At 46.5% G+C, this 56,389-nt stretch carries 50 protein-coding genes and 1 pseudogene; 22 read left to right on the top strand and 29 right to left on the bottom strand.

The genetic code is table 11. The annotated features are described in order from the left end of the window. Window positions 1-250 (bottom strand): annotated as a pseudogene (locus G441_RS19580) (integrase core domain-containing protein); the annotation flags it as partial. A 98-nt stretch (window positions 251-348) separates the two neighbouring features. Here G441_RS19580 and G441_RS0115150 point away from each other — a divergent pair. Next, the gene (locus G441_RS0115150) at window positions 349-1,590 is read left to right on the top strand and encodes an IS110 family RNA-guided transposase (protein ID WP_084407396.1); all 1,242 of its coding nucleotides are present in this window, start codon (window positions 349-351) and stop codon (window positions 1,588-1,590) included. Between the two features lie 201 nt (window positions 1,591-1,791). Here G441_RS0115150 and G441_RS18835 read toward each other — a convergent pair whose 3' ends face one another. Further along, window positions 1,792-2,337 (bottom strand): DDE-type integrase/transposase/recombinase, encoded by a 546-nt coding sequence (locus G441_RS18835; RefSeq protein ID WP_051275646.1) that lies wholly within the window; start codon window positions 2,335-2,337, stop codon window positions 1,792-1,794. 32 nt (window positions 2,338-2,369) lie between these two features. After that, entirely contained in the window at window positions 2,370-2,639 is a 270-nt protein-coding gene (locus tag G441_RS0115140) for a transposase (RefSeq protein ID WP_026377141.1), read from the bottom strand. Between the two features lie 100 nt (window positions 2,640-2,739). On the opposite strand from G441_RS0115140, the gene G441_RS0115135 reads away from it, so the two are divergent. Next, window positions 2,740-3,024, top strand: a complete 285-nt coding sequence (locus tag G441_RS0115135; RefSeq protein ID WP_026377140.1) for a hypothetical protein — start codon at window positions 2,740-2,742, stop codon at window positions 3,022-3,024. 360 nt (window positions 3,025-3,384) lie between these two features. On the opposite strand, the gene G441_RS0115130 is transcribed toward G441_RS0115135, so the two are convergent. The 5 genes from G441_RS0115130 to G441_RS0115110 form a co-directional block, all read right to left on the bottom strand. Continuing rightward, window positions 3,385-4,341, bottom strand: coding sequence for a hypothetical protein (locus tag G441_RS0115130; RefSeq protein ID WP_034475319.1), 957 nt, complete (start codon window positions 4,339-4,341; stop codon window positions 3,385-3,387). A 479-nt stretch (window positions 4,342-4,820) separates the two neighbouring features. After that, window positions 4,821-5,459 carry a sulfotransferase family 2 domain-containing protein gene (locus G441_RS0115125; RefSeq protein WP_026377138.1) on the bottom strand — a complete coding sequence of 213 codons (639 nt, stop codon included), beginning with the start codon at window positions 5,457-5,459 and terminating at the stop codon, window positions 4,821-4,823. 11 nt (window positions 5,460-5,470) lie between these two features. Then, entirely contained in the window at window positions 5,471-6,412 is a 942-nt protein-coding gene (locus G441_RS0115120) for a polysaccharide deacetylase family protein (protein ID WP_026377137.1), read from the bottom strand. 65 nt (window positions 6,413-6,477) lie between these two features. Next, window positions 6,478-8,286, bottom strand: a complete 1,809-nt coding sequence (locus G441_RS0115115; protein ID WP_026377136.1) for an arsenate reductase/protein-tyrosine-phosphatase family protein — start codon at window positions 8,284-8,286, stop codon at window positions 6,478-6,480. After that, window positions 8,283-10,313, bottom strand: a complete 2,031-nt coding sequence (locus tag G441_RS0115110) for a GNAT family N-acetyltransferase (protein WP_026377135.1) — start codon at window positions 10,311-10,313, stop codon at window positions 8,283-8,285. The genes G441_RS0115115 and G441_RS0115110 overlap by 4 nt, the downstream gene beginning before the upstream one ends. A gap of 232 nt (window positions 10,314-10,545) precedes the next feature. Between G441_RS0115110 and prsT the strand changes: the two genes are divergently transcribed. The 3 genes from prsT to G441_RS0115095 all read left to right on the top strand — a co-directional run bounded on the left by prsT (window position 10,546) and on the right by G441_RS0115095 (window position 16,675). Further along, a complete protein-coding gene (gene prsT, locus G441_RS0115105; RefSeq protein WP_169726091.1) occupies window positions 10,546-13,278 on the top strand; it encodes an XrtA/PEP-CTERM system TPR-repeat protein PrsT in 2,733 nt (910 codons plus the stop codon). Window positions 13,279-13,421: 143 nt separating this feature from the next. Continuing rightward, on the top strand, window positions 13,422-14,372 hold the full coding sequence (locus G441_RS0115100; protein ID WP_026377133.1) for a hypothetical protein: 951 nt from the start codon (window positions 13,422-13,424) through the stop codon (window positions 14,370-14,372). A gap of 338 nt (window positions 14,373-14,710) precedes the next feature. Then, window positions 14,711-16,675 carry an acyltransferase family protein gene (locus G441_RS0115095; protein WP_026377132.1) on the top strand — a complete coding sequence of 655 codons (1,965 nt, stop codon included), beginning with the start codon at window positions 14,711-14,713 and terminating at the stop codon, window positions 16,673-16,675. A 62-nt stretch (window positions 16,676-16,737) separates the two neighbouring features. On the opposite strand, the gene G441_RS0115090 is transcribed toward G441_RS0115095, so the two are convergent. Further along, window positions 16,738-17,571 carry a PEP-CTERM/exosortase system-associated acyltransferase gene (locus tag G441_RS0115090; RefSeq protein ID WP_026377131.1) on the bottom strand — a complete coding sequence of 278 codons (834 nt, stop codon included), beginning with the start codon at window positions 17,569-17,571 and terminating at the stop codon, window positions 16,738-16,740. Window positions 17,572-17,712: 141 nt separating this feature from the next. Next, entirely contained in the window at window positions 17,713-18,429 is a 717-nt protein-coding gene (locus G441_RS0115085) for an SGNH/GDSL hydrolase family protein (protein WP_026377130.1), read from the bottom strand. Window positions 18,430-18,557: 128 nt separating this feature from the next. Here G441_RS0115085 and G441_RS0115080 point away from each other — a divergent pair, with 128 nt between their 5' ends. The 9 genes from G441_RS0115080 to rfbD all read left to right on the top strand — a co-directional run bounded on the left by G441_RS0115080 (window position 18,558) and on the right by rfbD (window position 26,904). After that, the gene (locus G441_RS0115080; protein ID WP_240485153.1) at window positions 18,558-19,286 is read left to right on the top strand and encodes a S1 family peptidase; all 729 of its coding nucleotides are present in this window, start codon (window positions 18,558-18,560) and stop codon (window positions 19,284-19,286) included. A gap of 377 nt (window positions 19,287-19,663) precedes the next feature. After that, window positions 19,664-20,266, top strand: coding sequence for a hypothetical protein (locus tag G441_RS0115075; RefSeq protein WP_156896385.1), 603 nt, complete (start codon window positions 19,664-19,666; stop codon window positions 20,264-20,266). 293 nt (window positions 20,267-20,559) lie between these two features. Continuing rightward, on the top strand, window positions 20,560-21,408 hold the full coding sequence (locus G441_RS0115065; RefSeq protein WP_026377126.1) for an HprK-related kinase A: 849 nt from the start codon (window positions 20,560-20,562) through the stop codon (window positions 21,406-21,408). A 1-nt stretch (window position 21,409) separates the two neighbouring features. After that, complete coding sequence (locus G441_RS18830) at window positions 21,410-22,501, top strand: nucleotidyltransferase family protein (protein ID WP_051275645.1); 1,092 nt, start codon at window positions 21,410-21,412, stop codon at window positions 22,499-22,501. 13 nt (window positions 22,502-22,514) lie between these two features. Further along, window positions 22,515-23,540: an NAD-dependent epimerase gene (locus G441_RS0115055; RefSeq protein ID WP_026377125.1), complete on the top strand. Its 1,026-nt coding sequence runs from the start codon at window positions 22,515-22,517 to the stop codon at window positions 23,538-23,540. Between the two features lie 17 nt (window positions 23,541-23,557). Then, window positions 23,558-24,439, top strand: coding sequence for a glucose-1-phosphate thymidylyltransferase RfbA (rfbA, locus tag G441_RS0115050; protein ID WP_026377267.1), 882 nt, complete (start codon window positions 23,558-23,560; stop codon window positions 24,437-24,439). 4 nt (window positions 24,440-24,443) lie between these two features. Beyond that, window positions 24,444-24,989 carry a dTDP-4-dehydrorhamnose 3,5-epimerase gene (gene rfbC / locus G441_RS0115045; RefSeq protein WP_026377123.1) on the top strand — a complete coding sequence of 182 codons (546 nt, stop codon included), beginning with the start codon at window positions 24,444-24,446 and terminating at the stop codon, window positions 24,987-24,989. Beyond that, a complete protein-coding gene (rfbB, locus tag G441_RS0115040) occupies window positions 24,982-26,049 on the top strand; it encodes a dTDP-glucose 4,6-dehydratase (protein WP_026377122.1) in 1,068 nt (355 codons plus the stop codon). Before rfbC ends, rfbB begins: the two co-directional genes overlap by 8 nt. Then, window positions 26,050-26,904 carry a dTDP-4-dehydrorhamnose reductase gene (gene rfbD, locus G441_RS0115035; protein ID WP_026377121.1) on the top strand — a complete coding sequence of 285 codons (855 nt, stop codon included), beginning with the start codon at window positions 26,050-26,052 and terminating at the stop codon, window positions 26,902-26,904. A gap of 5 nt (window positions 26,905-26,909) precedes the next feature. Here the strand turns inward: rfbD and G441_RS0115030 are convergent, their stop codons facing one another. The 6 genes from G441_RS0115030 to G441_RS0115000 form a co-directional block, all read right to left on the bottom strand. Next, window positions 26,910-28,544 carry an FAD-binding protein gene (locus G441_RS0115030; RefSeq protein ID WP_034475311.1) on the bottom strand — a complete coding sequence of 545 codons (1,635 nt, stop codon included), beginning with the start codon at window positions 28,542-28,544 and terminating at the stop codon, window positions 26,910-26,912. A 113-nt stretch (window positions 28,545-28,657) separates the two neighbouring features. Further along, window positions 28,658-29,599 (bottom strand): hypothetical protein, encoded by a 942-nt coding sequence (locus tag G441_RS0115025; RefSeq protein WP_026377119.1) that lies wholly within the window; start codon window positions 29,597-29,599, stop codon window positions 28,658-28,660. 281 nt (window positions 29,600-29,880) lie between these two features. Further along, entirely contained in the window at window positions 29,881-30,831 is a 951-nt protein-coding gene (locus tag G441_RS0115020) for a KpsF/GutQ family sugar-phosphate isomerase (protein ID WP_034475308.1), read from the bottom strand. 80 nt (window positions 30,832-30,911) lie between these two features. Next, window positions 30,912-33,083 (bottom strand): malate synthase G, encoded by a 2,172-nt coding sequence (locus G441_RS0115015; RefSeq protein WP_026377117.1) that lies wholly within the window; start codon window positions 33,081-33,083, stop codon window positions 30,912-30,914. Window positions 33,084-33,202: 119 nt separating this feature from the next. Next, window positions 33,203-34,150: a LysR family transcriptional regulator gene (locus G441_RS0115010; protein WP_026377116.1), complete on the bottom strand. Its 948-nt coding sequence runs from the start codon at window positions 34,148-34,150 to the stop codon at window positions 33,203-33,205. A 131-nt stretch (window positions 34,151-34,281) separates the two neighbouring features. After that, entirely contained in the window at window positions 34,282-35,877 is a 1,596-nt protein-coding gene (locus tag G441_RS0115000; RefSeq protein WP_026377115.1) for an isocitrate lyase, read from the bottom strand. A 250-nt stretch (window positions 35,878-36,127) separates the two neighbouring features. Here G441_RS0115000 and G441_RS0114995 point away from each other — a divergent pair, with 250 nt between their 5' ends. Beyond that, window positions 36,128-37,075 (top strand): chemotaxis protein CheV, encoded by a 948-nt coding sequence (locus tag G441_RS0114995; protein ID WP_026377114.1) that lies wholly within the window; start codon window positions 36,128-36,130, stop codon window positions 37,073-37,075. Between the two features lie 76 nt (window positions 37,076-37,151). After that, window positions 37,152-38,450: an alkaline phosphatase gene (locus G441_RS0114990; protein ID WP_026377113.1), complete on the top strand. Its 1,299-nt coding sequence runs from the start codon at window positions 37,152-37,154 to the stop codon at window positions 38,448-38,450. On the opposite strand, the gene G441_RS0114985 is transcribed toward G441_RS0114990, so the two are convergent. The 12 genes from G441_RS0114985 to G441_RS0114930 are packed head-to-tail and all read right to left on the bottom strand — an operon-like array spanning window position 38,444 to window position 49,050. Then, complete coding sequence (locus G441_RS0114985) at window positions 38,444-39,514, bottom strand: lipocalin-like domain-containing protein (RefSeq protein WP_026377112.1); 1,071 nt, start codon at window positions 39,512-39,514, stop codon at window positions 38,444-38,446. The genes G441_RS0114990 and G441_RS0114985 overlap by 7 nt on opposite strands. Beyond that, complete coding sequence (locus G441_RS0114980; RefSeq protein WP_026377111.1) at window positions 39,502-41,958, bottom strand: ABC transporter permease; 2,457 nt, start codon at window positions 41,956-41,958, stop codon at window positions 39,502-39,504. Before G441_RS0114980 ends, G441_RS0114985 begins: the two co-directional genes overlap by 13 nt. Then, complete coding sequence (locus tag G441_RS0114975) at window positions 41,955-42,617, bottom strand: ABC transporter ATP-binding protein (RefSeq protein WP_026377110.1); 663 nt, start codon at window positions 42,615-42,617, stop codon at window positions 41,955-41,957. Before G441_RS0114975 ends, G441_RS0114980 begins: the two co-directional genes overlap by 4 nt. A gap of 56 nt (window positions 42,618-42,673) precedes the next feature. Beyond that, window positions 42,674-43,399, bottom strand: coding sequence for a VC0807 family protein (locus G441_RS0114970; protein ID WP_051275644.1), 726 nt, complete (start codon window positions 43,397-43,399; stop codon window positions 42,674-42,676). Between the two features lie 40 nt (window positions 43,400-43,439). Then, window positions 43,440-44,009, bottom strand: coding sequence for a rhomboid family intramembrane serine protease (locus G441_RS0114965; protein WP_051275643.1), 570 nt, complete (start codon window positions 44,007-44,009; stop codon window positions 43,440-43,442). Window positions 44,010-44,017: 8 nt separating this feature from the next. Further along, a complete protein-coding gene (locus tag G441_RS0114960; protein ID WP_026377107.1) occupies window positions 44,018-45,181 on the bottom strand; it encodes a glutathionylspermidine synthase family protein in 1,164 nt (387 codons plus the stop codon). Between the two features lie 15 nt (window positions 45,182-45,196). Beyond that, window positions 45,197-45,796, bottom strand: coding sequence for a DUF1190 family protein (locus G441_RS0114955; protein ID WP_034475303.1), 600 nt, complete (start codon window positions 45,794-45,796; stop codon window positions 45,197-45,199). 16 nt (window positions 45,797-45,812) lie between these two features. Next, window positions 45,813-46,229, bottom strand: a complete 417-nt coding sequence (locus G441_RS0114950; RefSeq protein WP_026377105.1) for a DUF350 domain-containing protein — start codon at window positions 46,227-46,229, stop codon at window positions 45,813-45,815. Window positions 46,230-46,239: 10 nt separating this feature from the next. Beyond that, window positions 46,240-46,887: a YjfK family protein gene (locus tag G441_RS0114945; protein WP_026377104.1), complete on the bottom strand. Its 648-nt coding sequence runs from the start codon at window positions 46,885-46,887 to the stop codon at window positions 46,240-46,242. Between the two features lie 3 nt (window positions 46,888-46,890). Next, window positions 46,891-47,976: a potassium channel family protein gene (locus tag G441_RS0114940; protein WP_051275642.1), complete on the bottom strand. Its 1,086-nt coding sequence runs from the start codon at window positions 47,974-47,976 to the stop codon at window positions 46,891-46,893. Next, complete coding sequence (locus tag G441_RS0114935) at window positions 47,966-48,646, bottom strand: PspA/IM30 family protein (protein WP_026377102.1); 681 nt, start codon at window positions 48,644-48,646, stop codon at window positions 47,966-47,968. The genes G441_RS0114940 and G441_RS0114935 overlap by 11 nt, the downstream gene beginning before the upstream one ends. 14 nt (window positions 48,647-48,660) lie before the next feature. Continuing rightward, window positions 48,661-49,050, bottom strand: a complete 390-nt coding sequence (locus G441_RS0114930; RefSeq protein WP_026377101.1) for a YjfI family protein — start codon at window positions 49,048-49,050, stop codon at window positions 48,661-48,663. A gap of 282 nt (window positions 49,051-49,332) precedes the next feature. Between G441_RS0114930 and G441_RS0114925 the strand changes: the two genes are divergently transcribed. The 6 genes from G441_RS0114925 (at window position 49,333) to secF (ending at window position 55,359) form a co-directional block, all read left to right on the top strand. Further along, window positions 49,333-49,545 (top strand): DUF6471 domain-containing protein, encoded by a 213-nt coding sequence (locus G441_RS0114925; RefSeq protein ID WP_240485154.1) that lies wholly within the window; start codon window positions 49,333-49,335, stop codon window positions 49,543-49,545. Between the two features lie 302 nt (window positions 49,546-49,847). After that, complete coding sequence (gene queA / locus G441_RS0114920; RefSeq protein WP_026377099.1) at window positions 49,848-50,900, top strand: tRNA preQ1(34) S-adenosylmethionine ribosyltransferase-isomerase QueA; 1,053 nt, start codon at window positions 49,848-49,850, stop codon at window positions 50,898-50,900. Window positions 50,901-50,994: 94 nt separating this feature from the next. Further along, window positions 50,995-52,113: a tRNA guanosine(34) transglycosylase Tgt gene (tgt, locus tag G441_RS0114915; RefSeq protein WP_026377098.1), complete on the top strand. Its 1,119-nt coding sequence runs from the start codon at window positions 50,995-50,997 to the stop codon at window positions 52,111-52,113. A gap of 32 nt (window positions 52,114-52,145) precedes the next feature. Further along, a complete protein-coding gene (yajC, locus tag G441_RS0114910) occupies window positions 52,146-52,484 on the top strand; it encodes a preprotein translocase subunit YajC (RefSeq protein ID WP_026377097.1) in 339 nt (112 codons plus the stop codon). A 77-nt stretch (window positions 52,485-52,561) separates the two neighbouring features. Further along, the gene (secD, locus tag G441_RS0114905) at window positions 52,562-54,406 is read left to right on the top strand and encodes a protein translocase subunit SecD (protein ID WP_026377096.1); all 1,845 of its coding nucleotides are present in this window, start codon (window positions 52,562-52,564) and stop codon (window positions 54,404-54,406) included. An 11-nt stretch (window positions 54,407-54,417) separates the two neighbouring features. Continuing rightward, window positions 54,418-55,359: a protein translocase subunit SecF gene (gene secF / locus G441_RS0114900; RefSeq protein ID WP_026377095.1), complete on the top strand. Its 942-nt coding sequence runs from the start codon at window positions 54,418-54,420 to the stop codon at window positions 55,357-55,359. A gap of 363 nt (window positions 55,360-55,722) precedes the next feature. On the opposite strand, the gene G441_RS0114895 is transcribed toward secF, so the two are convergent. Next, on the bottom strand, window positions 55,723-56,389 hold a 667-nt coding region (locus G441_RS0114895), incomplete at its 5' end, for an IS110 family RNA-guided transposase (protein ID WP_026377094.1).

Genomic DNA, 56,389 nt, shown 5'->3' with positions numbered 1-56,389 from the left:
TCGGTGTTAATTGTCCCAATGAGCGATGTGGTCGTTCATAGTTGTAATCCAGTCTCCATCGCTCAATGATATCTCTTGCCTCGACCAGATTTCTGAACCAGTGTTGATTCAAACATTCATCTCTAAATTTGCCGTTAAAGCTTTCCACAAACGCGTTTTCGGTTGGTTTGCCCGGCCGAATAAACTGCAGGTCTACATTCCGCCATCCTGCCCAGGCCAGGAATGCGCGACTTGTGAATTCGGAACCATGATACCTATTGAGCGAAGCTCTTTAACAAGTAGATTTGTCAAAAACGTCAGCCATCTTCTATCACTTGTCGTGACCAAACAACACGTGGAGAAAATACGATGGCTGACCAAATTCAACATAAACGAAATTTAACGCTTATTGCACTGGATATTGCTAAAAAGCACCACGACGCAAAGGTGCAGTACCCAAGTGGCAAATGTGTATTCGTCCGTATTGAAAACACTTTGGATGGGTATCAACGTCTCTTGGGTATTGCAAAGTCGACGACTGACTCTATCAAAGTTGGCTTTGAACCGACCTCAGACTACCACCGGAATATCGCATACTGGATGCAGCAGAAGGGCATTGAATGCCATTTGGTATCGTCATTATCCTGCGCGAGAGCGCGTGAAATGCTTTATCAGACGTGGGATAAAAATGACCGGAAGGACAGCAGTGTTATTCTGTACCTACTTCAGACTGGTATGTCTCATCCATTTTATGATCCTCTAGTGAATGACACGATGGATATCCAGGAAATATCCAACGCTTATCACCAGATCACAATCGCACGTACAAGATGCTTAAACAGCTTGGTTAACCACAATCTAACCCTTTACTTTCCAGAAGCAGAGCAATTCCTACACAACTCTCGTGCAGAGTGGTTTTGCAAATTTTTACTCAAGTTTCCAATTCCTTACGCTATAACTCGCTATAAACAAGCGACTTTTGTAAAACGTGCATGGGACCTTATTGGTCGAAAGCAGTATAAGCAGGCGTTTCTAGAACACCTGTATGAGATAGCGCAACAATCTATAGCGCTACCTGTCGATTTAAACAGTCACGCCGTTAGCACCTATAAAATGCAGCTTGCGAGATATATTGAACTATCGAAGCTGCGTGTCGAATTAGAAAAGCAGTCTGAAACGTTTCTCCATGAACGAGAAGACTACCAACGCTTACGAACTATACCGGGTGTTGGTGCCATTATTGCTCTGATTATCATTGCTGAGAGCGGCCAGCTGTCACGGTTCAGTCATTATCGGCAATATCTAAATTATTGTGGTTTTAATTTGTCTAGTGTCCAAAGTGGTCAACGTCAAAGTGCGTTCCGGCTCTCTAAACGGGGCAATGCAAGATTGAGATATGCTTATTGGCTGGCCGCGACTGTAGCGATAAGACAACGAGAAAATAGCTTTAGAGCTAAATATGAACGTTACATCAGACAGAATGGTGCCTCACAAGACAGTAAGCGCAAAGCCTATACCGCTGTCGCGGCGAAGCTAGCGAGAGTTGCGCATGCTGTTGTAAAGAAGAACGTGGATTACCATGGTTATTTTGAAGTTAGTCAGGGGACGTAAATCATCGGGCCGTCAAGGCGCTTTGCGACCTCTTAGATAATGCTCTACGCCCCTGACTTTTATTAATGCTGTGTTAAGTCCGTTTGTGCCTCGAAAGAGGACACCCGTATATCATGGTCAGCACAATCTTTACCACAGGGAGCGAGCATTAATGCCAGGAAACTATAATGTCGCTGATTATTGCGAAGGGTATTTTATTATTCAGAAGTTGGTTGACTTAAAAGGTAGTCCGTTGTCGCAAGACAGCTCCTCCGGTAAACCAACATCCGCTCTAAGCCTCTCAAATATCCGTATAAGACGTTCTGAGCTTAGGCTAGTATCCACTTCAATGGCGACAGACTCTCGCGTGTAGTCATCAACCAAGTTAAATACCCTGAACTTTGTGCCGTCATAAAGTGCGTCATGCACAAAGTCCATGGACCAGCGTTGCTTCGGCCTGCTGGCCACTTCAAGCGGCACCTGCCGCTGAGGACCCACTCGACTGCGTCGCTTGCGTCTGGGTATCTGCAACTCTGCCTGCGCATACAACCGCTCGATACGCTTGTGATTAACCGCACCGAACTCACGGCGTATTAATACCGTCAGTCTAGGACTACCAAAGCGCAAACGCTGTTTTGCCAATTCACACAAACGCTGGCTTAGCTGTTCATTCAACATGTTCGGCTTTGGTTTGTATCGCCATGTCATGCGATCCATACCAGCTAGCTTACACGCGCGTCGCTCGCTGATTGTTGTTTTATTCAGCATATGAGTCACTGCTTGGCGGCGTACCGCACGACTCAGTGGTAGTTTCCCTCAAGTGCCGCCTTTAACGCTGAGATATCCAATTCCTTCTCGCCAAGCAATTGCTTCAACTTGCGATTCTCTTCTTCAAGGGACTTCAGCCGTTTAACGTCAGCTGCTTCCATCCCTCCATACTTAGATTGCCAGCGATAGAATGTCTGTTGGCTTATCCCATATTGTCGGCACACATCATCGACTTTAAGGCCATTGTGTTTGCTGTTCAGGATCTTGACGATCTGCTCTTCATTGAACTTGGATTTACGCATTGTCGTTTCCTCTTACTCTTTCAGTTTAGTGAGAAAACTCCCAAATGCGATGGATTAATTCAGTGGGGAAAGGTCAGGGGCGTTAACTTATGATCAAGAAATGCAAAATCTTCACAAAGCAGAAAATATAAGTTTTAAAGATTTTCCGGTTGAGACAACACGGTTACGGTTTTTTGGGGGAACGACTAATCATTGGGGAGGAATGTGTAAGCAATTAGATGAAGTAGACTTTGAGAGAGAGTATGGAGACCTTCCTGGATGGCCAATTTCAAAGAATGAATTAACGCCTTACATGTTAAGAGCACATAAAATATGTGACACGCCAATCCCAAATGAAAAACAGAATGATGCATTCCGGTTTGCGGCCAAGCCTTTAATCGGCTGAAAAGCTCAGCGACAAAATTTGGAAATTGTTTTACTCTTATCGGTATCATACGGATTTCTATTACTTAATTAATTGAGATATCAGTGGATAAACGGAGAGACTTTATGCTCCATTAAAAAATTTAATGTTACCGATAAGTTGCAAGGTAGTATCAGTTAATTCGTAACTCAGAAGTATTAAATATTTTGGTACATCCATTATCCGGTCCCCACTAAAAACTCAGAGGCTGATGTATATCGCTATGTATACATCCTGTATCGGCTTACACAAGAGCTTGATAACACAAAAAAGAGTCGTTTATGAACGTTCTTCCCGGTTTGGCGATATTAAAAATAATCTATCCATAAGTCGTAAGCTTCTTTAAGAATTACCACTCATCATACTCTTGATTACTTTTTGGGTTAACAACTTGTATATACCCCTGTCGAATCTATTGCTACCTATGAAATGTACAAGGCTCACTCTTCCATTAGTAGGATTAGATTTCCAAACCTCCCATTCGGGATTCATAAAGTTTTGATAATCCGGCCACGGCAGCATTTGTGCATTTTTTAGTGATGATATTAGAATGTTATTCGCGGCTTGTTCGCTGCCCCAATTCTCCCAATTGTTTTTTCCAACTAATGCTTCTAGTTCTTTCGAGATGTTTTGCACAATATCATACATACCTCGCATCTTAGGATACCCAGCGAACGCGGCGCAGCCTCGAAGATAGTATTTGAGGTTCACTGACTTTAGCTCGCTGAGGCAACGTTCCGTTTTCACCTGAATATGCCCTCCCGGCCATTTTGAGCTCATATAGCTCATGTACTCGGGGCGAATTTTGTGACTCCATATCGGAGCACCTACCGTAAACGGTATATTTTGAGCTGCCAAGTTATCCACTGTAGGCATAGGTGTCAGGGTGAGGGTGTCGGTGTCTACCTGAATGACATATGACTTTTCAGCTAACTTCGATATATGAACGAGTCGCTCCCAACATCCCCCTGTCGGACAATCGCCAGTATCCACTTCGCTAATGTGCACTATATTTATGTTGGGAATATGTGTCTCGAAATTTTTCCTATCTTCGGGAGTAAGTGACCCATCATCGATGATTTCAACACAACCTTTACCGAAAAAATGAATAAAACTTTTCAAAGCGACCAGTGCCATTAATGCGCCAGAATGGTGGACTAGCGAAACAATTTTTATTGATTCGTCGTAAAAATACTCGCAAGGTTTTGTTTCCAAGACTTTTGAGGCAACACCGTCATAACACCACTTATTGTAACGTCTTGCAGCTGAATCTCTCAGGTTTCGAAAATTGCTAATCATTATTTGTCTCGTTTATTATTATACTTCTGCTCGTTCTTCAGTGTTTGACAATAGCAGTGATTTAAGTTGTCTAATTATATTAAATTTAAGATTTCTCATAATAGCGTTTTATCATACTATGATGCGGGTTTCGAGACTGTTGCATTTGATTTTAAAAAAACAATAACGTCAATTGATATTTATCATTTTTTTCAAGATCTTTATTAGACCTTAGAATCTGCAGTAAAGTCCTAGACGAGCTTACCATAAAGGAGTAGGCTGTCGTATCATGGCTATATAATTAACCCGATGTCAAACAGAAGTGATTTGTTGCAGACTCTACGCTGAGTTCAATAGTTATGTGGGTTTAATGCCACCCGTTTAAATGGATTGATTCAGTCGGGAAATTTAAATGGATTGATTCAGTCGGGAAAGCTCAGTTAAACCCTCAGTATTTATGATAATCCCAATACCCGAGCTATCGCTCACATTATAAATAGTCACCGACTATAACCAAATTCCTCGTAATCTTTTTCGTAAAGCTTGGAAACTATATCCCTTGCCTTCTTGCTAACCTTCGTGTCGCGCTTATTTTCCTTCAATGCTTTATTAACCTTCTTTTCTGACGTGCTAACTTTTTTTAGTGCTAACCTATCCATTAAAAAAAGCTTTGCTTCCTGGACACCGTTATTTTCCAACTTAAATATTTTTGTATGCGGATTTGGTAATATAAAATCTTTTTGTGGTAAAAAATGATTATCCATCCAACCTTTTTTTTTATAGTAATAAGGTAAAATGTTTTTGATGAAAAAATCCAGGGGCATTAATCTGTTTATATTTCTCTCAATATACTTGTGCCAGTTAAACGCGCTAATCGCTTTTTGGAGAGGGTTTCGAACAATAACAAATTGAAAATCGAAAAATTCTTCAGGAAAGAGTATCCGCATCGATTCTGAATCTACATGCTGTGGTGAAGTAAGGTTCCAGTTAAACGACCTCTTTTCTATGACATATTTTTGGTCAAGAAATGCAAGTCTTAGCCCGTCAATTTCGCTTAAAAACGCCTCTATTGCGCTGCCACCACATTTTGGAACGTGAGCGTAATACGCTATATTATTTCTGTATCTTATTATTGGCATCCTTATTTCGCCTAACTCTGTTTGTTTGAAATGAGGCGAATATCAATACCACTCGACGAGCAGGCTTCCAGTATTTTAACAGTTGTGCTATTAAATGAGTTCCAGCTTCTGTTATTCATGACGTAAGGTGTCGACCCTGGTTTAGAGCTGGGCGAATGGAAAGAAAAGATGAGATGCTCTACTGGTTCTAGTTTTAGTACTTTTAGTAATTCCATGTTTTCTTTTAGACTGTAGCCCTCAGCGGATAGTCTGACACGTTTTACACCAAAAATCTTAAGTATAATTTTACCTAATATATTAGAGTTCAAAGTATTCATGAGCTCTGTTGACCTGTTAAGGCGGAGTGAAAGGGGCCTAAATCGACTAATATAACCACAACTATGTGGGATGCGCTGGATACTCTGTTGATTAACTATTTCGTTAGTGTAGCCTGAAAAGTCTGGACCATGTTGATGTCTAAAGTCTGCAAAAGGGGATATGCTTACGTCAACTTTATAGCCCAACTCGTTAAGGATTTTATAACTGTTGTCTCCCACACCATAACGGCCAGCCAGATAAGTAGTAGGCCTGTAACCAACAATCTCTTCAATTTTCTCCGTCAATACCTTTAGCTTTGCATACTCCAGTTCATAGGGTAGGTTGCCAGGATACGAATACTTCTCAGGTACAGGCTCTTCATCCTGAAAAGGTGGGTTAACCCAGGGGTGCAGATGGGTGGCAAATTCAACGCTATCAGAATGGTGAGTCTGAAAATGGCGAATTACTTCCTGGCCTTGCTCTGATGTGACAAAGGCATAGTCCATTGCAAACACAATCTTGGCGCCGACACTTATCAGTTCTTCACAAAATTCTGTGAGTTCTTTGCCGTGCGTTACCTGATTATTTTTTCTGTAGAATCCACCATCCCAATCAAACTCTTCCTCGGTGTGGATAACTATTGAAAGTTTTGTCATATCCCTTCATCGAATCCGTCTTGCTTCAGCTGTTCAGTATGCATGAACCACGCTCATTTTCTCAACTAAAGATTTTCCAGTGTCTTTAATTGTTCAATCTGTTTATCTGCCTGTTCGGTAGGTATGTACAACCATTGAACGTAGGTCTCAATAATATGTTTGATTGCTTCCGTAATCAGCAAATAGCAATGATCTACAGCCTCTTGGCCTTTCCCGTAAGGATCACTGATTGCAGAGTGTCGTCCGAGTCCTTGCGGAATAAAATCAGCGAGATTAAATAGGTAAGGTACATCATAAAATCGGCGCATTGTATCCAGGTTATATTCATCGAAGACAAAAACGATGTCACACGGGTTTAAGTCAGTTTGCTTTAGCCATTTTGAACGATGTTCAAATAAATTGATCCCGAGATTTTCGGCACCAATCAAGCATTCCTCTGGACTTTGTCTGTTCTCGTTCTGGTGGCAGCCATAAGAATGACAGGTAAACGGTAAACCCATATTGTTGATGAGTGTATTGCACACTTTCTCTGCGAAAGGGCTACGCATGATATTGCCGTAGCATACGAATACTATGCGACCTTTTCCCTCGCACTCGTAAAGCGTTCGCATCAGGGAACGCACAAGCTCTTCACCGTGCCCGTCGGAGCGAAACCGAGTTTTAAGTTTGCTCAATATCGCCGAATCCAAAAACTGTTTGTACTCTTCTTTGAACGGGGCCTTGTCGTCTCTGTCGTAACTGTCTACTTTTTCGTTCAGGAAAACATTTAAGAGCGACAACAGTCGTTTGGTAACATAGGCATAACTAACTAATGAGTTTCTCTCCACCGCAATGGCTTGCATCTCAGCACGCATATCGTAGAGGTCATTGGTCAGGCTTCTGGCGAGGGCTTTTTTGTTATATGAACTAACAGGATCGGGTAGGTCGTTGAACTCCCCTAGCAAATACTCAGCATAACATCGCGGGAAGTCGATACCTGCGTGCACTGCCAGAGGAAGAGAGCCCCAGAATCTGGCGTTAACCTCGACCAGTATCCACTTGTGAGTTTCTGGATTTCTTCGAAATTCAAACATGCCTACACCATCAAATGACGTGGCATTGCACATTTTTTCACAGGCTTCGGCCATACTCGGATCGACAGCAATAGCTTTCCTGTAGGAACTTCCGCCGCCTGAACGAGGCTCATTTACCCGTTTATGAGCAAAGATGTATTGGATTTTGCCCTTAGTGGCAAATACCGACACACCTTCACCAATGCCAGTAAAGAACTCTTCGATTAAGAATTCCTCGTCTTCAGAAATGTGAATAATCACGCGCTCAAATGCGCTCTTATCTCTGATTATTTCAACTTTATTTCGCTTGGATAATTTATTTGAGTTAAAGGATTCGACAGGCTTAATCACAAACGGCAAGCCGAATTCTCTGTCAAGCTCTTCAAAAGAGACTTGTTTTATTTTCACTAACTCGCCCTTTGCTACGGGGACGTTGCATTCCAGAGCAACTTTTTTAGTCGAGAATTTATCAAACAGATTTTCGAGTACTTCCATATTTGGAAGCGCCAATTTGGTTTCTTCAGGAAATGCTTCTTGATTCTCAATGAGTGGAAAGATCGCACGTTCATCACAAGGAATGACCAGATCATAGTGCTCGGCGCAGGTGACCTCGATCACCTTCTCAATCCATTGCAGCTGCGTGTATGCCTGATAGTTGAAATACCATGCCTGTTTGATATACACACTCTCGAGTGCAGGGGATGTTCTGTCATAGCAAATTACATGGATGTCGAGCCCCATTTTGCCTAGTGAGCGTATTACACTCAGAAAGCTGCGAGTGTCTTCACCAATAACAAGAGCTTTACGCTTGCGGGTACTCATAATTTTATGACCCCAAATATTGCATCAAGGCCTATTGGGGAAAGGTCAACTCTACTTACTATTTTGTGGTCGACTAAATCGACTACCAGTAATTGTGACGACTGTGCGCTGTCCATGACCCGTTTTGAGCTACGCAGTGCAGAAACACCAACGACGACTAGTCGCTTGTTTAGCGCACATATTCCTCTATACCAACCGCGAATATGTGGTGAAAGTTTTGCAAGATTGACTTCGTTGGTATGTCTGCGAGTTCTGGCATCATAGCATTTGATCAAACCATTCACGGTGGTAAACATTAGAACGCTCTGACTCAATACACCATCATGGACTAGGTTATCGCCAATAAATATTCTCTCATTTGGATCGCTTAGCTTTATCGCATCCATAAAGTCACAGCGAGTAACCCAAACTTCATTATCAAGCTCAAAGCAGTAATTCGGATGTGCGATGTGAGGTTTTGTTGATGGAATAAGTCGGTAATCTTCTTTTCTCGGTCTACTCAATAACCCTGAAACAGTTGGAAAGTAATCCAGTATTTGCCCGTGTTCATCAAGTTTTATGACTTCATCTCGTCCCGTATTAACGGCATATATGATGTTGCCCTTCTGTATTACGTGATGGATATCATTAAAAGTAGGGTGGGATATACTCTGTAATAAATTGAAATTTGTTAAATCGTATTTTTTGATTGTTGTTTCGGTGGGCACAAGCAATGCATTGTTTGATGTGACAGATGCCGACTTGAAAACACGGTTGGTATTCTCATGCAACGTGTCGCCCTGTCCACTGTATTCGACTTTTATGTCATAAGTACACTCACCGCGCTCTGAAAAATTCAACTGAGCTATGATGCCTCTGTCATAGGTTGGCCCCGTTATTCTCTTTGATAATGAGCCGCCACTTAGTATGACTTGGGTATTGGCCAGCACATCCAATGAGGCAGTTCGACGAAAGGAGCTTTTGAATACTCGAGCCTTATTTAGTAGCTTGTTCTTGAAATTATCTCTGTAGAATCGGACTAACTCTATAGGACGGCTGCTATCTGACAGTGAAAGCTTGTACCTTGATTCACCCCCCATAAAATCATAAATCTTTTTTCCGGCGTTCAGATAGTATCGTATTGCAAGAAAATGCGCGACGAGCCCCGGTCTTGCTTGGCTTGCATCATTTTCATAAACATTCGATGAAAGATAAAAACGAATGATAGGACCCTCTACAAAGTTGTAAAGGTAAGAAATGATGTTGTCGCCTGCTGAAATACGCAGTATGTCGATCATGTCCTGTTCAAATGCGTTACGAATAAATCGTTCGTGAAATTGTACGAATTGAGGATTGGTAAAACCACTTCCTACACGAGTACCAGTCCATCGCTTTATATGGTGAGGTGCTGCATCACTAATCCATGATAAAGCCGTCTCTGTAGAGTCTGCTCTTTCGATCGATAAGGTACCCAGATCATTGAATTCTTTCAGGCTGCGTTTTATCTGATATCGTGTGTTTCTTGATAATGAGGCTAAATAATCACTGTCACTTTTATAGTTCACAAGATTTACGTAAAAGCACTGGCTCAACCATTCTGTTCTTTCAATTAAAGGGTGTAACTTGAATGCAGAGACTGCATCTTTGCATGATGCACCAATGACAAACTCATTCCACTGCAGGTTTGCCACACAGTAATCGATAAGAGCAAGCCTAGCTTCTTTGACGTAATCCTTATGCAGTAAAAAATCGTTGTATTCTGTCCATACTTGGTCCAATTCCTGTTTGCCGCTTCGATGGAGGAAAGCCTTCTTCGTATTAATCCCTTTTGTGAATGAAACTATTCCGCACCCGACGGTCTTAACGTTTAATGTAGCTACCAAAATAAGTGTATCGTCTCCACATGTCTTTAACATAGCCTTAATCCATGGCCAAGATAAGAATGTTGAGGCGTTTGACTCTTGGAACAAAGTGCTCCAGATGCGTTTAAGATCTTCGGTTCCAAGCGCTCGGGCTTCAAGTTGTTTTATTTCTATTTTTTCGGCCAACGCATTTTCTCTTGAAGATGTAGACTAAGGCATAAAGACGCTACCTTATTTTCATAACTACAGTAAATCAAAATATAAAGCATGATGCATTCGTGTCATTGCAATAGTTCAAATGTGCATCCCATATATGCTTTGAAGGTCATCATCTAGCTTAATTCCATTGATTATGCAGAGGTGAATAAGCCACAATACACAAAATTTACTTGTAGAACATCGGATGTACAGGATGGTTATGAAAAGAAATACCCTTTTTTCACTCGCAATATTGATCATGGCGGGCTGCCAGCCAGCCAGTTATGAAGAAAGAGTAGAACGAGCAAAAGTAACAGCTGATGGTAACGAGCGGACTATTCTTCTTAAAAATTTAGCCGCTGAGAATCCCAAGAGTGCTGAAGTGCGTTTTTTACTTGCAAAGGAGCTGCACTCAGTTGGGGACGTGCCTGGCGCGACTAAAGAATATGAATTTGCGCTCAGAAATGGATATGAGGTTAACGAGATTATAATTCCGCTGTTAGAGCTCTATCGGCTGCAAGAGCAGAACGAGGAAATCTTGTCGATGGATGAGTTTGCAAGTGCGCTTAAACCTGATACGCAGGCTGCGCTGAACTTTTATTTGGGGCTGTCTAATCTGAGACTTGCTAAAACAGGGCTAGCTAGCGTGTATTTCAAAAGAGTCTATGAAGTTGAAGATAACAACTTCTATGGCTTAATGGCCAAAAGTTACCTGAACTGGATTCGAGGTGACTTTAGAGCAGCACTAGATTTGGTAGCTAGCGCGTTAGAGCTTCGCGATAATCACCCGGAGGCACTGGTCACAAAAGCGCAGCTTCACGTGAATCGAGGAGAATACAATAGTGCGATTGACGAATTGAACAAGGCCTATAATCTTACAATAAGAAGTCATTTAGTGGACATTCTGCTCGCCAAGCTTTTGCTCCAAAACGACAGACTTAATGAAGCAGAAAGACACGTAAATTATCTTCAGAGCAAATTCCCTGAACTCATCGCCGTCAATCAGCTATCCGCGCTTTTAGCGTTTAAACAAAGCAACTTTGAACAAGCTAAACAATTTTCTGAAACTGCCCTTCAAGGCGGAGATGATGACCCAATTACACGAGTTATTGCAGGCACTGCTAACTATCAATTACAGCGATATGAGCAAGCGTTGCAGGCACTAGAGCCTCTCGAAGAAGAACTGATCCCAAGTCATCCAGCTTTCCAGCTCCTTATCGCAACACGTGCGCGAATATATGAGACGAAAAAAGATGGAGCAGCGGCAGATGGCGTCAAGCTGAATGCAAATGATGCAAAATTGTTAGCTTCCTCAGGAATAAAGTTGTTGGCAAGAGGTGAAAACATGGAAGCCAGCGCCATTGCAACTAGTCTGGCGAATGCTGATGTTGACGATAAGCAAGCCCTGCTTCAACTTGGTATGCTTAAAATCGGACTTGGAGATTTTTCAGGTTTGGAGACGGTGTCTTCTGTCCTATCTGACTCGAGAGGAAAGAGCAAAGATAACATCGAGTATCTAATTGCAGTTCTCATGTTAAGTAAAGATTTTGACGAAGCACTTAATCAACTTGAATCAGCACTACAAAATGAACCTGACTCTACTAAATTGTTATCACTTAAGGCGAGAGTATTAGTGGCGTCATCTCGTGTGGAAGAAGGTGAAGCTCTATACGCGAAAGTGTTAAAAAATCAGCCTGATAACGAGCTGGCGCAGTCGTACTTTGCAGAGAAATATATTTCGACTAGAGATTACCTGAGAGCGAAGGAGGCGCTTTTAAGTATTCTAAATTCCAACCCTAATCATTTGCCATCGCTAAGTAAGCTTTTCTTTATAGCGAAGGAAACTGGAGATACTTCAAAACTTGAGCCTTTTATTTTCGGCGCATATGAAGCTAACAAAAACGTTATAGATTACCAGATATTAGCTGCTGCACTGCACGCTGAAAATATGCAAGCAGAGAAAGTGTTAAAGGTCTTGAATCTTGAAAGTTTAACGCAGCAATCTCCCAACCTTGCCTGGCGGTTATGGATTGACTCTACTGCATATTTGGGAAGAGTGAATGAGTCCCAAGAGGGCGCGCTTTTATGGTTGAAAAGTAAACCCACTTCAAGAGAAGCCCTGTCAAAAGCGCTTTTCTTGTATGAAGTGGATGGCCGAATAGGTAAAGCACTTGAGATATTAGATACATTTATCGAAAAAAATGGAAACACTGACTTGTTGTCAGTGCTAAGGATTAATTATCAAATTCAGCTCGGGAATGTTGAGCTAGCGTCAGAGTTGTTTAATGCCATGCCTGAGCCAGTTCAAAACTCGATGCCTGGGCGCGGGTTGCTAGGTCGATTATTATTGAAAAGAGGTCAGCCTTTAGAAGCTCTTCCACATCTCCTCGCCTCTTATGCCGACAGTACTAATCACCTGGTGACGGGGTCTATAATCGCCGCTTTTGCATCTACCAGGCAATTCGAAAAGTTGGAAGGGTTCTTGGAACAGCACGTTGAAAATAACTCATACGATGCAAAAAGCCGTCAAGTATTGGCTGCTTATTTTTCAGAAACAGCCCCTGAAAAAGCTTTAGATCACTATACGGTGTTGTTGGAACAACTGCCATTCGATACTGATGTACTCAATAATTATTCATGGACGTTAGCAAAGCTTGGCAACTACGAAAAAGCACTTTCAATTATAGGGCCCGCTTTAGAAAACTCTCGACAAGCGAAGTACTTAGACACTTTAGGCTTTATTTATCTTGGGCTAGAAAGATACGAGGACGCCATTGCACAATTCAAAGAAGCGTTAAACAAGGAGCCTGAGCTCGTTGAAACGCGTTTGCTTTTAGTTGATGCTTTTATACAGGCTGGGAAGGTAATTGAGGCGAGAGAATTGTTAGAGGGCATCAATGTTACAACAGTCAAACAAAAGGATTATTTAGATAGGCTTAAAAACGCTATCTAAAGTGTCTGATTTTTTTACACATTGATTCTGTTAATGGGTTGGATGTTTTTTAAAAGTTAATGAAATCAATGGTTTGCGATTTTGGCATGTCGGTTGCATTGTGTTTGGATGTGTTAATCAACCAAGACTTTTGAGGTCATAAAATGAAAAAGTTTCTAATGGCGACAGCCGCCACAGCATTATTAAGCGCAAATGCAGTTGCCTCTATCAACTTCCCTGGTGGTGTCTCGCTAATCCCTGACACTAGTCTGGATCTTGATCAGGGCGACGGTAATTTTTCTGAAGATTTTCGTTTCATTCAATGGTGGGACAACTCAGCCACTGCAGCTTCAGCAGACGCGCTTACTACACTCAACCCGTTGGACGCTGCAAACTGGTCTTTGAACGGTATTGGTAGAATCGGAACTTCTGACACTGGAACCGGTGAACTTTATTGCGCATCATGTGAACTGACCGTGCAGTTTGGTGGTATCGGATTGGCTTTCATAGAAATCGATAATCCAGCGCTAACTGCTTTGCTTGGTCCGAACTATACACAGCAGCAGTTGGAAGCTCTGGCTAATTTGATTGGAGCTCCGACTACAGTTTTGGCACCTGATTTAGTGCTGTCTAGCAGTTCTTTCCTTAATGTTTACATTGACCAAACACCTGATTTTGACATTGGTTCAGTGATGAACGATGGCACTGTGTCTGCGGCAGAAATTGCAGCTGCAACCAATGATGATCTTTGGTTGAAATTATCTTTCCAGGATATTGACGTAAACCCTGATAACTTTGGCGACGGTGTATTTGGTTTGTCAAATGCTAATACTCAATTCGCACTCAACGTTGTCCGTGACGGTACCGCTTTGGCGCAGGATAACTTTGTAGACAATGTAATCAGAGATTTGAGTTTGGGTTTTGACGACTTTGTCGATCTGATTGGTTTCGACCTTGGCGCTGTGTTCAATAACGGTGGGTCGGACTTATATGCCTCAAACGGTGCAGGTACATTCTCTGGAGTTGCCGTTTCAGCTCCTGCATCTCTTGGCATGGTTGGTTTATCACTGTTGCTGGTTGGTGCTGCCGCGCGTCGCCGTAAGTTTACAGCATAGTAAGCTGCAAACAGGGCTGGTTGTTTAACACAAGCAAGTCCTAGTAAATAGTTGGAAACTCGGGCGACATGCCCGAGTTTTTTATTTGTGGTCTCTCAAATAAGCTTTTATCGAACGCTGCATTTTGTATTATCGAACTATTAATGCTGTGGTTTTGGGTCAATTAAAGCGCCGACCTAGTTTATGGCTAAACGGTGTACTTGGTTTCTGTATAAAGCAGCAAACAATTTGTTCCGTGAAATAACTAGCGATCATTTTTAGGTTTGATTGAGTCCGACAGGCTTTTATCGAACCATATATGGCAAATATGTAAAGACTGCAAATGAGGGGATTACAAAGTGACTGGCATTAATCGGTACCGGCCAGATATAGATGGGTTGAGATCTTTTGCTGTTTTATCAGTGATAATATTCCATCTTGATAAAACACTACTCTCGGGAGGTTTCGTTGGCGTAGACATTTTCTTCGTGATCTCGGGTTATTTGATCACACTTCATATTCTCCGCGATTTAAGCGCTAATTCGTTCTCAATCACTGAGTTTTACGTCAGACGTATAAAACGCATTATTCCCATGATGTTGGTAGTTGTTGCGTTCACCCTTGTAATTAGCATGATGATCTTCAGGCCTGAAGATACTCAAGACGTTGCAAAATCAAGTATTGCCTCTATTGCCTCTCTCGCTAATGTTTACTTTTGGTTGTTTCTAGAAGCTAGTTATTTTGCCCAAGACAGCTACGAGATCCCTCTTTTGCATCTTTGGTCTCTAGGTGTTGAGGAGCAATTCTACATATTTTGGCCTCTTTTCATGATGCTAATGTTTAGCATTTCTCGAGGAAAGCTAACCTTAACCGTAATTTCACTATTGATGATAGCGTCTTTCACGTTTGGACAATTATGGCATTCCATTTCATCTTCGTTCACTTACTACATGTTGCCATCTAGAGCAGGAGAGTTGATGATTGGCGCTATTGTTGCTTATGTTGTTTTCAAGCGGCCATCATTCAACTGCTCTAAAATCTTGCTAGAGTCATTAGCAACGCTAGCAATTGCTATGTTGATTTACTCATTAGTGTTCTTGTCTGAAAAAAATGTATTTCCCGGGTTTTACGCGGTAATACCGACTCTAGGCGCAGCGATTATCATATTTGTCGGTCACTACGGGACTAGCTGGACAACAAAACTTCTTGCTCACCCCGTTTTGGTCTCTGTGGGATTAATATCTTACTCCGCTTATCTTTGGCACTGGCCCCTTATTTCATTCATTCACTATGCTGAATTTGAGATAGATCTATATGTCGGGACTGGTCTATTTGTTCTCACATTGGTGCTTGCGAAATTAACATTTGAGTTAGTTGAGAAGCCTGCAAGGAGATTTAAGGCAAGAACGTCAAGTGTCTTTCTTTATTATTTCGCAGCTCCCGCAGGTGCATTACTTGCTCTTAGCTTTTTGGTATTTCGATCTGACGGATTCTTCATGCATTACAAAGGTGATGAACTGAGGACTATCAGTGAGAGAAGCAAGGCCGTATATGAGTATGAGTACGCTTGTCAGGAATTTGTGCTCGACGTTAATCATCTTAAGAAGGGCGAATGTACGCTTGGCCAGGGAAGTAATCTCAATGAGCCAGATATACTGCTCTGGGGAGATTCTAACGCTGCGCATTACATCGGAATGATTGGGGCGTTCGCTAGATATGAAAATCTCTCGCTTAAGAACCTTCAGCATTCTAGCTGTCCCCCAATTATTTGGTCTCCGAGTGGTTACGTACCGCCCAAAAGAGAAGAAACCTGCTCTAATTCCCTTGATACAATGGCAGAAGCCGTTAAGCGCTTTGATTCGATTGTGATTTCGGCTGCCTGGATAGACTATGTAAACTATAACTCTGATTTTCTTGAAGTGTTTTTTCAATCAGTAGATGACCTTTTATTTAGCGGAAAACGCATACTTATTTTGGGACACATTCCTCATATTAGCGGGTTCGATAGAACGTGCGATGAAAAATCAGTGTTAATACCAACTATCAAATGCGAACGACCACAGCCCACACCATTGTCAAAAGACATTTTGAATATAAACGCCTCTCTTCATAAGTTTGCAGAGTCTAGAAAGGGCGTTGAATACTTTGATGTGGTTGACTACCTGTGTGGTAGTAACGGTTGTGCCGCGTATGATTCTGAAGACTTTCCTCTATATTTCGATTCAACGCACTTATCCATGGCCGGTTCGTGGAGAATTGGAGAAAAGGTAATCGACAAATTAGACGGCGTACCACCCCAATTCTTCGAACTTATTGCTAAATAACTCAATCACTGTCGATAGTTAGGCGCCTAAATTTCTAAATGAATTCTACTAGCTCACGCTAGTTAGTTTTTTAGCTGTGACCTAATATCTTTTTGAATGTGCGCAAACATCGTTTTAAATCCTGGCGACAAGCCTTTATACAAAAGCGAAGGATTGATATAAAACGGAGCGCGTTTACCGTGATAATCAACGACGGGGCCTATCTGTTCAAACTGTATACCTACAAAACGCATACTGCGTGCCAGTCTTGGCTCCATCATTACATAGGTATGTTTGATATCTTTACAAACGATGTATGCAGCGGCGCTAAAATATAGCCCTACAGCAATAAAGGGAAAACAGCGTAGCTCGGTTACTGAAAAAGTTTGCTGATTAATTCCGCCAACGGCTGCGCCATCAAATTTATCCATCTGACGACGCCTGAACGCTGCAGGTACTGCGAGACGAGATACTTCGCAGACCTCATGTCGAGGAAATTGACTAGGATTAAGTTTGTTGTCAGTGATTGAGTTTAGGCAGTACTTTTCTATTGGTAATTGATGCGAGTCTTCCTGAGGTGTCACGATTCTCACAGTACCTGCATACGCATTACTGTTTCTGTGTTGTATCAGTCCGTGGACTGAGAATGCATCGAAGTCATCAATTTCCTGCTGCTGGCGGTTAGTGGGCTCAAACGATAACTCTTCGCAGTATACGCCGTGTCGAATTTTGAACACCTCGGTCTTTAACGTTTCATCAAACGCCAGGACGGGTGAGAGATAGCTCGAAAAATGTGAAGATATATAGTTAGCTTCTTGCAGCTTTTTATAGCCCTCTATTAGTTTTCCTACTTTCGAGCGGTTCCCTGTTACTTTGATAAGTAGGTCCAACCAACTTTTGCTATCTCTTGACTGCATGCTTACTCGCCTACCCATATTGGTTTCCATTTGATCTACCGTATGATGCCGTCCACGCTATTTTTATATTAGCAGCTTATTCCATATGGTCGACAAGATATCATCGTATTCTTATAAGTGGGGGGAATATAAGAAACAAATTTAATGTATGTGGCTTCTTAGCAGATTTATTAAGGCTTTATTGCCATTTGGGTTCAAATGGATCCCATCCTTTGAGCTGAACTTATCAAGGAGTTGCTCTCCATCCGACAATGCTGAAAAGGCATCGACATAGTGAACATGTGTATATTTCTGACTGATTTGCTTCAGTGCGTCATTAATGTTCCCTATGCGTTTATTATATTCCTCACTGTTTTCGAATAAAGGTGAAGTTGGAAGAAGAGAGCAAAGAAGTAATTTATCTAGGTTCCCGGCAGTTTCTATTATTCGTTCTATGTTTTCTGCAATTTCGTTATCTGTTCTTCTGTTAAGGTCATTAAACCCTATGAGAAGAAACGCCCCCCGAGCAGGATTTATTGAATGGTGTTGCAAACGTCTGATTACACCTTCTGTTGTATCTCCACCAATACCAAAGTTATATGCGCCGCGAGTTATTTCAGGTACTGCAAGCCCTTGTACATGGCTATCACCAATAAAAAGAAAACCATCCGCGGAAATATTCGCGCTCATTCTGGCCTGAAATCCGACATGATGATAGTAGGCGTCTGACAGCTCCGGAGCATGCCCGCCGAGATAGTCTCTGATCACTATGTACAGCTCAGATTTTACGAAAAACGCACCCAGTAAAATGTGAATGAAAAGAGCGTATAACCAAATAATATTCTTTTTCGTAATTAGTGTGCTTAAAAATACTCTCATATTCTGGTATTCGAGGCTGATTTAAAACAGAATTTAATTATCATTTCGCTATTATCGGTTTGTATATGAACTCACGCTACTTGTTTCGAAAAATCGCATATGTGGCTTTACTTTTTCATTGTTTTTGCATGTCCAATGCCCAATCAGAAAGCCTCGTAGACACTGCAGCAAAAGTCACAAAGTCTGTGGTCGCTATTGGTCTATTCACACCATTGGAAAGTAGAGCTCCGAAAATATTAGGCAGTGGCTTTATAGCTGGTGGTGGGAAATATGTTATCACTAACCATCATGTGGTTGAGCAGATGTTAGATCCTACTTTTGTCCAGTATTATGTTGCATTGCATGGTTATGCGAAGGATGTAAGACAATTCAAACTCGAAGTCGATGCCATCGACCCCAAACATGATATCGCCATATTGCGCGTGACTGAACCATGGCAAACCGAGTCACTATCTCTTCGAACAGGTGAAAAGCTCTCTCCTCCGGGTACTGAAGTTGCAATTACTGGATATCCAATTGGTGCTGTACTGGGACTGTATGCGGCAACTCATAGGGGAATCGTCGCAACTGTTGCGCCAGATATTATACCTAGACAAAGTGTAGACAGTCGGTCTGTTACTGACCTTGAGCGTCTAAAATCACCTTCATTAATCTATCAGCTAGATCTTACCGCCTATCCAGGCAATTCTGGCAGTCCACTATATTTGGCAGAAACAGGAGAGGTCATCGGTATCTTGAATAAAGTACTCTTGAGTAGCACCAGAGAGAGTGCATTAACTAATCCCAGCGGAATTAGCTATGCGATTCCTGTTCAACGAATAATGGATTTAGCAAAAGAGAACGATATTGAGCTGTAACAATTGAGATAATGATGACTCAACATATAGTGTCAGTTATTTTTACACAATAATAATTTTTGATGATGTGTTGTGATTTATTTCCATAAAAAACAATCGCTTGTATTGGTGGAATGAATTATGCAAGTAATTGGTTAGTATAAATTGCAAGTTTACACACGGTGTTACGTGAACCATTCGGTAGAGCTATGGTACTATCGGCCCGTGGATGATTTAGAGGTAGTGCATTAATGGATACAAAGAATCCCAACGAAGAATCAAAGTCGGTACATTCTTCTAAGACGCGCAGGCAGTTTTTAAAGAAGGCCTCCGCGGGTGCAGTTATAACATCTTTACCGGCTAAGTCGGTGTGGGGCGCATGCTCTGTATCTGGCGCCATGTCAGGGAATGTATCTGCCGTAGAATCGGGTCGTCATGAGTGCGAGCCTCCTGGAATGTCTGGTGGACGGTCGCCCGGTGGATGGTATAACGGTACGAACGGCTTGTATTTAATTGCTACCGGTCAGCGCTCACATGGTAATCCATTTGCCAAGTTTAAAGCGGTGTTCACGGAGTTAAATAATGATCCTGACGCCTACGAGTGTTACAAGAACCATGTGATTAGTGCGTTCGGTTTAAATCTATTCGATGGCTCTTTAGAAACGCAAGCACTGATCAATCAAATGAACGCACTTAACACTAACTTTGTCGTCCAAGGCTCATGGACTGTGTTGGATGCGATGGTCAATGGCGCAGCGGAATGGCACTTGGCAGCAGCGTTCTTGAACACCTACTATCAGTTATATGACGGTGTTTATACTTCTAACCAGCCTTCAATTATTGAAGCGCAGGCAGTAGTCAAGGCTATTCTGGCGGGGTATTTGACTGCGGTTCAAGGTGGAGCGAGTACTTTGGGATGGTTCAGTGACGCTAACATGGGTTACGACGATAACACCAACGATGATACCGATATTGTCCTGAGTGCCTGTGCAACGATTTAAAATAACACAGTCTTTTAATTAAGCGTATGTCGAAAGATTATGAACATTTGAGCCTAACCCTCGCTACTAATGCGAGGGTTATTATTTTAGATGGGGGGAAATCTTGCGCTTTCTTTGACTGCGCCTCTGGTGATACGTTATTCGTCAAGTTTGATAGCGCTGTAGCAGAAAGGTCCATATCTCAGTGTGGAAGCGAATCGAAGATTGAGAATATTTTCATTAAATTTTGTGAAAAACCGGACGCTGAAAAGGTTAACATGCTGACACGGTACGGATTGTTAAAATAAGAGCTTGTGAAGAGTATTGAAACAGGGTTGTATAAGTTCTTAGTTACAGAGCAACCATCCGCCATAAAACAAAACGTTGACCTTATGTACGGAGACGCACTGAGCGACCGTCAATGGGATTACGCAATATCCATCAAGCCTTCCTCTTACCTAAGAAAACACTTTTTTAAAAACATCTTATTTTATTCAGATCTCCACTCGCCCTTCAAACCCCTGCCGGCAAATCAGGCATACCCATTATTAGAGTGGGGTATGAATTGGGTAATCGCAGCGCACGACTACAATCACTTAATTATTCACTCTTCTGTTTTGGTTAAGGGCGATTCAGCCATACTTTTCCCTGCCAGCCCTGGCTCTGGAAAAAGTACATTAACAACCTTTCTGGGGTTATCAGGATGGCAGGTCTTTTCAGATGAGATGGCCATCATCGATTTGCAAACCCTAACTGTAAAGCCGCTTTTTCGACCTGCATGCATAAAGAATGAGTCTATTGAGTTAGTTAAAGAGTGGTTCCCAGACGCGGTGATGACGCCTGCCTGTCATGATACGACGAAGGGCACGGTGGCACATGTAAAAATCCATTCCTGGGAACAATATTGTCAGTTTAGCCCTGCTGAAATAAGAGGGGTAGTTTTCCCTGAATACAAGAGCAATGTAGAGTTGGAAATTTATACGCTTAGTCAATTACAAGTTTTTGAATCATTCACTCAGCATGCGTTTAACTATCATGTGATGGCAGAAGCTGGTTTTAATGCAGCGTCTAATATCGTCAAAAATGTTAAGGCTTTTGAATTAAAATACAATGACTTGGGATTCTTAAGTGAGTTTCTCGAAGAAGAAATACTAGCCGAATAATATGTCAGTTATCTCCAGCCACGTTTTTTTCTATCTTAAAAAACCAACTGAATGTCATGCACTCAGTCTGGAGGAGTGGGCTAAGTTAATTTTAGTGCTACGTGAAACCAAACTACTCGCAAGTTTTGGTTTTCGCGCGGAACATCAAGGCTGTTTTTCAAGTTTTCCGAAATATGCTCAAAAGCACATAAAAAGTGCCATGGTTTATGCGGATAGGCAGAAGCAGCAAATTAAGTACGAAGCAATTAAGCTAGAAGAAACATTCGGAGCACAAAGCATCCCCTTTTGTTTGATGAAAGGTGCGGCGTATGTTGTCAAGAATGAACGTTGCAGTGAAGGCAGATTGGTTTCTGATATTGATGTGCTGGTGAGAAAAGAAGATCTAATTGCGTCGGAAAGAGCGCTTAAACTTGCAATGTGGCAAACGAAAAAGCTCGATGACTACGACGAGAAATACTACCGAGAGTGGGCGCACGAATTGCCTCCGTTTTTTCATCCGCTAAGAGGCACTGTGTTGGACGTGCATCATAACCTTTTCATGGCGATTAGTGATAAAGCGCCCAATATTGACGAGTTTTTAGAACACAGTGAAAAGGTATCTGAAAACGGTTCGGTTTTTAATTCGCCTGAAATGATAATGCACAGTTGCATTCATTTGTTTGCAAATGAAGATATGTGCTCCGCTTCTAGAGACCTTTTCGACTTGTTCTTACTGACTAATGAACTAGATGAAAAACAGTGGTTGCGATTAATTGAGTTGGCAAATATAACTGGTTTTACGTTAGAGCTATATTGCTTGTTAACGTGCCTCGTTAAATATTTTGATGTTGAATTGGTCGGTGCAGCTTTTTATTTTGTAAGTGAGTGCAAACATAAAAATCGCTATCGGTTTTGGTCAGTAGTATATGCAAGAGCCGTTTTGCCCATTCATCCTTTAGTCACTAAGCCTGCAGATGATGTGGCACGATTTGTGGTTTTTTGTCGCGGGCACCTTTTAAAAATGCCATTATCACTCCTGATAAAACACTTAGCCGTAAAGTCATACGTTGGTTTGTACAAGGGCATAGCTGGCAAATTTTCTATGGATTCTTAAAAGAGCTTTAAAGATGAAGATTCTCGTCACCGGCGCTGCCGGATTTATTGGTTCGCATGTTTGCTTATCATTGCTGGAAAGAGGCGATGAAGTTATTGGTATCGATAACCTAAACGATTACTACGACGTGAACCTGAAGCTTGACCGGGTAAAACGCATAGAAAATCATGACAATGCAGTCAATTTCACTTTTACCAAGGTGGCAGTAGAAGACAGGCCCGCCATGGAAAGATTGTTCGCTGAGCAAAGGTTTGACAAAGTGGTGCACCTTGCCGCACAGGCGGGTGTGCGATATTCACTTGAAAACCCTCATGCGTATATCGATGCCAATATCGTAGGCTTTATGAATGTCCTAGAGGGGTGCCGTTGCAACGACGTTCAACACCTCGTCTATGCATCCTCTAGTTCCGTTTACGGTGCAAATGAATCTATGCCGTTTTCTGTGCATGATAATGTCGATCATCCTGTGTCTTTGTATGCGGCGAGTAAAAAAGCTAATGAGTTAATGGCCCACACATATAGCCATTTATATAACTTGCCGACGACTGGACTGCGCTTTTTTACTGTTTACGGGCCATGGGGAAGACCTGATATGTCTCCCTTCTTATTCGCTAAAGCGATATTTGAAGAGAGGCCGTTAAAAGTCTTTAACTATGGTAACCATCGTCGCGACTTTACTTATATCGATGACATTGTTGAGGGCATAGTTTGCACGCTGGACAATACGGCAACGGGCAATCCTGATTGGTCTGGTGAGAATCCTGATGCAGCCTCCAGTAAGGCGCCTTGGCGTGTATATAATATTGGCGCACAAACCCCTGTTCACTTACTCGAATACATCGAAACTATTGAACAAGCTGCAGGCAAAACGGCGCAGAAAGAGTTGCTACCTATGCAGCCTGGAGACGTACCTGATACTTACGCCGATGTTGAGGCTCTGGTGAAAGATACGGGTTATCGTCCTAAGACTGATTTGAAAACAGGTATCAAAGCATTTGTAGAATGGTATAAAGACTACTACAAAATCGAAACAAATTAAGTTGGGATGGAATTACTATGAAAAGAAAAGGGATCATTCTCGCCGGTGGTACAGGCAGTCGTTTACATCCACTGACCATGGTTGTTAGTAAACAGCTGATGCCAGTGTACGACAAGCCGATGATTTACTATCCCATCGCCACGCTCATGCAGGCGGGCATTACAGATATTCTGATTATCTCAACGCCAGAAGAGCTGCCTCGCTTTGAAGCTCTGCTGGGTGATGGTAAAGCATGGGGTGTCAACTTTTTTTACACCGAACAGCCTTCCCCTGATGGGCTGGCACAAGCCTTCTTGTTAGCCGAAGACTTCCTGAATGGCGCCCCTGCAGCGTTGGTGTTGGGTGATAATTTGTTTTACGGCCATGACCTGATGCAGTCGCTTAAGCGTGCTAATCAACAAGAGTCTGGCGCGACCGTTTTTGGTTACCACGTTTCCAATCCGACCGCCTATGGCGTGGTGGATTTTGATGAGACCGGTAAGGCCATCTCGATTGAAGAGAAGCCCAAGCAGCCTAAATCCAACTACGCGGTGCCGGGGTTGTATTTCTTTGACAGTGAGGTGGTGGAATGCGCCAAGCGAGTCAAGCCATCCCCTCGAGGCGAGCTGGAAATCACCGATGTCATTCAGCAATATCTGGACAAAGGCACCTTGCAGGTGGAGATTATGGGCCGCGGCACGGCCTGGCTGGATACCGGTACCCATGACAGTCTGCTGCAAGCTGCGCAGTTTATTGAAACACTGGAAAAACGACAGGGCCTGAAAGTGAACTGCCCGGAAGAAATCGCGTACCGTTTGAAGCTGATTTCAAAAGAGCAACTGATTGAGATAGCCAAACCGCTGGTTAAAAGCGGCTATGGCGAATACCTGATTAATCTGACGAAAACCCGAGTCTTTTAAGTTTATGCAAGTAATTGATACATCCATCGATGATATTAAAGTCATCGAGCCGAAAGTCTTTGGCGACCATCGTGGCTTTTTTATGGAAACCTTTCGTGATGACTGGTTTAGAGAGCAGGTTTCTGATGTGACCTTTGTGCAGGATAACCACAGCGCATCGAAGCAGGGCACGCTGCGTGGCCTGCATTATCAGCTTAAGCAACCACAGGGCAAACTGGTGCGTGTCGTTGCGGGCAGCGTAATTGATGTGGCGGTGGATATGCGAAAGTCCAGCCCGACTTTTGGCAAACATGTTGCTGTTGAGCTCAGTACTGAAAACAAACGCCAGATGTGGGTGCCGGGCGGATTTGCCCACGGGTTTTATGTCACCTCTGAGTACGCTGAGTTTGTGTATCGCTGTACTGACTATTACGCTCCCGGTGACGAATACTGCGTGCTGTACAGCGACCCAGAATTAGGCATCGACTGGCAACTGCTTAACGATGCGCCTCTGGTGTCAGACAAAGACAAGCAGGGCAACCTATTTAAAGACGCGACCTATTATGAGTAAAAGAATATTAGTCACCGGCGGCGCCGGGTTTATCGGCTCGGCCTTAGTACGCTACCTGATTGAAGAGACCGACAATCAGGTGCTGAACCTGGATAAACTCACCTATGCAGGAAACCTTGAATCATTAGCCTCTGTTGCCGACAGTGAGCGTTATCAATTTGTACAGGGTGATATCTGCGATGGTGAGCTGGTCAAACACCTGTTCAACGACTTCAAACCTGACTACATCATGCACCTGGCGGCAGAGTCTCATGTAGACCGCTCCATCGATGGACCCGCCGAGTTTATCCAGACCAACGTGGTCGGTACTTACACCTTACTGGATGCGGCTAAAGCCTATTGGTCAGAGTTAGATGAGGCAGGTAAAGAAGCCTTCCGCTTCCACCATATTTCCACCGATGAAGTGTATGGCGATTTAGAAGACGACGGTTTGTTTACTGAAACCACGCCGTATGCGCCGAGTTCACCTTATTCAGCGAGTAAAGCAGGCTCCGACCATCTGGTCCGTGCCTGGCATCGCACGTTCGGCTTGCCATGCGTGATTACCAATTGCTCAAATAACTATGGCCCTTATCACTTCCCGGAAAAGCTTATTCCGCTGATGATACTCAATGCCCTGGCCGGTAAACCTTTACCTGTCTATGGAGATGGAAAGCAGGTCAGAGACTGGCTGTATGTCGAAGACCACGTAAAAGCGCTGTATACCGTGGTCACGACAGGCAAGGTGGGTGAGACCTATAACATTGGCGGTTTTAATGAGAAGCAGAACATTGAAGTGGTTAACACTATCTGTCATCTGCTCAACGAAAAAGTCAGCAATAAGCCAGACGGCATTACCGACTTCACCCAGCTGATTACTTATGTCAAAGACCGCCCCGGCCATGACCTGCGCTACGCTATTGATGCAAGCAAAATCAATAAAGAGCTAGGCTGGCACCCTGAAGAGACCTTTGAAACCGGTATTGCCAAAACCGTGCAGTGGTATCTGGATAATCAGGCCTGGTGTAACAATGTACTGGATGGCTCATACCAGTTAGAACGACTCGGTGGTAAAGACTAAATGAACGTCGTTGTTATCGGTAAAAGTGGACAGCTGGCCTGGGAGCTCAATGACACCAGGCCAGACAATGTCAATCTAACCTGTCTGGGCAGAGACAATATTAACCTGTTTGATGAGCAAGCGGTCAACGAAGCGCTAAAAGCACTCACCCCCGATGTGGTGATTAACAGTGCGGCGTACACCGCCGTAGATAAAGCCGAACAGGAGCCTGATGCTGCCTACGCGCTAAACGCAGAGGCGGTCAAGCATCTTGCCAGTGCCTGCAAAGCGCTTGACTGCTATTTCATTCAGGTCTCTACCGACTTTGTGTTTGATGGTAAAGCTGATACGCCTTACACGCCTGACTCACCGGTTGCCCCTGAAGGTATCTACGCCAAGTCCAAACAAAAAGGCGAGCAGTACGTGCTTGACCTTTATCCTGAGCGAAGCGCCATTGTCAGAACATCATGGTTGTATTCAGCCCATGGCAATAACTTTGTAAAAACCATGATTAAGCTGATGAACAAGCTGGACAGCCTATCCATTGTTGCCGACCAAACCGGCAGCCCAACCTGGGCAAAAGGCCTGGCACGTTTTATTTGGAAGCTCACAGAAGAGCAATCTCACACGGGTATCTTCCACTGGTCAGATAAAGGCGCCACTACATGGTATGAGTTTGCGAAAGAAATCTATCGGCAGGGCAGGGAGAAAGGCCTTATCAACAGAGAGGTTACCATGACACCCACTACAGCAGCTGAGTACGGTGCACCGGCGCCACGGCCTGCATATAGTGTGATGGAGTGTGAGAAAAGCTATCAGGTTTTCGATGGGCAGGAGTGGCAGGTTGGTTTATCTACCATGCTCAATGCTATCTGAACCATCTAGTATCGGTTGGGTAACAATATATTATTCGGGTCAACGCTTTGTTTGATCAAGGCGTATGACTTTGCCGCTACACACTCATTTGAAAGCAACTCCTGTTGCTGTCTGGTGTTAAGTCTGTAGGGTACGAACCCCTTTTTCACGCCACTTTCTACTAACTCGTTCAAACATGCTTTCGCACGCGTTACCGCATCAGGATTTTGTAGATTAAACAGAATAGGCACGGTTGAGTCGACGCAGTCATGCCTTAAGTTAGTGAAGGTTATAAGCGGTTCGATATGATATTTAGGTGTAATATCTCTCACCATTGATACAAATTTATGCATTGATGCTGCGTGCATGGGCAGTAAGGGCGCATACCAAAGCAGACCACAGTTGTCTCTGGCTGGATTTAACTCGGATGCTTTATCCGGAGTTATCGTAGCGTTTTCCCAATATGCAATGGGTAATGCAACCCGGTTGGGTTTACCCTGCATAATCTCGATGCCCTCATCCAGCGACTTAAGCTGATGTTGGAAGGTTTTTAATGGTCCTACTGGCAGCAAAGACGTGACGAGCTTTCCAAGCTTAATAAGAAAACTGTCAGAAAATAAAAGTGAGCCTTTACCCTTTAATTTTTTCTTTATTAGAGTCTTGGCAGACTTAACGATTGCCGGCTCACCATAGATAGAACCAACCATAGTCCATTCAGGGATACGGTGTTGTTTAGCAACCGCGTCAAGTTGCTCGTCGCTCATCACTTTTTGGTTGCCAGACCCGTTCGGGTTCTCGGACACCATAGTGGCGATACGTCGCTTGTCCATTAGGTTGATAGAGCCAACAATACCTTCAAAGCTTTGCAATACATCCTTAGTGGCATCAACGAGGTCGTGGAAATTGTCTTTTCTAAAAGACTGTAAATAGAAAGATGTGAAACCTTGACGCTTCTTAGCCAGGCGAACCGTAAGTTCGCTGACAATACCAAAATTAGATTGTGTAAAGAGCCCGTCAAGGTAAGGACCTAGGCCCCATTTGAAAGACTTATCGGCAAGTTGTTTATCGGTCTTGTCGAGAACTGCAACATAGGAACAGTATTCGGTTTCACATAGGTCAGGGTGTGGAACATATCCTTTCAAGCTTGTAACAGCCGCAAAATGGTCTGTATAGGGTGTGATACCATAGCCTCTCTCGAGTGCGTTACTGACAATACTGCAATTGGGACCCGCTCCAGTAACAGGTACCATGTAATCCCAGCCGTTATCATATAAGTAGTCATATAACTCTTGCTGAGTAACCCCTGGCTCTAGGGTGATAAGACCTAAATCCTTATCTGTTGGCGTTATTGCTTTTAAAGCTGATAAATCTAAAAGGATTTGTAACCTGTCTGACAAGCTCTCACAGATAGAACCGTATCCCCAATTTCTGCCGCTGCTAACAGGATGGATATCAAATAAAAGTTCATTGGCACACTTTAATAAGACAGGGATTTGAGATTTATGGGTAATCGTAACCGCTGCATCAAGTTTAACTGGCTCTGAAAAAGTGGTATTACCGAACTTTTTAGTCGCTTCGTTGGAGTTCAGAATATCTACGTGTGCTACAGCCGACAGCTTTTCCGACAATACAGAAACAATGTCTTGAACGTTATTGTCCATAATCCGTTGTAATCATTGCAAAGTGTTCATCTCTGCAAGGTAGCATAAGTTTCTAATAAGTGTAGGAATTTCAGATCCCGTCGGCCCCGCCCAATAGCATTGCGGGAATAACCTTATTTACCTGTTATTTTCCTCGAACGTATTGCTAGCAATCCAGTGGCTAAAAGCATAAGTAATATTGGAGCTGGTTCGTTCACTGTCGAGCTATCCACCGGATCTCTTGCCCAAATAGTCAGGTGAGAGATGTCCGTTGTGCCAAATAGAGAGGCCACATCGAATGTCCCTTCAAAGTTATGAGGCACTGACAAATCAAATGCACCATTGGTTGCTGCATTGATCAGATTAAAGTCAAAGTCGTAAACCACAAACTCACCACCCGCTTTGAAACTGAATGCGAGATGGTCGAAAAAGCTATCGCCAAACACGGTTCCCGCTAGGGCATTCAATAAACCAGTTGGATCTGTGAAGGTTAAATTCCAATCGCCAGCACCACAGCCACTACCAAACGACCCATAAGAACAGGTGATACCGATGGTGAGGTATTGTGTTAAGTCAAATATGCCTAGTGTTTGTGGAAGGTTCCAGTTGCTGGTGTCCGCAAAATTACCCGCAGTCCAATCGCCAGTGCCTGCTTCATCTTTACCCAATAAAATCCAACCGGGATCGTTTACGCCATCATTACCTACCAAATCCTGTAAATCAGCGACAGTGATAAACGCACCTGGTTCAAAAGCAGTGTTAGGATCTAAGTCTGGGTCTCTATGTCCACCTGTTTGGTCTGCACCGTTTAGTAATCCGTCTCCCATACCGCCTGTATTTAGTGTAGGCAGGGGGTTGTCATTACCTACAAACAAGCCTTCACAATCGGTGGCATAAATTGAAAACCCTGGAGGGACCACCTGAAAATTGGTGTCAGTGGCTATCGCGGAATTAATCCATACCCCTGAAGGAGATGAACCACCGGGTAAATAATGTGGATCCTGGCAATTAATAGTAACAGCGAATGCAGAACCTGACAGGGCAAGCATTAGCAAAAGTAAGAGATAAGTACGCATGATTGGTTACCTTGTGCCACTTATTTATAAAAATAAATTGCATAATTTATACCAATCGTAAAAGACCTTGTTTTTCATAAGGATATAAATGTGCTTGTTTTAAGCACTGTTGAAAGTGTAAAAAAACCTGACAGTTTGGTGACCAAAAGTACAGTGGGAATGATTAGTTTCCAGCGTGCGACCCCCGCCCAAGAGCATTGCGGGGGTGACAAATTTCGCTCCCACGGGGACGACAACCCTCTCTCGTCTCCGTGGAAGGCGCGTAGCGGCTGTCCGGGGCCTTACAAATCGTAAATCTGCACCACTCCGGCTACATCTTGCGCGTTATCCGACACAAGCAGGGTATTGACCTTGTACTTCGCCATCATCTCTTCGGCGTCTACCAATGATGCCGTGCTTGGGATCGTTTTGGGGTGGGCGGACATAATGTGCTGGGCACTGAGTGTAAAGAAACGCTCTTTTTCGCTTTCCATGGCGCGACGTAAATCGCCATCGGTTATTACGCCGGCCAGCTTTTCAGATTTATCTACTACAATCGCAATGCCTAGTCTGCCGCTGGTCACTGTGCTGACTACATCAATCAATGGTGTATCGGCATTTACCAGTGGCAGTGTGTCTTTGCGCATGATGTTTTCAACGGTAGTGAGCAGTCTGCGGCCCAGTGAGCCGCCCGGATGAAATACGGCAAAGTCTTCCGGGGTGAACTGTCTGGCTTTCATCAAGGTGACGGCCAGTGCATCGCCAGTCACCAATGTGGCTGTTGTGGATGAAGTGGGTGCAAGCTGCAGAGGACAGGCTTCCTGCTCAACCGCTACATCGAAATGAAAATCCGAGTGACGCGCCAGTGTCGATTCTGGGTTTCCGGTCATGCTGACCAGATAGTTACCTTGCTGAGACAGAAAAGAAATCAGTTTCAGGATCTCTTCTGTCTCGCCGGAATTGGAGATGGCCAGCACAATATCCTGTGCGGTGATCATGCCCAGGTCGCCATGGTAGGCTTCGGCAGGATGCACAAAAAAGCTTGGCGTGCCAACGCTGGAGAGGGTCGCGGCAATTTTTCGGCCTATTAAACCGGACTTGCCCATACCGGTGACAATCAGCTTGCCCTGACAGTTAAGGATCCGTGCAATTAATGCATCCAGATTGTCAGGAACCTTATCTACCAACTGTTGAACCGCGCGAGATTCAATTTTAATCGTGTCAATAAATGCGTCTGCGATGTTGACCGTCATAACCACTCTCTTTATTCGAACGCGGCATAGTGTAAGCGTTATTCACGCAAGTGTCTTGGTCAAATAAGAAAGGCCAGCATTTAACTGGCCAGTTTCGCTTTCATTTCCAGTCGTCTTGCATGCAACACAGGCTCGGTGTAGCCGCTGGGCTGTTCTTTGCCTTTGAAGATCAAATCTTCTGCGGCCAGAAAACCGATGGCGCTGCTGGTATCAGGTGTCATGGCAATGTACTCAGGATCACCTGCGTTTTGCTCATCGACCAGTCCTGCCATGCGCTGCATAGACTCGCGCACCTGCTGTTCAGTCACAATGCCGTGTTCAAGCCAGTTTGCGATGTGCTGACTGGAGATACGCAGAGTGGCGCGGTCTTCCATCAGACCCACGTTATTGATGTCCGGTACTTTGGAGCATCCAACGCCCTGATGTACCCACCTCACTACATAGCCGAGAATGCCCTGAACGTTGTTATCCAGCTCACGCTGAATGTCTTCTTCAGACAGTGCTTTAGTGCGGTCCAGAAGCGGAACATCCAGAATATCCTGTAAGCCATCGTAAGACTGTTCAGCCAATTCCCGTTGCACTGCAAACACATCGACCTCGTGATAGTGCAAGGCGTGCAGCGTTGCCGCAGTAGGCGAGGGCACCCAGGCGGTATTAGCACCGGCTTTAGGATGACCTATTTTGGTCGCCATCATATTGTCCATCTGATCCGGAATTGGCCACATGCCTTTACCAATCTGCGCTTTGCCCGACATCCCCGTGCTTAAGCCGTTAATGACGTTAGCCTTTTCGTACGCGTGGATCCAAGGGCGCTGTTTCAGTTCTGCCTTGGGCGCAAACGGGCCAAGCAGCATAGAGGTGTGGATTTCATCGCCGGTTCTGTCCAAAAAGCCGGTATTGATGAACACCACGCGCTCTTTCGCCTCCGCAATACAGGCTTTGAGGTTGACTGTGGTGCGACGCTCTTCATCCATAATACCCATCTTGATGGTATTAGGAGCAAGCCCGAGCAGTGCTTCAGCGCGCTCAAACAAACTGCGCGTAAACGCCACTTCTTCCGGGCCGTGCATTTTCGGTTTAACGATATAAATGCTGCCGGTTTTACTGTTTATATAGCGACCGTTGCCCAGCAGATCGTGTTTACTGATGAGCGAGGTGAAGATGCCATCCATCAGTCCTTCAAACACCGGCTCATCGTTGAGTAACATCGCAGGGTTGCGCATCAGATGTCCGACATTACGTACGAACATCAGGCTGCGACCCGGGAGAACGAGTTCACTGCCATCTGGCGCTGTGTAAGTACGATCCGGATTCATCTCACGAATCAGCGTATTTCCGCCTTTATTCATCTCAACACTCAAGGTGCCGTTAATAAGACCGTACCAGTTTTCGTACACCAGGGTTTTATCTTCAGCATCTACTGCAGCGACAGAATCTTCGCAATCCATAATCGTGGTCAGAGCGGCTTCCATTAGCACGTCTTTGACGCCTGCAGTGTCGGTTTTACCAATCGGATGAGTGCGGTCTATCTGAATTTCGACATGAATACCGTTATGCTCAAGCAATAGCGCCGTCGGGCTCTCTTCAGCGCCGGTATAACCAACCAGTTGCCCAGCCGAAGCCAGCGTTACGGGGTCTCGCTCACCAAGTGTGGCTGACAGTGAACCATCCACTATTTGGTAAGACGTAACCTGCTTGTGGCTGGCACCCTGTAGCGGCGCGATTTTATCTAACCAGCTTTTCGCAAAGCCGATCACTTTGTCGCCGCGCACCGGATTGTAGCCTTTACCCATCTCAGCGCCACCGTCTTCGCCGATCACATCGGTGCCATACGCCGCATCATAGAGACTGCCCCAACGCGCATTCGCTGCGTTAAGCGCGTACCGTGCATTGTTGATAGGCACCACCAGCTGTGGCCCGGGCATAGTCGCGATTTCAGGATCTACATTGTCTGTACTAATTGTAAACGCGTCAGGCTCGGGTTGCAGGTAGCCAATATTCGTCAGAAACTGCCGGTAGTCATCGGCATCCAGCGCGTCTTTGTCTGCGCAATAGTCGTCTATCTCGCTTTGCAGGCGCTCGCGTTTGGCCAGTAACGCACTGTTAATTGGCGTCAGGTCGGTGAGAATGGATTCTACACCGTGCCAAAAGGTGTCCTGGTCGATACCCGTGCCGGGCAGGGCTTTGTCATTAATGAATCGGTCTAACTGTTCTGCGACTTGCAGGGTGCCACGTCGAATATAACCTTGCATGGGTTGCCTCATCAGGTCGGTAATGCATGAATGCACTCAGTGTAGGGAAGTGAGATATTAATGTTTAATTTATGATTGATATCCCTGCTATAAAATTCATGAATGAACTATGATGTCTTTCAGACATTTTCCGCCAGTCGCTCTGCTACCTCGCCGATCAGGCGACGCAGCCAGATATGCCCGGCATCATGCTGTAACAATGCGCTCCAGGCCATTTTTAACGCAAAAGGCGGGATATCAAACGGCGGCTCGAGGATGGTCACTGTGGGATCGTCTTTAAATATTTTTGCTGCACGACGGGGTAGGGTAGCAATCAGGTTCTGGGTTTTAGCCAGCTGCAGCGCTACGTGATAGTGGCGGGTAAACACCCTGATATCACGCTTTTTGCCGAGCTTATTCAGCTCCGAATCGACCCAACCCAGCTTTTGCACTTCATTGGGATCGATCCCCACACCGACGCCAAAGCCGGTTTTACTGACCCAGATATGGGTACTTTTCAGATAGTTATCCAGCGTAAACTGTTTGGCAATAGGGTTATCACTGCTGACTACGCAGGCGAAGGTATCATACCAGACCACTTTTTGATGAAACGACAGCGGCAGTTCGTCAAAGCGGTTGATGGCCATATCCACTTTGCCCTGTTCAACATCGTGAAAGGTCACGTCACTTGGCGTAATTAAATCTAGGGTAATATTCGGTGCGATCTGCCCCAAGGTTCTGACCAGTTCCAGCAGCAGCGTCGATTCGGCGTAGTCACTGGCCATGATGCGAAAGGTTCGGGTACTGGTCGCCGGGGTGAATTCTGTTTCTGGCTGAATAGAGGCTTCCAGCTTGCTGAGTACATCCCGTATCACCGGTTGCAGTTCCAGCGCACGCTGGGTTGGGGTCATGCCTTCGCTGGTGCGCACCAGCAGTGGGTCTTTGAATAGGTCTCGCAGGCGTTTCAAGCCGTTACTCATCGCCGGCTGGGTAATACTGAGCTGATTGGCAGCTTTGGTTACACTGCCTTCACGTAACAGCACGTCAAGGTAGACCAGCAGGTTCAAGTCGACTTTGGAGATATTCATCAGTTAAATTCGCCCGGTACATGACAGCAGCGACTGATTATATCGGTTGCGGCAATATATGCCAGCGGAGCCTGATACGAAAAAGGGCAGCCGAAGCTGCCCATTGGTGAAGGGTAACAGAGTCTGTCGACTTATACATCGAACTGATTCATGGTGTTGTCTTTACCCGAGGCTTTCAGGGCCTGCTCGCCCGAGAAGTACTCTTTGTGGGTATCGCCCAGATCGGAGCCTGCCATCGCCTGATGCTTAACGCAGGCCAGACCTTCACGAATTTCGCGACGCTGTACGCCTTTCACATAGGCCAGCATGCCGTCTTCACCAAAGTAACCTTTGGCCAGGTTGTCGGTTGACAGTGCGGCAGTGTGATACGTTGGCAATGTGATCAGGTGGTGGAAGATACCCGCCTCTCTTGCAGCATCCGCCTGGAAGCTCTTGATCTTCTGATCCGCCTCGGCAGCCAGTTCACTGCCGTCATACTCGGCAGACATCAGGCTGTCTCTGTCATAGCCAGACACATCCTTGCCGGCTTCCTGCCATGCGTCAAATACCTGCTGACGGAAGTTCAGTGTCCAGTTAAACGACGGTGAATTGTTGTATACCAGTTTGGCATTTGGCACCACTTCACGTATCGCATCTACCATGTCACCAATCTGACGCACGTGCGGTTTTTCCGTTTCAATCCACAGTAAGTCGGCACCATGCTGTAGTGAGGTAATACAATCCAGTACCACGCGGTCGAAGCCAGTGTTGGGCTTGAATTTAAACAGGCCATTTGGCAGACGAACCGGTTTGACTAACTGACCATCTTGCTTCAGTACCAGGTCACCTTCATCCAGGTCGGCGACTGAATTAACCGGCGTAGTATCTAAAAAGGCATTGTATTGCGCAGCCAGATCGCCCGGCTGTTGTGATACCGGAATTTTCTGTGTCAGACCAGCACCCAATGAATCGGTACGGGCAACAATCACGCCGTCGTCGACGCCGAGTTCAAGGAACGCATAGCGTACGGCGTTGATTTTGGCCAGGAAGTCTTCATGTGGCACCGTGACTTTACCGTCCTGGTGACCACACTGCTTGGCGTCGGATACCTGATTCTCAATCTGGATACAGCAGGCACCCGCTTCAATCATTTTCTTGGCCAGCAAGTACGTGGCTTCCTCATTACCAAACCCGGCGTCAATATCAGCAATGATTGGCACAATGTGGGTTTCGTAGTTATCGATTTTTTCCTGAATCGCCGCAACGTCGCCGCCGTTTGCTTTGGCGTTATCAAGTTGCTTAAACAAATCACCCAACTCACGGGCATCAGCTTGACGCAGGAAAGTGTACAGCTCTTCAATCAACGCGGGCACAGAGGTTTTTTCGTGCATTGACTGGTCAGGAAGCGGCCCAAACTCTGAGCGCAGTGCGGCTACCATCCAGCCTGACAGATACAGGTAACTCTTGCTGGTGGTGCCCTGATGCTTTTTCACCGACAGCATTTTCTGCTGACCGACAAAGCCATGCCAGCAGCCCAGTGATTGAGTGTACTGACTGCTGTCCTGGTCATATTCCTGCATATCTTTGCGCATGATGGCTGCGGTGTAGCGCGCAATATCCAAACCGGTTTTAAAACGGTTCTGGGCTTTCATGCGAGCCGCATATTCTGGGTTGATGCCGTTCCAGGTACCGTTCTGGGCAGCACGTAAAGTAGCGAAAGTATCGAGATCTTGTTGATACTGGGACATAGTAAAAATCCTCTTATCCGTAGCGTTCATGGCTGAAACATCAGAGCTGTTGCTCTTTCATTCATCACATTGAAACTGTTTATGGAAGCTTCAAAAGCAATAACTTCATCCTATGCCTCGACTCCTGATAAATAAAATATATAAGTGGCATTATCGTCATTCATAGTGTGAATGAATCTGGCGGGATGGACGACATTTTCCACGTCACGGTCTATCCTTAACGAAGATTTGTTCTGAGATTGAGTAAGTTATGTCAGGGATCCTTGCCTCTGTTGATCAGCGCACCAAACTGGTAGGGGAAAACCGTCTAGAACTTTTAATGTTTAGGCTCGGTACCAGACACGTGTTCGCCATCAACGTGTTTAAGGTGAAAGAAGTCATTACAGTCCCCGCATTTAATCAAATGCCGGGTTCGCACAAGAATCTGCGCGGCGTGACCAATTACCGCGGTTCATCTATTCCGATCATTGACCTGCGCCAGGCCATCAAAATGAAGCCTATGGCAGATAACGAACGGCATGATGCCAACGTCATCATTACCGAATACAACCGCACGGTGCAGGGCTTTTTAATTGGCAGTGTACTTAATATCGTCAACACATCCTGGAGCAATATTCAGCCGCCGCCAAATTCGATTGGTAAAGCGAACTATCTGACTGCTATTACGCAGATTGAGATTGACGGCAAAACCGAGCTGGTCGAGATCATTGATGTGGAAAAAGTGCTGGCGGAAATCGTCGATTACCACATCGAGATATCCGAAGACGTGCTGGATGAGACGGTTGTTGATCACCTGAAAGGCAAAAAGGTGTTGATCGTCGACGACTCTGCCACAGCCAGACAGCAGACCCGGGACACCCTGTCTCAGCTTGGCATTGAGATCATTGAAGAGCAGGATGGTTTGCGGGCGCTTAAATTATTAAGGCGCTGGTTAGATGAAGGCAAAGATGTACAAAATGACCTGCTGATGATGATCACCGATGCGGAAATGCCGGAAATGGACGGTTATATGCTCACCGCAGAGGTGCGCGCCGACCCGCGAATGAAAGACCTGTACATTACCTTGAATACGTCGTTAAGCGGCAGGTTTAATCAAGCCATGGTTGAAAAAGTGGGTTGCGATAAGTTTGTCTCTAAATTTCAGCCAGACCTGTTAGTAGAAGTGGTGCAGGAGCGCATGCGCGAACTGCTGCAATAATTAACGCTACCCTCAACAACGGACTTGTTGGTACACTTACGCGCCAAGTATGTCGTCGCTTTTATTTGGTGTATCAATGAAACGAATTGCCGCCGTTGTTGCCTGCCTTGCCAGTTTGTCATCCGTTGCCGCAGAAGCACCCAAAAATATTATTATGATTGTCTCTGATGGGATGGGGCCTGCGTATACCAGTGCTTATCGCTACTATGCGGACACGAATATTGATGATGGTATAGATGAAACGGTGTTTGACAGGCACCTGGTTGGCATGGCCAGCACATACCCGGCGGCAGAATCTGGTTTGGTCACCGATTCAGCGGCGGGTGCTACGGCGTTGTCCGCGGCAGTGAAGACCTATAACGGCGCGATAGCGCTGGATGTCGATAAACAGCCGGTGCTGACTGTGCTTAACTATGCCCGCGAAAAAGGCATGAAAACCGGCATAGCCGTGACATCACAAATTGTGCACGCCACGCCTGCTGCTTACGTTGCCCACAACGTTAGCCGTCGTAATTACAACGACATTGCAGACAGCTTTTTCGACGATCGTATCAATGGCAAATTCAAGCTGGATGTCATGCTAGGTGGCGGTACACAATATTTTGACCGCAAAGATCGCAATCTGGTCGATGGATTCAAACAGGCCGGCTACCAGTACACCACCGACATTGATGAACTGACCAGTCTTCCCACCGATGCCCCTATTCTTGGCTTGTTTGGTGAAACAGGCATGGCGCCAGCTCTCGATGATGTGCCAGGACGCCTGAAAATCATGGCAGAAAATGCGACCAAGCGGCTTGCCAACGACAATGGTTATTTTCTGTTAATCGAGGCCAGCCAGGTTGATTGGGCTGGTCACGCCAACGATATCGCCTCGGCTATGGCTGAGATGCATGATTTGGCAATCACCATGGAATGGTTGGAAACCTACGTACAGCAACACCCTGACACATTGGTAGTATTAACCGCCGACCACAGTACAGGCGGGCTGACCATTGCTGCGAATGGCGAATATAAATGGGATCCGCAGTGGATAACGTCTATGAAGGGCTCACTCAGAGCACTGTCGGAAAACTTCAGTGCCAGTCAAGACCGAGTGTCTCTGGTTGAATCGTATTTTGGTTTTGAGCTTAATGACGAAGAAAAAGATCACGTGGCTGAAATTGAGGCGACCGCACCCCGTGATATCTACGATGAGCTTAAAGAGATTATTGATGAGCGCACCAACACCGGCTGGACCACCAGCGGCCACACCGGTGTCGACGTGCAAATCTTCGCGTTGGGTAAAGGTGCAGAGCACTTTAGCGGCCATCTTGATAATACTGATATCGCCAGACGTATTTTTACCCTGCTTGGCAACAAAAATTATCAGTAGCCGGTTAGCTCCATAAACCCCTCACCATGATGGGTGCCGTTAACATCAACGGCACCCTCATAGTAACTGAAGAATCCATTGTTCCACTGGTCTGCCTTGAACGGTGTGACCCTAATATCGATATCATGATCAGGGATAGTGATTTGCCAGCGCTGCGGGATCCCCCGTCCTTCGATGGTTTTTATGTCACTACCGATGATGCTGATTTGTTCAGGTGCCAGCGGTGTGACTTGTCCATCGGGTGTAATCAAGCTTCCGGTCACAAACTGCTGCTCGCCTCTATTGCGCATATTAAACACCATCAGTTTGTCACCATTATTCAGATGCAGTGAAAACCAGTCCCAGCCGAGCGTGCGGTTATCCAGATACTGAGATGTCCATTCATGATCGAACCAGCCACTGCCATGCACGTCGATTTGCTTACCATCAATATCGATGCGACCTGAAAGCGCAATAAATGGCTGACTGTAATAATAAGACGCCTGTTCGCCACTGGCAGACTTGCTACTGACCCCGCCATTACCATGCAGAACGTAGGGACCTGTGCGCTGCATGGTTAATTGATATGAGGCGTTTTCAAAGCTTGCATTAAGTGAAGCAGGAAACAGATCTTCGCTTTGCGACTGCCAGCGAAGTTCATCGAGATAGGCGGTAAATGGCGCATTTTCAACACCTGCGTTGCCTACACCGCCGCGAGCAAACCTTTCTGTAAACCATTTGCTTTCATTGGTATGGAGCGACGCGTGGGCCATATAAAACTGCCCGTCACTCCAGGGCGTGGCTGACGTACCGTTGTAAAAGCGAAACAGGGTCCACTGCAGCGGATAGCGTTGACCCTGATCATCGTAAAGGTTAGCGGTCAGATACCACCACTCAATGGCAAACTCAGGGTGGGCTCCGTGGTCGGCAGGAAACACAATTTGACAGTCTTTAGTGACTCGGCCAGGTACGGGATTAGCGCTCTGTAATCCGGCAAACAGGCGTGACTCTGTACTAGATTGTTCACTACAGGCTACCGCAAAAAGCATACTCAAAGTAAGTACACAGAATCTTAGCGCAGACACCGCAATTCCTCCGCCAGACTGTTTTTAGAGAGCTTGTTGATGGGTATCAGCAGCGCAAGCATGATCACCAGTGCGGTTACTAATAACGAACCCGTTAGAGTGGAGAAAGGAATAGTCAGTGGGTATGACCACTGAAAGGCCTGCACATTGATCACGTTTATTAACAGGAAGCTGAGTAACACGCCAAAGGGCAAGGCCAGTAGCATCGCAACAGCGCAAAGCACACCATACTGAAGCAGCATCGCATTACGCAGCTGTTTGGCGCTGACTCCCAGACTGCGCAGCAACGCGCGAGTGGGCTGATCTTCCATGCTGAAAAGCAGCAGCGAGGTGAGCAGTGAAAACGTTGCAACCAGCAGGGTAACGATATTAAGCCCATCGGTAATAAGGAAAGTACGATCAAAGGCATTTAATGACAGCGCTATCAACCCTTGCCGATCGTAAAGCCGGTAGGGTTGTCCGACACTATCCAGCCACTGTTCTATGTCAGCACGCGCTCCGGCCGTTGTGATACCCAGCACAGTAATGTCAAACTCGAAGCTGGAGAAAGCCGCGTCTGGCATTAACACCTGACTTGCCGGATTGCCATAATCAGGGTATACCGCCAGCACACGCAGCGAGGTGGGGGTAGCCTCGTTGGGCACAGTGAGCATCAGGCTATCACCCTCTGCAAGCCCCTCTCTGTACGCAAGCTGCTGATTAATCAGTACGCCAGTGCCTTTTGAAAAAGCCTGCCAGTCTATCGCTGTCTGGGCGCTTTTCTGCATAGCATGCTTAAAAGGCGCAGACAGTGGATAGGAGTAAATGGGTATCGGCGCACTGTTTAGCTCACCCTCGGTGCGTTTTCGACTGGTTATCGTCACACCTGCAGGCTCCGTGCTGATGAACTGCCCGGCATAGTCAGAATATACGTAGTAGTCTGCTACCAGACGATGCTCCAGCCACTGCTCAGTGGCAGTTCGAAAACTCGTCACCATTAAATTCATGCCAATATTCGCGGTTACCGCAATCACAAAAGCACAGAAAGCGATACGGCTGTAGGCAGAGATCTTAACACTGTGACTCAGCCCCCAATGCAGCAAGGGGGAGCTGGCATTGACGCGATGTTTGAGCGCGCCTAAAAGCACAGGTATCAGTCCGATGCACAGTGCCATCCCGCCTAAAATCAGCATCCCCATCGCGAGTAAAGATATCATCAGCGACGTCGACAACATGAGAAACACGCCGCTTGCGGCCAACAAACAACCTCCACCGGTCAGCCAACCTGTTACTTTTCCCTGTTGCGCAGGTTCTGTGTCAAGTCGACCTAATGTTGTGTTAATACCGTGCAATGGTAGCCAGCTGGCGATACTTACTCCAACTAGCGTAATCAGCATCGTTTTCACTATCAGGGGAACCATGGCGACTGCATTCAGGTCTCCGGTCACGCCGTATAAGCCGCTGAGCAGCTCGGTAATAGACGGGGCCAGGGCCTTGGCAAAATAGACACCGACGAACACGCCCGCCAGTGCACACAGTAACGACAATATCACCAGTTCAACAAGACAGCCTGTAACGATGGCACGTAACGGCACGCCGAGTTGACGACAGATGCGATAGACCGGCAGGCGGTCTGCGTGCAGTAACTGTAGCGCGTTCAGCACCACAAACAGACACACGATGTACATCAGAAGTGTCATGGCCAGTAAATTTAATTCAAAGCCGCTACCAATACCTTGTCCTTCCGTTACGTCGATGAGCGTTGATAGCTTGAGATGAGAGGGCAGGGCATTGTGCAACTGACTTATATCCGATTGCGGCGAGTCACTGACCACTAAAAGTGCATCAAGTTCGGATAAAGCGAACCGCGCCGATAATGGCGCAATATCCACCAAGAGTGTCCTGCCTAAGGTCGGCATATTAATGACCTTTAGCGTTGGCAGCCCTTTGCCCTCAGGCGTAGTAAGTAAGGCTGACTCTGATAGCCCTATATGTTTAGCGAAACCTTTATCTATATAGGTTTGGTAGGGCGGTTGCAGCAGCCCATCGAGGGGCACATCCGCGCCCGTTCGCGCATTACTCTGGCTGGTTTGCAATCCAAGTATTGCACTGCTGTCTATACCCTGAATGCTGAGCACGTGCTCCTCACCCTCTGAGGTAAGCACCGGCGTGCGCACCGATGCGGTAGCGACAAGTTGCTCAAACCCGGCTCGGCGCAGCGTGGCATAGTCACTTTTGGTTAAGGGCTGAGACGATGTCTTTGCTACGACCTGATGATAGACACCAGACAGTATGCCCCGATTACCCTGTTCAACGCTAAGCCGTGCCGCGTCATTCAGCACGATCACCGTGACCAGCCCGGCATTACCGATGACCACTGCGGCAAATACCAGCATCAGTCGCAGCCCGTCCCGACGATATCGTTTTAACAGGGTGGCAAGGAACTGAGTCGTGTTGTGCATCATGGTAAGAGATGTAGCTTGCCCTGTGACAAGGTATAGCGATGGCGGGCCCGCCCGGCAACAACTTGACTATGGGTAACGATAATCAGCGTGGTGTCGGTGTCTTCGCATAGCTGGTAAAGCAGCTCGGTCACCAGCGTACTGTTGTGTTCATCCAGATTACCAGTCGGCTCATCGGCTAAAACTAGCAGAGGTTTGTGGGCCAGTGCCCTGACAATGGCGACGCGCTGTTGCTCTCCGCCAGAGAGTTGCTCTACCGCAGCATGTCGTTTGTCTGTCAATCCGAGCCGATGCAAAAGTGAGTCTACGTAATCCGCATCGAGATTGTTGTTGAGTCGTGCGGGAAAACAGACGTTGTCCCACACATCAAGGCCTTGGATAAGATTAAAGCGCTGAAACACAATACCGACATGCTGGCGCCGGTAATTGTCGGCCTCACCTTCATTGAATTGGGTAACATGCTGACCGGCAACCTGAATATTACCGCTGTCTGGCGTTTCAAGGACAGCGAGAAGATTTAGCAGAGTGGATTTGCCACAGCCTGAGGCGCCAAGAATGGCAGCGCTTTCGCCCTTTGCTAGATCAAGATTCAGGTTGTTTAACACCTGTTGCGTGCGCTGACCCTGGGCGTAGCGTTTGCATACACCGCTCACCTTAATCATAAACGAGAGTTCCGACTGTCCGACTGTAACTCATTACGGTCAGAAAACGTTTAAGTTCAGCCCTGTTCGGCGAGGAAATACTCCAGCTCTTCGCCAGTAACTTTTTTAATTTGGGAGAACAGATAAAACAATGCGATAAACAACACGATCATGCTGGGGATCACAATAACCGGATAGCTTAAGGCTGTCATGCGGCCCAGCTCCTCCGTGTAGGCAGTCGAGCCCGGTGGGCTGACCAGGATGACTTTTGCCAGAATGTAATTAAGTGCCGAAGATAAGAAAAACGAGCTGGCAACAATGTACGAGCTTACCGCAACTTTTTTCTCGAACTCCTCCGTTTTGCCCTTCTGTTCCAACACGCCGTTTAGCTTTGGCCAGTTGATTAACTGATCATTGAGTATCAATAACTTCACCAGCGGCTTACTGGTTTTTTGCGTGATCAGGACAGCTAGCCCAATTACGGCAGGTATAGCAGCTTCTTTAATAGCAATGTATTCGGCGGGTAACTGTAGCAAGCTGATACCACCGGTCAGGATAACGGAAACAATGCCCAGCACGGAGAATACGTTCACTTTACCTGACAGCTTTAAATCATACAGTCCATAGGCAATGGGGAAGGCCAGCGCAACGACAATACTCCATGCTGGCCCGAGCCAGTCATCGCCAGCCAGATTGGTCATGATGACCACCGGAAGCACGATGTTGAATATCAGGTTACTAAAAAAGCCGCCCTGTTTTTTGGGCTCTATTGGCGATGAAGAAGATGGTGAAGGCTCAGACATAGTTAGAACGAAAACATAACATCAGGGACAGCATAATAAACTAACGTTTGGCCCAATACCATGCACCCATCAGGCCAGCAACAAAGCCAAAGAAATGTGATTCCCAGGAAATAAACGGGCGTGATGGCAGTACGCCAAACACCATACCGCCGTACAGGAAACCAACGGCCAGCGAAATCAAAATAAGTTTAACCTTGCCACTGAGTAGCCCGGCCAGCAACAGAAAGCCAAAGTACCCATAGATCACGCCGCTGGCACCCACATGTACCGCATGTCGACCGAATAACCAGACCAGCACACCCGTGGTGAGGATGATCCAAGCACTGATGCCAATACAACGTCTTCCGCCGTGTTGCAGCATCAGCAGCAGGAAAACGCACAGGGTGACGATATTTGACAGGAAGTGTCCCAGACTGCCATGCAGAAACGGGCTGAACAGTACTCCAGGCAAGCTGCCAAGTTGGCGGGGTATCAGACCAAACAGGTTAAGCAACCGCCCGGTAAACAAATTAATGACTTCCAGCGCTGTCAGCAAAGCAAACACCCACAGTACAACTTTGATCTGTTGTTCAAATTTAAGCGGTGTGAAACGAATCGAGCGTGTCGGCATGCTTGACCTCACAAAATGATGTGGGGCAGGTAGCGGGATAAGTCCTGCGTGATCGGACTGCTGTCTTCCCGGATAGAAATGCCCGCAGGCTCATCGCCTATCAGCCAGCTGCCAATCAGCGTGTGGTTATCGGCAAAGCGTGGTAAGGCGCAATATTGCTGCACAATAAACCCTTCTTCACCATAAGGGCCATCGGTGGCATAGGTCTCACTACCATTTTTAATGACGCTAATATTGGCGCCTTCGCGGGAAAATATCGGCTTTTTTACCCATTGTCCGTGGTCAGTCTTGCCAGCCTCGTCGGCAAAATAAGCGGGCAACAGATTCGGGTGGTTTGGAAAGGCTCGCCACAGCATTACCAGCAACGCTTTATTCGACAAGATGGATTTCCATATAGGCTCGAGCCAGTTTACCTGTGCCTCGTCGATATGTTTTGCAAACTCCTCGCGCAGCATAAACTCCCATGGGTACAGTTTAAACAGACTTTCAATGGGAAGATCTTCCAGATCAGTAAACGCGCCGGTATCGGCAAGACCAATGTCTTCGATATACACAAATCGATCGGAGAGCCCCGCCTCTTTGGCACAGTCCTGAAGGTATTGCACCGTACCACGATCTTCTTCCGTATCCTTACAGCAGGCAAAATGCCACTGCTCACTTTGATAGTGATGGGCAATGTCGGCAAAGCGATTGACCAGTTTTTCCTGTACAGAATTAAACTGGTCGGCTCCTTTAGACAATTTGCCGGTGTCTACCAGCTCTTCTAGCCAAAGCCACTGCCAGAAACCAGACTCATATAAAGACGTAGGCGTATCGGCATTGTTTTCCAGTAGTTTGGCTGGTCCCTTGCCGGTGTAGACTAAATCGAGTCGTGAGTACAACGACGGATCGCGCCGCCGCCAGGAGTCAGCAACGGCCTGCCAATGCAACTCGGGAATACCAAACTTTGCCAGCAGCTCTTCATCCGCAACCACGGTATCAATCACACTCATACACATCTGCTGCAGTTCAGCAGTGGGATCTTCCAGATCCTTTTCGATTTGTTGCAAGGTGAATTGATAATAGGCCCGCTCATCCCAGTAAGGCTCGCCGTACATGGTGTGAAAATGAAAACCAAATTCACCGGCTCGGCGTCGCCAGTCGGGTCTCTCGTTTATTGGAATGCGCAGCATAATAAGGTTCGAGCGTTATCCGCCCCAGCCTGATGAGCGTGACGACCCCCAGCTTGATTTCGCCCGCACGCTGCTGCCAAATCCGCCGCGTTTAATGGTGCGGTTAACCGCGGGCTTAGGCTTGAAAGCGTCTTCACGAACCCGCACCTTGCGGGTGCGCAAGTCACCATAGTCGCGACCGTCAGCCATCATCCATCGATAGCGAAGCGGCGAGTAGCGTGAATAAGAGGTGTACATGGGCTGGTAATAGTAAGAACGGTTAGACACCAGATTCCCTATCATAAAACCGGCCATCATGGGCATCCAGAACGACCCACCACCGACGTCCTGAACACGGCACTGATTGGCGCCGAATTCATACTCACAGTCATATTCACTGTTATATTTAGGGCCAGTGCGACGGGCCTCTTCCAGCGCCTGCTGGTAGGCACTCTGGCACTGTGTTGCATATTCAGGGTTATCATTCACGCATTCGTCTACGCTGCTGTAGATAAACGCTTCCTGACGATCACCGCAGCCGCTTAGCACCACCGCCGCAACGCCAGCACTAATAGGCTTGAGTGCAAACGCTTTGCGCATGCGTGACAGGTTTATTGAAGAAGTACGTTTACTCATCTTCAGTACCCCCTGCCTAGTACGTCATGCAGGCTGCGTTTAACAAACCTACGGCGATAGACATGGATGCCAGCATTACCCCGGCTGAGACTTCATTGTTATCAATACGCTCGGCAATTTTGGGCATAAAGGTAAAGCGCAGCAGGGCAAATGCCAGTGCCTGTGCGACGATGGCGACCACACCCCAGATCACAAAATCAACCAGTGACTGAGAGTTCGATACTGCGCCTGCCAGTGCTGTGCTGAAGCCGACCATGGCACCACCAAACCCAATTGCCGCCGCAACATTTTTATCTTCTTTGACCAGCTTCCATTCGTCCTGAGGCGTTACAAACGCATAGACGATCTTGAAAATAAACAGCAATGCGATGGCAATGGCGAAATACAGGGCAAAGCTGCTCAATCCTGCAATAGAATCCATGATAGCGTTCATACGATTTTTCCTATCCGTTAATTTTGATATCGGCGGGTGACAGATTAAAGCCGGTGCTTAGAACGAGGCAACGGTCCGCATTGTGGCCGACAATTTTTTCTTCACCGCTGACCAGCAGACTTTCAAATTCACCATTTTCAAGCTCGCGCTCATATAGCATCACAAACTGGTCTGTTTCGGAAGTGTCACCGTCTTCTTCATAGGTTTTCTCGGTCATGGCGACTGGCGGTGAACTCTCACCTACGGCGTCCCACACCCGAGTAAAACTGTGCTCGTTGAGCATGTAAGAGGGCTGCGAAATGTCTTTATTAAGTAAGGTTTGCCATTGGGCATCGCTGCCCACCGTCTTGGTGTCGTAGAAATACCAGAGCTTAACGTCAGTAATGTGGTTCTCGCTGTCGCCACCATCCAGAATGACCTGCACAAATGCGTCATCATCTGTATAGAAGCGCAGAATTTTGCCGCCGCTGTCCAAATGCACTTCGCCTACTGCCTGTATCAACTGTTGAGGGGAGGCGCCTTCGATACACAGCTGTGGTTCCATCAAGCGTAGCTTAAGTGCGTCCAGCTCAAATGAGCCGCCCAAGTACAGGCCCATGATCTCTGGCGCTTGCGGGCCCTTCGGTGTTTTATCTTTACCAAACCATTTGGAAAACATGACTTACTCCAACAACGCCCAATTCAAATCATTGATGCGATGATCTGAAATGTAAAACAGCTTATCGCCGGGCGAGATGACTTCATCCATCGGCGGATTGACCTTTATCGCCGTAGCATTGGTGCCTGGTGCAAAACCAATAAAGGTGGCGTCGTAGTGCTTTTTCAAACTGTTGAATACCTGCTCGACACTGCGCGCATTGACCGTCAATGGCAGCGCCACGGAATACTGCGCCTGACCCTCTTCAACACTGATTAGGTCGTGGTGTAGTACGCTGGAGCCCGGATCAAACGCTGATTTAGCCAGCATTTCCACCGCTACACTGGGCGTACATTCGACGTTAGGGCAATGGGTTTTGAGCAAATCTGCCAGACTGTCATCCTGAAAATAGGCAACCACATGTGCGCTATCGTTCCGTTTAGCGCAATACAGCGCCGTGGCCAGGGTCATGTCATCCTGCGGGTTATCAATTAATATGGTGCGTGCTCGTGCGACGCTGGCGCGGTCCATGTCGTCATCTTTATTGAACGAGTTAACTTTAATAAATTCTATTTCACCGGGCAGTGGATTCTCTATATCGACCCTGACGCATAACATGATTTCTGGCTTATCTGCTGACTCAGCACGCTCTTTCAGCAACAGCTTGAGCAGATGCTGAGTTCTGTTTTCATTCCACCCAATTACCAGTAAATGATCGTTTAATTCAACGCTATTCAATCCTTTTACCCCCCTTCGCCACTGCTCTGACACCCAGGCTGCAACGCGACCCACTGCCAGTGCGAACAATGTCAGCCCGAACGGGATGATATAAAACGCAACAATGGTCTTGCCCATTGGCGTGCTGGGCGACATGTCACCATAGCCCACTGTTGAGCCTGTAACGGCCAGCCAGTAGATAAAGTCAGCCGGCTCAAGCAGCGCCGTTTCACCGGACAGATCTAGCAGCCACCAGCTACTGATGCCATAAAAAATGAGCGCCAGTACAATGGTGTACCAGCGCGCTTCAACAAAATAGCGCGTGACAATCTTACGAACCTTAACCCAGGTTAATTGCGGTAGCGCGCTGTCTTTGGATTGCTTAGTTGCCAAGGATCCTGCTCAGTTCATCATCTGCACTGGATTTACCACCTTTGATGCCCGCCTCGGCCAGACGCTTTTCAAGATCATCGCTTGATTCTGAGGCGGCCAGCTCTTCCGCGGCTTGCAATTCTGCACCGCGCAGTTTTTGACGTTCCTGAATGCGTGACAAAGATTCGGTCGCGGTTTTCATTTTAGTGTTGGCACCCATGTGACGGGATGACACTGCAACCTGGGCTTTTTGTACCGATTCGGTTGCCTTGACCATATCTACCTGCTGCTCAAGACGACGCAGATTGGCTTTGGCCTGGCTAATATTCGCCGCCAGTTGCTTTTCAGACTGAATGAACTGATCGAGATAGCTTTGCTCGGTGTCCATTTCCGCGCGTAAGTCCGACACTTTTTGTGCACAATCCAGCGCCAGTTGACGATCTGTGTCGACCGCTTTGCGGGCATGTTCCTCATATTCAGCAATAGACTTCTTAAAACCATCTACTTTCTGCTGCGACAATTTGCACTTGGCTAAAATCTGCGTGCGTGCATGGTCAGATTTGCGCAGCTCGTCCTTTGCTTCGCGGATTTCCTGTTCCAGGATCCGAATAGCCTGACTGTCTACCACGGTCTGCGCAGCTTCAGTTGCGCCGCCCTTTACAGCTGTAATCAATTTTCTCCACACCGACATCGTCTTCTCCTCGATTACCCAAGATGTTCCTGAAAGGCATCAATAAATGCCTCTACGTTCTGGAACAACGTTTCAATTTCGATCACGATACTTTCGGCTTTTGACTGTGAACTCAGTGCCCCAAATGCAGTGTAATACTCTTCACCGCCAACAGCAGATATGCCCACCGTTGTCAGAGGAAACAGCATATGTGTGCGCAGGATCTCACCGTTCAGGGCATTGACATCCTTGACTTCGCTCACCGCAAACAACAACGACTCGATCAGAATTTGCTCGCCACTAATGGCCAGCCATGCGTCGATGCCATCACTGTTGGCAATCAACAAGCACTGTTCTTCTCGGGTGACCACCAGTTCGTCGTGGTCTTTCAACAGGCTCTCAAGTTGCTCAAGATCCCAGGTCATACATACTCTCCTGTTTATGACATTGTTGCGTGATAATATGACTAAACTACATGACGTAGCGACACGCGTTTAATTGACTACTATGTATACCGAAAGCACGTTGGTCAACTGTTGTCAGTGTAGTCATTGAAAAAACCATTAGTCAAACTTTATTTTTGCTAAATGGTTAATAAAGTGTTTTTATGTAAAAAATAATTCACGTTTAGGGTGGTTTTTGTTTTGCCGAATTTGTCGACTCAATCCGAATGGCGCCAGCTGGTGCAGCGTCTTATAAAGGCAGAAATGTCAAAGCGAGGCGTGAAATATCAACAACTTAGCGAGCGACTTGGCGCGATAGGTATCGAACAAAGCGCAGATAACCTGCGCAATAAAGTGAACAAAGGGATCCTGGGTGCAGACTTATTGTTACAAGTTATGTATGTGCTGAACATACGTCAGATAGACCGTCAGGATTTACACGATATGCTGCAGGAACTCGGCGTGAAAGTGGACTGAACGCACTCATCATGTGGTCCGCGGGGCGATTAAAAAAAAAGCCCGGCATGTAGCCGGGCAAACAATGTACTAGGAGAGCATCACGCATAAAAACTACTATGAAGTATACGTATCTGTGTAATCTTTCACCAACGAGATTGGGTATACAGAAAGATCTATAGGTATATAGAAAAATACTTGAATCAGCAAAGCGTAAATCGAATCTGTACCTCGAATTATTCTGTCCATTTTCCACTCCCTTTAGCGCTGACTTGCTGTAAAATGCCGCGCCACATCTTCGATACATAGAGAATGATAACTTCATGAAGCTTGCAGATTTTCATTTTGACTTGCCGGAACATTTGATTGCCCGCTATCCGATGAAGGATAGGACGGCGAGCCGCTTGCTTCACCTAGAAGGAAATACGGGTAACATTGAGCACTGCCGCTTTACTGATATTCTTGACTTGCTCAATCCAGGCGATCTGCTGGTATTCAATAATACCCGTGTTATCCCGGCCCGTATGTTGGGAGAAAAAACGACCGGCGGTAAGGTTGAAGTACTGGTAGAACGATTGCTTGATGATCACACAGTGTTAGCGCATGTGCGTGCTAACAAGTCGCCGAAGCCTGGAAATACGCTTATTCTCGAAGACAAAGTTGAAGCCACCATGCTGGAGCGACAAGGCGACCTATTTAAGCTAAAAATTGAAGGGGAAAAGCCGGTGTTAGCCGTGCTTGAAGAATACGGTCATATGCCGTTGCCTCCTTACATCGACCGCCCGGATGAGGACAGCGATAAAGAACGTTATCAAACGGTCTATAACGAAAAGCCGGGTGCAGTAGCTGCACCGACTGCTGGACTGCATTTCGATGACGACATCCTGGTTAAACTCAAAGAAAAAGGTATTCAGCAGGCTTTCATTACACTGCATGTCGGTGCTGGTACATTCTCACCAGTGCGGGTTGAAAATATTCAGGAACACCAGATGCATAGCGAATATGCTGAAGTACCACAAGACGTCGTGGATGCCATTATTGCCACTAAAAATGCGGGTAATCGGGTGATCGCGGTCGGCACAACGTCGGTGCGTTCGCTGGAATCAGCGGCGGCAGCATGCGCCGGTGACGAGATCATTGCGCCATTTATGCAGGATACGGATATCTTCATCTATCCTGGCTTCGAGTTTAAGGTGATTGATGCCATGATCACCAACTTCCATCTGCCTGAGTCGACCTTGATCATGCTGGTCAGCGCGTTTGCCGGCAAAGAGAATATTCTCGAAGCTTACCGTCAGGCGGTTGAACAGGAATATCGTTTCTTTAGCTATGGTGATGCGATGTTGCTGGAAAGAAAAACACAGAAGTCAACGTAGCGGTTTAAGCCATCAACACGCTCTAGTATACTCCGGCGCCAGATAACAAAGCGCCGGACTGTTTTCCGGTCGGCTTTACAGGAATATAAACGTAATGAAATTTGAGCTTTCAACCACAGATGGCAAGGCCAGACGTGGAAAACTGGTATTTGAGCGAGGCGTAGTTGAAACGCCTGCGTTTATGCCAGTCGGTACTTATGGCACCGTTAAGGGCATGACACCGGAAGAACTGGCTGACACTGGTGCACATATCTGTTTGGGTAACACCTTCCACCTGATGTTGCGTCCAGGCACAGAAATCATCCGTCAGCATGGTGATTTGCACGACTTTATGCACTGGGATAAGCCGATCCTGACAGACTCCGGCGGCTTTCAGGTATTCAGTCTCGGCGACCTGCGTAAAATCACCGAAGAAGGTGTGACCTTCCGCTCGCCGATAAACGGTGAAAAAATTCTGCTGACGCCCGAGAAGTCCATGCAGGTGCAGCGCGACTTAGGCTCTGACATCGTGATGATTTTTGATGACTGTACGCCTTATCCTGCGACTGAAGCGGAAGCCCGTCGTTCGATGGAGATGTCGATTCGCTGGGCCAAGCGCAGTAAGGATGCGCATGGCGACAACCCTTCTGCCTTATTTGGCATCGTTCAGGGCGGCATGTACGAAAATCTGCGCGATATTTCATTGCAGGCGCTGACCGAGATAGAGTTTGACGGCTATGCCATTGGCGGTCTGTCGGTCGGTGAACCGAAAGAGGATATGGTACGCATTCTTGACCATACCGCGCATAAATTACCTGAAAACAAACCGCGCTATCTGATGGGCGTTGGTAAGCCTGAAGACATCGTAGAAGCGGTGCGTCGCGGTATTGATATGTTTGACTGCGTCATGCCGACCCGAAACGCACGTAACGGTCATCTGTTCGTCAGCGAGGGCGTCATCAAGATCCGCAATGCCAAGCATAAGACGGATACCCGTCCGCTGGATGAAAAATGTGATTGTTACACTTGTAAAAACTATTCTCGGTCATATCTCCACCACTTAGACAAGTGCAACGAGATACTTGGGGCGAGGTTAAATACCATCCACAACCTGCACTATTACCAGACGGTAATGCGCGGCTTGCGAGATGCCATTGCACAACAGAATCTGGACGAATTTGTCGCCGGCTTCTATGCCGAGAAGGGTATGGTCGTGCCAGAGCTAAAAGATTAATTTAATAACAACAAGAGAGTTTGAGGATTATTATGGACTTTTTCATTTCTAACGCATATGCACAACAAGCCGGTGCAAACCAGGGCGGCGGTTTCGAAATGCTGATCATGCTGGCCGTGTTCGGTTTGATTTTTTATTTCATGCTGTATCGCCCACAGGCCAAGCGCGTCAAAGAGCACAAGAACCTGGTGTCTTCACTGAGTAAAGGCGATGAAGTGTTGACCCAAGGTGGGCTGGTTGGCCGCATCACTAAGGTAAGTGACGATAAAGACTTTATCGAAATCGCGCTGAACGATAACAACAATATCGTTATCCAGAAGCAGTCAGTGACTGCCGTTCTGCCAAAAGGCACGATGAAATCTGTCCAGTAATAATCGCAAGCAGGGCGGCAGGCTGAAACGACATGCCGCCCGTTTAATTTTTAAAAACACCGCATGAGGAATTCGCAGTGTTAAATCAAACCCCGCTATGGAAGCACATTCTGGTCATTCTGCTGATTGGTATGTGCGCTCTGTATGCTCTCCCCAATCTGTATGGCGAAGATAACGCCGTGCAAATCTCCGCCGGCCGTAACGCCGTGGTTGACAGCTCACTTCTGAGCCGCGTCGAGCAGACGCTGAACGCCGAGAACATAGACGTCAAACGGGTTGAATTCGAAGATGAGCGCATCCTGGTAAGATTAAAAGACTCTGATACGCAGCTTGTTACACGTGAACTGCTTGAGCGGGAGTTAGGTGAAGATTACGTTGTAGCGATGAACCTGGCACCAGACACACCCTCTTGGCTGGAAGAAATTGGTGGTTCACCCATGAAGCTCGGTCTTGACTTACGAGGCGGCGTACACTTCTTGATGGAAGTGGATATGAACAGCGCAATAGATAAGGCGCTGGAAGATATGGTCGGTGATTTTCGCACCGCGCTGCGCGAAGAAGGTTTGCGCTATCGCACCGTGCGTCAGGAATCTGACCACGTGGTGATCCAGTTTCGCGATGAGGAAACACTGGACAGCGCAGAGTTTTTCCTGAAAAACCGTAACCGCGATTTGGTCTTCACCGAAGAAGACAGTCTGATACTTGAGGCGCGTCTATCTGAGCAGCGCATTCTTGAAGTTCGCGATTATGCGGTACAACAAAACATTACTATCATCCGAAACCGTGTTAACCAGCTTGGTGTGGCAGAACCGGTGGTACAGAAGCAGGGCGCTGACCGCATTGTAGTGCAACTGCCCGGCATTCAGGACACGGCCCGTGCGAAAGAAATTCTTAACGCAACGGCGACCCTGGAATTCCGTATGGTTGACCAGGACAATGATATTCGTGATGCGATGGATGGCCGTGTGCCGCCTGGCTCACAGCTGATTGATGACCGTCAGGGTATTCCACAGCTGCTCGAAAAGCGCGTAATGCTGACAGGTAACCACATTATTGATGCTGCCAGCGGTGTCGATGAGTACGGCATTCCGCAGGTCAACATTTCTCTTGATTCGAAAGGCGGCAATAAAATGTCGCAGGGCACCAAGGACAACATCGGTAAGCCCATGGCAACCGTGTTTATTGAGTACAAAGCCACGGGCGACCGTGACGCCAACGGCCGTCTTATCTTTGAGAAAAACGAAGAAGTGATTAACGTCGCGACAATTCGCGCACGTCTGGGCAGCAGTTTTAGAATTACCGGCCTTGATTCACCTAAAGAAGCCCGCGACCTGGCGCTTCTTCTGCGTGCTGGTGCCCTGATTGCCCCAATCCAGATTGTTGAAGAGCGCACCGTAGGACCGAGCCTCGGACAGGAAAATATCGATCTGGGTATGCAGGCTATCATGTGGGGTCTGGCGGCTGTGTTGGTATTTATGCTTATTTACTATAAAGCGTTTGGCGTAGTGGCTAATGTTGCGCTACTGACAAACCTGGTGATGATCGTTGGCGTAATGTCGATGATACCAGGCGCGACACTTACCCTGCCTGGCATGGCCGGGATTGTTTTGACCGTTGGTATGGCGGTCGACGCCAACGTGCTTATCTTCGAACGAATACGAGAAGAACTGCGCGATGGAAGAAGTCCGCAGCAGGCCATACATCATGGCTATGACAGCGCCTTCTCGACCATTCTTGATGCCAATATCACCACCTTTATCGCTGCGCTTATCCTATTTGCAGTGGGGACCGGACCGATTAAAGGCTTCTCGATCACGCTGATGATTGGTTTGATCACATCGATGTTCACCGCCATCATTGTGACCCGTTATATCGTCAATGCCGTGTACGGCGGTCGACGCTTGAAGTCACTGGCGATTTAAGGAGCAGCACAATGCAATTATTAAAACTGGAAAATACGGTCAATTTCATGAAGCTGCGGGTGCCGGCGCTGGTGCTCTCTACTATTTTGATCATTGGCTCGCTGGTGTCATTGTCTGTCAATCAGCTTAACTGGGGGCTGGATTTTACCGGCGGTACGCTGATTGAAGTTGGCTATCCGTCGGCTGCTAACCTTGACGAGGTGCGCACTGAGCTAACCGCTGCAGGCTTTGCTGACGCCGTGGTACAAAACTTCGGCAGTAGCCAGGATGTACTGATCCGAATTGCTCCTCGCGAAGGTGTGAAAGCGGCGACCATTGGTGATCAGGTATTGGCTGCCCTACGCACCGGCGAAGCGGGCGTGGAAATGCGTCGCATCGAATTCGTTGGTCCTAACGTGGGTGAAGAGCTTACTGAGCAGGGCGGTCTGGCGATGCTGGTCGCACTTATCTGTATCCTTATTTACGTTGCGATGCGTTTTGAATGGCGCTTTGCACTGGGTTCAGTGTCGGCGTTGGCGCACGATGTTATTTTGACGTTGGGCCTGTTCTCGGTGCTGCAGCTGGAGTTTGACCTGACGGTACTGGCCGCCGTGCTTGCGGTGATAGGGTACTCGCTCAACGATACCATTGTTGTATCGGACCGTATTCGTGAGAACTTCCGCAAAATTCGTAAAGGCGAGCCAGAAGAGATTATTAACGTATCGCTGACGCAGACGCTCAACCGAACCATTGTCACTTCATTGACTACAGTGCTGGTGTTGCTGGCGCTGTTCTTCAAAGGCGGTGCATTGATCCACGGCTTCGCAACGGCACTGCTGTTTGGTGTGATTATCGGGACGTATTCGTCAGTCTATATCGCCAGCTCGGTTGCACTGATGCTGGGTGTCAGCCGCGAAGACCTGATGCCACCGGAAGTCGAAAAAGAAGGAGCGGATCTAGATCCGATGCCTTAGATACCGTCTGCCATGGTAATAAAATAGGCCGGGTGCTATCGCACACCGGCCTTTTTAATGCTTGTCATTGCCGCGACCCTCTATTGTCAGTGGCGCGCTCTTATATTGTCATTGCCGTATATGGACTCCTCCTGCATTGCAACACGTTTGGTGCGAGTAAATGGGTTAGATGCGTGCGTATATTCGGACTCTTAATGGGTAGCGAACCCTGTCCATCGATGTATTCGCCCCTTCATGCCTCTTCGCGCAGACAGTATTAAATACTGCGGCAATGATCAGGCTCTTGAAGGTCGGTCTTACCTATTTACTGTTGCATTTAACGTATTGCAATTGCTCGGTTAATTTAGGTTTTATCGTGCTGGTTTAGGCTGCGCGATACTCAGTATTGTGATGCAGTATTGCCCACGCGATTCTGACAGTCTTGTTGGCCAATGCGACAGCAGCACGGCGCAGTCCTCTTCGCTCTATTAAGGCTTTGAGCCAGATTTCTGTTTTTGTTTTCGGCTCCTTATGAATAAGGACTTTGACCTTGGCCAGGGCTCCCTGAATCAGATTCGACCTGAGTTTTTTATTGGCGATGTATTTACTGATACCCAGCATGACAGTTTTTCCACCTGTACTGTGTTGCTTGGGCGTTAAGCCAATGCACGCTGCTGCCTCCCGCCCGTTCTTGAATGAGGCGCCTGTGTCACCTAATGCCAGATACAGTCCCAGAGCATTGACATCGCCAACACCGTCCAGCGCTTTCAGCATTGAACACTTGGGGTGTGCATTGATAGATTGCTGCTGACGTTTACTTGAGGTCTGTATTAACTCATCCAGCTCGAGCCAGAACTGATACAGCCGGTGTATCTCACCTCTTAACACATCCGGTAAGCCATTCTCAGCATCTTCCAGGATATCCGGTATGGCTTTTACCAGGGAGCGTTTGCCTTTCGCTACGGTGATACCAAACTCATACAGGATACTTTTTAATAGATTGTTCGTGGCGATTTGCTCATCTACATAGTGCTCCCTGATACGCTCACTG

Source organism: Aestuariibacter salexigens DSM 15300 (assembly GCF_000429145.1).
In the GTDB taxonomy this organism is placed as follows: Bacteria; Pseudomonadota; Gammaproteobacteria; order Enterobacterales; family Alteromonadaceae; genus Aestuariibacter; species Aestuariibacter salexigens.
This window is presented reverse-complemented; position numbering and strand designations above follow the sequence as displayed.

What these genes read in the sequence shown, in the direction of transcription:
- G441_RS0114965 (WP_051275643.1), bottom strand. Translation starts at nt 44,009, where the DNA reads ATGCCGACACGCTCGATTCGTTTCACACCGCTTAAATTTGAACAACAG.
- yajC (WP_026377097.1), top strand. Translation starts at nt 52,146, where the DNA reads ATGGACTTTTTCATTTCTAACGCATATGCACAACAAGCCGGTGCAAAC.
- G441_RS0114970 (WP_051275644.1), bottom strand. Translation starts at nt 43,399, where the DNA reads ATGTCTGAGCCTTCACCATCTTCTTCATCGCCAATAGAGCCCAAAAAA.
- G441_RS0115015 (WP_026377117.1), bottom strand. Translation starts at nt 33,083, where the DNA reads ATGCAAGGTTATATTCGACGTGGCACCCTGCAAGTCGCAGAACAGTTA.
- G441_RS18835 (WP_051275646.1), bottom strand. Translation starts at nt 2,337, where the DNA reads ATGCTGAATAAAACAACAATCAGCGAGCGACGCGCGTGTAAGCTAGCT.
- rfbB (WP_026377122.1), top strand. Translation starts at nt 24,982, where the DNA reads ATGAGTAAAAGAATATTAGTCACCGGCGGCGCCGGGTTTATCGGCTCG.
- G441_RS0115090 (WP_026377131.1), bottom strand. Translation starts at nt 17,571, where the DNA reads ATGCAGTCAAGAGATAGCAAAAGTTGGTTGGACCTACTTATCAAAGTA.
- tgt (WP_026377098.1), top strand. Translation starts at nt 50,995, where the DNA reads ATGAAATTTGAGCTTTCAACCACAGATGGCAAGGCCAGACGTGGAAAA.
- G441_RS0115075 (WP_156896385.1), top strand. Translation starts at nt 19,664, where the DNA reads ATGTCAGGGAATGTATCTGCCGTAGAATCGGGTCGTCATGAGTGCGAG.
- G441_RS0115115 (WP_026377136.1), bottom strand. Translation starts at nt 8,286, where the DNA reads ATGAGTACCCGCAAGCGTAAAGCTCTTGTTATTGGTGAAGACACTCGC.
- G441_RS0115150 (WP_084407396.1), top strand. Translation starts at nt 349, where the DNA reads ATGGCTGACCAAATTCAACATAAACGAAATTTAACGCTTATTGCACTG.
- G441_RS0115080 (WP_240485153.1), top strand. Translation starts at nt 18,558, where the DNA reads ATGTCCAATGCCCAATCAGAAAGCCTCGTAGACACTGCAGCAAAAGTC.
- G441_RS0115125 (WP_026377138.1), bottom strand. Translation starts at nt 5,459, where the DNA reads ATGCCAATAATAAGATACAGAAATAATATAGCGTATTACGCTCACGTT.
- G441_RS0115010 (WP_026377116.1), bottom strand. Translation starts at nt 34,150, where the DNA reads ATGAATATCTCCAAAGTCGACTTGAACCTGCTGGTCTACCTTGACGTG.
- G441_RS0115100 (WP_026377133.1), top strand. Translation starts at nt 13,422, where the DNA reads ATGAAAAAGTTTCTAATGGCGACAGCCGCCACAGCATTATTAAGCGCA.
- G441_RS0115000 (WP_026377115.1), bottom strand. Translation starts at nt 35,877, where the DNA reads ATGTCCCAGTATCAACAAGATCTCGATACTTTCGCTACTTTACGTGCT.
- G441_RS0114980 (WP_026377111.1), bottom strand. Translation starts at nt 41,958, where the DNA reads ATGATGCACAACACGACTCAGTTCCTTGCCACCCTGTTAAAACGATAT.
- G441_RS0115025 (WP_026377119.1), bottom strand. Translation starts at nt 29,599, where the DNA reads ATGCGTACTTATCTCTTACTTTTGCTAATGCTTGCCCTGTCAGGTTCT.
- G441_RS0115130 (WP_034475319.1), bottom strand. Translation starts at nt 4,341, where the DNA reads ATGATTAGCAATTTTCGAAACCTGAGAGATTCAGCTGCAAGACGTTAC.
- G441_RS0115135 (WP_026377140.1), top strand. Translation starts at nt 2,740, where the DNA reads ATGCAAAATCTTCACAAAGCAGAAAATATAAGTTTTAAAGATTTTCCG.
- queA (WP_026377099.1), top strand. Translation starts at nt 49,848, where the DNA reads ATGAAGCTTGCAGATTTTCATTTTGACTTGCCGGAACATTTGATTGCC.
- G441_RS0115055 (WP_026377125.1), top strand. Translation starts at nt 22,515, where the DNA reads ATGAAGATTCTCGTCACCGGCGCTGCCGGATTTATTGGTTCGCATGTT.
- G441_RS0114935 (WP_026377102.1), bottom strand. Translation starts at nt 48,646, where the DNA reads ATGTCGGTGTGGAGAAAATTGATTACAGCTGTAAAGGGCGGCGCAACT.
- G441_RS0115120 (WP_026377137.1), bottom strand. Translation starts at nt 6,412, where the DNA reads ATGACAAAACTTTCAATAGTTATCCACACCGAGGAAGAGTTTGATTGG.
- G441_RS0114995 (WP_026377114.1), top strand. Translation starts at nt 36,128, where the DNA reads ATGTCAGGGATCCTTGCCTCTGTTGATCAGCGCACCAAACTGGTAGGG.
- G441_RS0115085 (WP_026377130.1), bottom strand. Translation starts at nt 18,429, where the DNA reads ATGAGAGTATTTTTAAGCACACTAATTACGAAAAAGAATATTATTTGG.
- G441_RS0114950 (WP_026377105.1), bottom strand. Translation starts at nt 46,229, where the DNA reads ATGAACGCTATCATGGATTCTATTGCAGGATTGAGCAGCTTTGCCCTG.
- G441_RS0114960 (WP_026377107.1), bottom strand. Translation starts at nt 45,181, where the DNA reads ATGCTGCGCATTCCAATAAACGAGAGACCCGACTGGCGACGCCGAGCC.
- G441_RS0115030 (WP_034475311.1), bottom strand. Translation starts at nt 28,544, where the DNA reads ATGGACAATAACGTTCAAGACATTGTTTCTGTATTGTCGGAAAAGCTG.
- G441_RS0114975 (WP_026377110.1), bottom strand. Translation starts at nt 42,617, where the DNA reads ATGATTAAGGTGAGCGGTGTATGCAAACGCTACGCCCAGGGTCAGCGC.
- G441_RS0114955 (WP_034475303.1), bottom strand. Translation starts at nt 45,796, where the DNA reads ATGAGTAAACGTACTTCTTCAATAAACCTGTCACGCATGCGCAAAGCG.
- G441_RS18830 (WP_051275645.1), top strand. Translation starts at nt 21,410, where the DNA reads ATGTCAGTTATCTCCAGCCACGTTTTTTTCTATCTTAAAAAACCAACT.
- G441_RS0114925 (WP_240485154.1), top strand. Translation starts at nt 49,333, where the DNA reads ATGTCAAAGCGAGGCGTGAAATATCAACAACTTAGCGAGCGACTTGGC.
- prsT (WP_169726091.1), top strand. Translation starts at nt 10,546, where the DNA reads ATGAAAAGAAATACCCTTTTTTCACTCGCAATATTGATCATGGCGGGC.
- G441_RS0114990 (WP_026377113.1), top strand. Translation starts at nt 37,152, where the DNA reads ATGAAACGAATTGCCGCCGTTGTTGCCTGCCTTGCCAGTTTGTCATCC.
- G441_RS0115140 (WP_026377141.1), bottom strand. Translation starts at nt 2,639, where the DNA reads ATGCGTAAATCCAAGTTCAATGAAGAGCAGATCGTCAAGATCCTGAAC.
- G441_RS0115020 (WP_034475308.1), bottom strand. Translation starts at nt 30,831, where the DNA reads ATGACGGTCAACATCGCAGACGCATTTATTGACACGATTAAAATTGAA.
- rfbC (WP_026377123.1), top strand. Translation starts at nt 24,444, where the DNA reads ATGCAAGTAATTGATACATCCATCGATGATATTAAAGTCATCGAGCCG.
- rfbA (WP_026377267.1), top strand. Translation starts at nt 23,558, where the DNA reads ATGAAAAGAAAAGGGATCATTCTCGCCGGTGGTACAGGCAGTCGTTTA.
- G441_RS0114930 (WP_026377101.1), bottom strand. Translation starts at nt 49,050, where the DNA reads ATGACCTGGGATCTTGAGCAACTTGAGAGCCTGTTGAAAGACCACGAC.
- rfbD (WP_026377121.1), top strand. Translation starts at nt 26,050, where the DNA reads ATGAACGTCGTTGTTATCGGTAAAAGTGGACAGCTGGCCTGGGAGCTC.
- secF (WP_026377095.1), top strand. Translation starts at nt 54,418, where the DNA reads ATGCAATTATTAAAACTGGAAAATACGGTCAATTTCATGAAGCTGCGG.
- G441_RS0114945 (WP_026377104.1), bottom strand. Translation starts at nt 46,887, where the DNA reads ATGTTTTCCAAATGGTTTGGTAAAGATAAAACACCGAAGGGCCCGCAA.